This is a genomic window from Aquimarina sp. I32.4 (assembly GCF_002924285.1).
In the GTDB taxonomy this organism is placed as follows: Bacteria; Bacteroidota; Bacteroidia; order Flavobacteriales; family Flavobacteriaceae; genus Aquimarina.
The window spans coordinates 1-41,002 of sequence record NZ_PGUB01000043.1 but is presented as its reverse complement, the minus strand read 5'-3'; the positions used below and the strand labels follow the sequence as shown (position 1 = coordinate 41,002).

38 protein-coding genes are annotated in these 41,002 nt (G+C 30.2%); 28 read left to right on the top strand and 10 right to left on the bottom strand.

Translation table 11 applies throughout. The features are described from left to right. Positions 1 to 308 precede the first annotated feature (308 nt). The 7 genes from CVD18_RS11310 to CVD18_RS11280 form a co-directional block, all read right to left on the bottom strand. On the bottom strand, positions 309 to 746 hold the full coding sequence (locus CVD18_RS11310) for an SseB family protein (RefSeq protein WP_103865555.1): 438 nt from the start codon (positions 744 to 746) through the stop codon (positions 309 to 311). Positions 747 to 844: 98 nt separating this feature from the next. Then, positions 845 to 1,129 carry a hypothetical protein gene (locus CVD18_RS11305; RefSeq protein ID WP_103865554.1) on the bottom strand — a complete coding sequence of 95 codons (285 nt, stop codon included), beginning with the start codon at positions 1,127 to 1,129 and terminating at the stop codon, positions 845 to 847. A gap of 234 nt (positions 1,130 to 1,363) precedes the next feature. Next, complete coding sequence (locus tag CVD18_RS11300) at positions 1,364 to 3,454, bottom strand: OmpA family protein (RefSeq protein WP_103865553.1); 2,091 nt, start codon at positions 3,452 to 3,454, stop codon at positions 1,364 to 1,366. A 143-nt stretch (positions 3,455 to 3,597) separates the two neighbouring features. Beyond that, positions 3,598 to 4,479, bottom strand: coding sequence for a nucleoside phosphorylase (locus CVD18_RS11295; RefSeq protein WP_103865552.1), 882 nt, complete (start codon positions 4,477 to 4,479; stop codon positions 3,598 to 3,600). 1 nt (position 4,480) lies between these two features. Further along, positions 4,481 to 5,419, bottom strand: coding sequence for a DUF1835 domain-containing protein (locus tag CVD18_RS11290; protein WP_103865551.1), 939 nt, complete (start codon positions 5,417 to 5,419; stop codon positions 4,481 to 4,483). An 18-nt stretch (positions 5,420 to 5,437) separates the two neighbouring features. After that, positions 5,438 to 5,770: a translation initiation factor gene (locus CVD18_RS11285; RefSeq protein ID WP_103865550.1), complete on the bottom strand. Its 333-nt coding sequence runs from the start codon at positions 5,768 to 5,770 to the stop codon at positions 5,438 to 5,440. 8 nt (positions 5,771 to 5,778) lie between these two features. Further along, positions 5,779 to 6,729: an isopenicillin N synthase family oxygenase gene (locus CVD18_RS11280; protein ID WP_103865549.1), complete on the bottom strand. Its 951-nt coding sequence runs from the start codon at positions 6,727 to 6,729 to the stop codon at positions 5,779 to 5,781. Positions 6,730 to 7,079: 350 nt separating this feature from the next. Here CVD18_RS11280 and CVD18_RS11275 point away from each other — a divergent pair, with 350 nt between their 5' ends. From CVD18_RS11275 to asnB, 16 genes are all read left to right on the top strand, one after another. After that, positions 7,080 to 9,086, top strand: a complete 2,007-nt coding sequence (locus CVD18_RS11275) for a dehydrogenase E1 component subunit alpha/beta (protein ID WP_103865548.1) — start codon at positions 7,080 to 7,082, stop codon at positions 9,084 to 9,086. Positions 9,087 to 9,246: 160 nt separating this feature from the next. Next, positions 9,247 to 9,381 carry a hypothetical protein gene (locus tag CVD18_RS23370; protein ID WP_255409442.1) on the top strand — a complete coding sequence of 45 codons (135 nt, stop codon included), beginning with the start codon at positions 9,247 to 9,249 and terminating at the stop codon, positions 9,379 to 9,381. Then, positions 9,351 to 9,737 (top strand): aspartyl/asparaginyl beta-hydroxylase domain-containing protein, encoded by a 387-nt coding sequence (locus CVD18_RS11270; RefSeq protein WP_233194530.1) that lies wholly within the window; start codon positions 9,351 to 9,353, stop codon positions 9,735 to 9,737. Before CVD18_RS23370 ends, CVD18_RS11270 begins: the two co-directional genes overlap by 31 nt. Before the next feature lie 283 nt (positions 9,738 to 10,020). Next, positions 10,021 to 11,019: an SDR family oxidoreductase gene (locus CVD18_RS11265; protein ID WP_103865547.1), complete on the top strand. Its 999-nt coding sequence runs from the start codon at positions 10,021 to 10,023 to the stop codon at positions 11,017 to 11,019. Between the two features lie 31 nt (positions 11,020 to 11,050). Next, a complete protein-coding gene (locus tag CVD18_RS11260) occupies positions 11,051 to 12,331 on the top strand; it encodes a nucleotide sugar dehydrogenase (RefSeq protein ID WP_103865546.1) in 1,281 nt (426 codons plus the stop codon). 45 nt (positions 12,332 to 12,376) lie between these two features. Beyond that, complete coding sequence (locus CVD18_RS11255; RefSeq protein ID WP_158250439.1) at positions 12,377 to 13,879, top strand: lipopolysaccharide biosynthesis protein; 1,503 nt, start codon at positions 12,377 to 12,379, stop codon at positions 13,877 to 13,879. 4 nt (positions 13,880 to 13,883) lie between these two features. Next, the gene (locus CVD18_RS11250) at positions 13,884 to 14,528 is read left to right on the top strand and encodes a CatB-related O-acetyltransferase (RefSeq protein WP_158250438.1); all 645 of its coding nucleotides are present in this window, start codon (positions 13,884 to 13,886) and stop codon (positions 14,526 to 14,528) included. After that, positions 14,518 to 15,675 (top strand): glycosyltransferase, encoded by a 1,158-nt coding sequence (locus tag CVD18_RS11245; protein ID WP_158250437.1) that lies wholly within the window; start codon positions 14,518 to 14,520, stop codon positions 15,673 to 15,675. The genes CVD18_RS11250 and CVD18_RS11245 overlap by 11 nt, the downstream gene beginning before the upstream one ends. Positions 15,676 to 15,719: 44 nt before the next feature. After that, complete coding sequence (locus tag CVD18_RS11240; protein ID WP_103865542.1) at positions 15,720 to 16,841, top strand: polysaccharide pyruvyl transferase family protein; 1,122 nt, start codon at positions 15,720 to 15,722, stop codon at positions 16,839 to 16,841. 5 nt (positions 16,842 to 16,846) lie between these two features. Further along, on the top strand, positions 16,847 to 17,953 hold the full coding sequence (locus CVD18_RS11235) for a glycosyltransferase family 4 protein (RefSeq protein ID WP_103865541.1): 1,107 nt from the start codon (positions 16,847 to 16,849) through the stop codon (positions 17,951 to 17,953). Beyond that, positions 17,953 to 19,074: a glycosyltransferase family 4 protein gene (locus tag CVD18_RS11230; protein WP_103865540.1), complete on the top strand. Its 1,122-nt coding sequence runs from the start codon at positions 17,953 to 17,955 to the stop codon at positions 19,072 to 19,074. Before CVD18_RS11235 ends, CVD18_RS11230 begins: the two co-directional genes overlap by 1 nt. A 12-nt stretch (positions 19,075 to 19,086) precedes the next feature. Then, on the top strand, positions 19,087 to 19,665 hold the full coding sequence (locus CVD18_RS23460; RefSeq protein WP_146052761.1) for a serine O-acetyltransferase: 579 nt from the start codon (positions 19,087 to 19,089) through the stop codon (positions 19,663 to 19,665). A gap of 50 nt (positions 19,666 to 19,715) precedes the next feature. Continuing rightward, the gene (locus CVD18_RS11220; protein WP_103865538.1) at positions 19,716 to 20,810 is read left to right on the top strand and encodes an EpsG family protein; all 1,095 of its coding nucleotides are present in this window, start codon (positions 19,716 to 19,718) and stop codon (positions 20,808 to 20,810) included. Beyond that, positions 20,807 to 21,694, top strand: a complete 888-nt coding sequence (locus CVD18_RS11215) for a glycosyltransferase family 2 protein (RefSeq protein WP_103865537.1) — start codon at positions 20,807 to 20,809, stop codon at positions 21,692 to 21,694. The genes CVD18_RS11220 and CVD18_RS11215 overlap by 4 nt, the downstream gene beginning before the upstream one ends. Positions 21,695 to 21,703: 9 nt before the next feature. Then, positions 21,704 to 22,852 (top strand): glycosyltransferase family 1 protein, encoded by a 1,149-nt coding sequence (locus CVD18_RS11210; RefSeq protein WP_103865536.1) that lies wholly within the window; start codon positions 21,704 to 21,706, stop codon positions 22,850 to 22,852. Positions 22,853 to 22,856: 4 nt separating this feature from the next. Next, the gene (gene asnB, locus CVD18_RS11205) at positions 22,857 to 24,749 is read left to right on the top strand and encodes an asparagine synthase (glutamine-hydrolyzing) (RefSeq protein ID WP_103865535.1); all 1,893 of its coding nucleotides are present in this window, start codon (positions 22,857 to 22,859) and stop codon (positions 24,747 to 24,749) included. 210 nt (positions 24,750 to 24,959) lie between these two features. Here the strand turns inward: asnB and CVD18_RS11200 are convergent, their stop codons facing one another. Continuing rightward, positions 24,960 to 27,053, bottom strand: a complete 2,094-nt coding sequence (locus tag CVD18_RS11200) for a right-handed parallel beta-helix repeat-containing protein (protein WP_103865534.1) — start codon at positions 27,051 to 27,053, stop codon at positions 24,960 to 24,962. 508 nt (positions 27,054 to 27,561) lie between these two features. Between CVD18_RS11200 and CVD18_RS11195 the strand changes: the two genes are divergently transcribed. The 12 genes from CVD18_RS11195 (at position 27,562) to CVD18_RS11140 (ending at position 40,267) form a co-directional block, all read left to right on the top strand. Next, positions 27,562 to 28,713 carry a glycosyltransferase family 4 protein gene (locus CVD18_RS11195; protein WP_103865533.1) on the top strand — a complete coding sequence of 384 codons (1,152 nt, stop codon included), beginning with the start codon at positions 27,562 to 27,564 and terminating at the stop codon, positions 28,711 to 28,713. 100 nt (positions 28,714 to 28,813) lie between these two features. Then, positions 28,814 to 29,863, top strand: a complete 1,050-nt coding sequence (locus CVD18_RS11190) for a sugar-transfer associated ATP-grasp domain-containing protein (RefSeq protein ID WP_103865532.1) — start codon at positions 28,814 to 28,816, stop codon at positions 29,861 to 29,863. 24 nt (positions 29,864 to 29,887) lie between these two features. Next, on the top strand, positions 29,888 to 31,189 hold the full coding sequence (locus CVD18_RS11185; protein ID WP_103865531.1) for a CoF synthetase: 1,302 nt from the start codon (positions 29,888 to 29,890) through the stop codon (positions 31,187 to 31,189). 19 nt (positions 31,190 to 31,208) lie between these two features. Then, a complete protein-coding gene (locus CVD18_RS11180; protein WP_103865530.1) occupies positions 31,209 to 31,823 on the top strand; it encodes a sugar transferase in 615 nt (204 codons plus the stop codon). Next, positions 31,801 to 32,415, top strand: coding sequence for a formyltransferase family protein (locus CVD18_RS11175; RefSeq protein WP_103865529.1), 615 nt, complete (start codon positions 31,801 to 31,803; stop codon positions 32,413 to 32,415). Before CVD18_RS11180 ends, CVD18_RS11175 begins: the two co-directional genes overlap by 23 nt. Then, the gene (locus tag CVD18_RS11170; protein WP_103865528.1) at positions 32,408 to 33,499 is read left to right on the top strand and encodes a hypothetical protein; all 1,092 of its coding nucleotides are present in this window, start codon (positions 32,408 to 32,410) and stop codon (positions 33,497 to 33,499) included. Before CVD18_RS11175 ends, CVD18_RS11170 begins: the two co-directional genes overlap by 8 nt. 9 nt (positions 33,500 to 33,508) lie before the next feature. Beyond that, positions 33,509 to 35,014 carry an AMP-binding protein gene (locus CVD18_RS11165; RefSeq protein ID WP_103865527.1) on the top strand — a complete coding sequence of 502 codons (1,506 nt, stop codon included), beginning with the start codon at positions 33,509 to 33,511 and terminating at the stop codon, positions 35,012 to 35,014. A 3-nt stretch (positions 35,015 to 35,017) separates the two neighbouring features. Then, positions 35,018 to 35,257, top strand: coding sequence for an acyl carrier protein (locus tag CVD18_RS11160; protein WP_103865526.1), 240 nt, complete (start codon positions 35,018 to 35,020; stop codon positions 35,255 to 35,257). 169 nt (positions 35,258 to 35,426) lie between these two features. Further along, positions 35,427 to 36,119, top strand: coding sequence for an acetyltransferase (locus CVD18_RS11155; RefSeq protein WP_103865525.1), 693 nt, complete (start codon positions 35,427 to 35,429; stop codon positions 36,117 to 36,119). A gap of 84 nt (positions 36,120 to 36,203) precedes the next feature. Beyond that, a complete protein-coding gene (locus tag CVD18_RS11150) occupies positions 36,204 to 36,809 on the top strand; it encodes a sugar transferase (RefSeq protein WP_103865524.1) in 606 nt (201 codons plus the stop codon). Positions 36,810 to 36,887: 78 nt separating this feature from the next. After that, a complete protein-coding gene (locus CVD18_RS11145; RefSeq protein ID WP_103865523.1) occupies positions 36,888 to 39,131 on the top strand; it encodes a NeuD/PglB/VioB family sugar acetyltransferase in 2,244 nt (747 codons plus the stop codon). A gap of 47 nt (positions 39,132 to 39,178) precedes the next feature. Next, a complete protein-coding gene (locus tag CVD18_RS11140; protein WP_103865522.1) occupies positions 39,179 to 40,267 on the top strand; it encodes a GNAT family N-acetyltransferase in 1,089 nt (362 codons plus the stop codon). 95 nt (positions 40,268 to 40,362) lie between these two features. Here the strand turns inward: CVD18_RS11140 and CVD18_RS23145 are convergent, their stop codons facing one another. Together CVD18_RS23145 and CVD18_RS11130 are read right to left on the bottom strand one after the other, a co-directional pair. Beyond that, positions 40,363 to 40,668 carry a transposase gene (locus tag CVD18_RS23145; protein WP_103865521.1) on the bottom strand — a complete coding sequence of 102 codons (306 nt, stop codon included), beginning with the start codon at positions 40,666 to 40,668 and terminating at the stop codon, positions 40,363 to 40,365. Positions 40,669 to 40,678: 10 nt separating this feature from the next. Beyond that, positions 40,679 to 40,876: a hypothetical protein gene (locus CVD18_RS11130; protein ID WP_103865520.1), complete on the bottom strand. Its 198-nt coding sequence runs from the start codon at positions 40,874 to 40,876 to the stop codon at positions 40,679 to 40,681. Between the last annotated feature and the right edge of the window lie 126 nt (positions 40,877 to 41,002).

The window sequence follows — 41,002 nt, the reverse complement described above, 5'->3', positions numbered from 1 at the left end:
TGAAACCATTTAATGGAGTGGCAACTAAATATCTACAGAATTATATGAACTGGTTTATGGTCTTGGAACGCATAAAAGAGAATAACCAACGTCTCAAATCCTTTGCCTACTATGCCCTTGCTGGACAAAATGCATGGCAAATTTGGAAAACAACAACTGAATCAGTCATATAGTAGAATATAGCCAATCTTTATTATGAATGGCAATGAAAAAAAATCAAAGAAAGCCTTTTATAGAGAGCTATAGGATAGATTGTTTTATAATAAATATAGTTGCTATTTGTTGATTATTAGGTTTGTATGTTGTTTCTAATTATTTAGAATAACATTTTTTAATATTTCAGAGTTATTTTTTTTGAACTCCTCAATTTCATTACGTAAAAGTTTTTTCAATTGCTTTCCTGTAATAACTATTTCGTCGTCCAAAGAATAGTTTATTTTGTAATTTACTTCATCATGCGATGTGAGCGCTAAAATTATTCCATTACAAGCAAAACTATCTGGCATAACCATTTCAGTTTCTAGTATTTTATCTCTACTAGTAAAAACTGGAAAAAATGGAGTTCCACTATCGTCTTTAAACATGTGTAACTTGGGATGATAATTATTATTACTATCTCCAACTGATATCATGACATAGAGATTGGAGTCAAAAATAGTTTTTATCTCGTTTTTATCTATTTGTTTCTGACTTGCACAATTTGATAAGAATACTATGGCAAAAATGGGTATTAAATATTTCTTCATTGGCCTGATAAAAAATAATTGATTTGATTGGTTAAATATATTAAAACAGTTTGTAGTAAGTAATTAAAATACACTGATCTTTCAGCTAGGTATAGCTTTTATTTACTACAATAATACCCTAGGGCATTTCCATTTAAATCTTTTATGATTAGAAGTTTATCGGTTATTCGTTGTTCGATTTCTATAAGAATTGCTTTAGGGATTTCATTAGAAAAGATAGTATCATTCTTAATAATATGCGATGATTTAAATATAATTAGATCTCCAATATAAAATCCATTTCTAAATTTCCATTTAGTGTTTTCTATTGAAGTACAGGAAATTATTGTGATCAAACAACACACTGATAATAGGGTGTTTCTATAAGGTATTTTAACACTCATTATTTTCGTAATTTACTATTTCAAACTTGTTTTCATATGCTTTCATTTCTTGAGCGTTCTGACTTATAAAAGAGATTAAAATGATTTTATATGTTTTTTCATTTAGATTTTATTTTAATACGATAGCTAGTATAAAATATCATATAATAAATATAATGTATATATAGATAAAGAAAAAGCCCTCTGAGTATTCATACTCAGAGGGCTTTTTTTATTAAAAACTGGTTAGAATAATTATTCTTTGATAAGATTAATTTCTACTCGTCTGTTTTGAGCTCTTCCTGCTCTAGTTTTATTTGTAGTGATTGGTCTATCTTCTCCATATCCCATTGCAGATAATCTAAATTGATCAACTCCATTTTCTACTAAATAATTTTTTACCGCATTTGCTCTAGAGTCAGATAATCGCTGATTTAGTTTACCACTTCCTGCACTATCTGTATGACCTTCAACAGTAAATTTAGCTGTAGGATATTCATTAAGAATTTTTACAATGTCACGAAGTACTTGATTTGATTCTTCTTTGATGGTAGATTTACCAGAATCAAATAAAATAGTTTTGGCATAATCATTAAGTGTTTTTTGGATCTCTTCTGTAACTTCAGGACAACCATTATTGGCTACTGTTCCTGCTACATTAGGACAATTATCATCTTTGTCTAGTACAGTATCACCATCTTTATCAGGCCAAGGACATCCTTGGTTTTCTTGTGGGCCTGCTTCTTGCGGACAATTATCGTCTTTATCAAGTAAGCCATCACCATCGGTATCAGGCCAAGGGCATCCTTTGTTTTCTACTTCTCCAGCTACTTCAGGACATTGATCGTCTTTGTCTAGTACAGTATCACCATCTGTGTCAGGCCAAGGGCATCCAAAGTTTTCTTCTGGTCCTTTTACTTCTGGGCAGTCATCTACTTTATCTAGTATTCCATCTTCATCAGTATCCTTTGGTCTAGATTGATAAATAGGAACTTTAAGTCCCGCATATACATCAAGAGCTTTAGTCTCATCATTAATAAGAGCAGATAATACTGATCCTGAACCTACATAAAGAGGCCCTGCTCTAAGTCCTGCTCCCCACATAAAACCACTGTGTTGTACAATACTTACGGGAGAGTAAAAACTAAACCATTTGGTTTCAAACCTTGGTGTTAGAGATATTGTATTTGCAATTCTACTTCTGTTAACTTTATCTTTGGATGTAAGAGAAAAATCACTGTTCAAGTTCACATAAAATTTTTGATTTATATTCCAGTCAGCATTTACATGTAATGCAGTTGGTAATACAGCCTTATTTGCATTTCCTGGATCAAGAGCTCTATAAAAATTCTCTAATTCATCTATATCAATATCTTCAAAAGTATTTTGATCAAATGTATTTGTAATGTCATATCTTTCTTCGACACCTTTGTCATAAGAAATTGCTCCTAAATCTGTAAGAGATAAACCAAATTTTAATTTATACTTATTGACATCTTTTTGCATATACGTATTCCCTTTGCTATCAGTAGCAGTGTAATCGCTATAATTTGGTCTCCACTCATATACAAAACCTAAATCGGCACCAATTCCTACAGCTCCATTTACAACTTCGATTTCCTCTAGGTCGTTTTCAAGATTTTCGCTGTATCCATATGCTAGTTCTCCAGTAGTTTGTACGCTACCAATTCTTTGCCCACCAGAAAGTAAAGTTCCATCTGCATCATAATTTACATTTACATTTTTACCAACGGCATAGGCATTACCTAATCCTTGTAAATACTTAAGAGTTACCCCTCCTTTTAAGAAGTGTTGTTCTTTGTTCATTATAACTCTTGCATAGGATAGACCTACTTCTGCCCATGTATGAGCACTAGCAAATAAATCTCCTTCATCAACAATAAAATCTTGATTGTTGTCAAAATCATTAACGATATTACCAAAAGTTTGACCGTTAATTTCATTGATGCTATAAAAAGCTCTAGCTCTTGTGTAAAGAGCAATAGCATTTTTTTCATTAATATTAAACATAAAAGAAAGCCCTAAGACATCAGTGTTTCCTAGTGCATTATTTTTTGTTTTAGAAAAAGTTTTAGCATCTGTTTCAATATCATAATTATCTTCAAAAAGATCACGGTAGTTTAGTCCATAATAATCATTACCGACAAAACTACTTACTCCAACAAGATTTATATCTGTTTTGAATCTGGAATCGACAATGTTTGCAGGGTTACTGATCACACTATGAACACCACTGTAGTTATCTGTTAAAAAACCTATGTAAGATTGAGATTTTGCGGATACTCCATATAGAAGGAGCATTACCACAGGTAGAAATCGCTTCATTTTTTAGTTTTAAGATTTTGGGTTTTTAATTATTTGAAGCGCAAATATATTAGTATTTTTTTAGCCTGAAAATTTTAATGTGAATTTTAATTGCCCTTGATTACATTTATGAGAAAAATATGATTGACAACAATCAATAGATATTATGGTCTAAAATACACTATTTTATCTAATGTATATGTAATAAGTTTTTCTATTGTTTTTTTAGAATCAGTGCTAAATTCTCCTGTAGCACGATTGGCCAAAATAGCATTCATAGAGACAGCTTTATGCCCTAATAATTTAGCCATTCCGTAGATACCTGCAGTTTCCATTTCTAGATTGGTGATTTTTTTACCTTTATACTCAAAAGAAGCCAGTTTTTTATTCAAAGAATCATCTTGTAATGGGAGTCTTAAGACTCTTCCTTGAGGTCCATAAAACCCAACATTAGTAATAGTAAAACCTTTTTGTATAGATTTATCATTGCACATGTGTTCTCCTAATTCTTGATCATAAGAGACGGTATAGGGAGTAGATTTGTGTTGATCCCATTGAAGGTGTTCTGTTAATGCCTGTGTTATTTCTGGTAATTGTACTTTGTGACTATTATAAAAATGTAAAAGACTATCAAAGCCTACTGCAGTTTCTGAAACAACAAAACTATCAATAGGAATGTTTGATTGTATAGAACCCGATGTTCCTATACGTATAATATGTAAAGAAGTATGAGTGTCTTTTATGGTTCTACTTTTGAAATCGATATTCACAAGTGCATCTAATTCATTAAATACAATATCTATATTATCGGTTCCTATGCCTGTTGAGATAACAGTAATTCTATGCCCTTTATAAGTTCCTGTCTGGGTATGAAATTCTCTTTTATGAATTTTATATTCTATAGTATCAAAATATTGAGTCACTTGATTCACTCTATCTGGGTCACCTACCGTTATTACAGTTTGCGCAAGGTGTTCTGGTTTAAGATTAAGGTGATAAATGCTACCATCTTCGTTAAGAATTAATTCAGATTCGGCTATGGCCATATTATAGTTTTAATAGTGAGTGAGTTTCATCATTGTATAAAAAATCATATTTTTTGACACCCCCATAATACCAATCTAGTATTTGTGTGTTATAAAAATTCTTTTTTTGATGCAAAGCAAGTGTTCCTCTTTCTGATAATAAAAGCCTGTCTTTGGTTTGGTCCAAAAATTGAAAAAGCCTAGCTAATACACGTTTCATTTGCATATCACCATATCCATAATACCCTTGATATTCGAGGGCATATCCTATGAGGTGTTTTATGTTTTTTACTTGATGTGTATTTACCATTTCCAGAACATTGTGCTCTAGTGTATTAAGACCAGTAAGCATATTTGGAAAACGTTGTAAATGGGCTCTTAAACATATAGATAAATATTCAAAAGAGGAGTTTTTTTTGATTTGACCTGCAATTTTTTGAGGTTTTGATTCGCAATACAATGTCCAAATGTGGGCAGCAAGTTCCAAATCATCGATGGTTAATTGTACTTTACTTTGATAGTGATTTTTTAGATGTAGGTCAGATAATTCACACAATCCAAAGAGTTTTTTTTCATGTTTAATTTTACCACTACAAACAAGATATATAGGTGTATCTTTAATTCCTTTGCGAAGTAGTAAACTGATTGCAGCTACCATATTAATATGACAAAACAAGTCATACTCAAACCACAATATGATTTCATCGTAAGAAGTAACATCTTCTAATTTTTTAAGTTGAGAAACAAATTTTTCTTTATAGCTAGAAGAATCAATTCGGTAATACTTTTTCAGAAAGCCTCCCCGTTTTTTAATAGAATCTTCACTTTCTATTTTGATTTCTGTAGGACCTTCGCAAAGCATTTCTCGCCAAGTCATAATCTCTCCTTTAACAAGGTTTAGTTCTTGTATTCTATGAGTGAGACTATCTCCATTGGTAATATGTAGTGTGTTTGATTTCAAAATAGAAATTATATAGTGTTATCCTCCAACACGTTTTACTTTAAATCCTTTTTCTTTTAGAATGGTCATGATTTGATTTCGGTAATCTCCTTGAATGATAATTGTATCATTTTTGAAGCTTCCACCAACACTTAAACGAGTTTTTAGTTCTTTGGCTAATTTCTTGAAATCTTCATCAGCACCAGTATATCCTTCAAGTATAGTAATTGGTTTTCCTTTTCTTTTTTCGTATTTGCAAATTATAGGATCTTCTTGTATCCATAAATTATCATCACTTGTATCTGGAGTAGATTCTTCTACTTCTGGTTGATGATCGGGGAACATTTTTTTTAATTGATCTTGTAAATCCATACAGATTTTTATTTTTTGATTAGCCCTATTTCTACAAGTCTTTGATGTAAAAACTCTCCTGCAGTGATGTCATCATATTGTTTTGGAGTATCTGGGGTAATACACTCGTTTAAACAATTAAGTTTCATATCACTTCTTGGGTGCATAAAGAAAGGAATTGAATACCTGGGGCTACTCCATTGTTCTTTAGGTGGGTTTGTTACCCTATGAATTGTAGATCGTAACTTATTGTTTGTATGACGCTCCAGCATGTCTCCCACATTAATAACCAATTCGTCTTCTTGTGGGATTGCATCAATCCAGTTACCATCTTTGCGTTGTACCTGTAGTCCTCCAGTAGAGGCTCCCATAAGCAATGTAATTAAATTGATATCACCATGTGCACCAGCTCTAACAGCTCCTTTAGGCTCTTTTGTAATAGGAGGATAATGGATAGGGCGCAGGATACTATTACCATTACTAGCCCAATGATCAAAATAATGCTCATCAATGCCTATGTATAGTGCTAGTGCTCTAAGAACATAAATCCCTGTTTTTTCTAACATTCTATAAGTTTCCATTCCTGTAGCATTAAAATCTTTTAATTCCTCTACAGTTACATTTGCTGGGTATTCTTCTGCTAATTTAGCATCCGCATCAGGCTCTTGTCCAAAATGCCAAAACTCTTTAAGATCTCCTTCTTTTTTACCTTTAGCATGTTCTTTACCAAAAGAGGTATAACCTCGTTGTCCTCCTAATCCTTCGATCTCATATTTCTCTTTGGTATGAGTTGGTAATGCAAAAAAAGCTTTTATCTCTTTATATAAGTTTTCTACAAGTTGCTCATTTAAAAAATGGTTTTTTAAAGCAACAAAACCTATTTCTTCATAAGCTTTTCCAATTTCGTTAACAAATTTTTGTTTTCGAGAAGGGTCATCAGATAAAAAATCAGCTAAATCTACGCTAGGTATATTATTCATTAGTCAAGTCTTTGTGTATTGAAGAACTAAAATAGGTGTATTTCACGCAAAACTCCAAATTGGAGCCTAAATTTATTTACAATTGTAAAATATCTGTCAAATTAATTAATTCTAACTGCTCAATCTTTAATTCAAAGTAAATTTAACTAATTCATAGAATTGTTTGAGAAAAATTAACAACTACTTAATAATATTAGGGGTTGAGATATTTTTGCTGCTATAAAAATAAGTACATTTACTCACTAAGTGAGATTTTAATACTCCGATGCTTGCTTCGAAATTAAAGGTTCGTTTTAGACGAATACTTCGTGGGTTTGCTCCGAGGTAGTTTATTTAACAAATTTTGTTTTATGGAATACTTATCAAGTGAAAAACAACAGTTACATTTTGATAGAAGAGAGTACGAAGATGATGTGCTAGCGTCATTATATTTCAAAATGCTTACTCCTAGACTTATAGAGGAGAAAATGCTAGTGTTGTTACGACAAGGAAAAATATCTAAATGGTTTAGTGGAATAGGACAAGAAGCAATTGCTGTAGGGGTAACTGCGGCGTTGGATCAAGATGAGTATGTATTACCAATGCACCGTAATTTGGGGGTGTTTACAACAAGAAACGTGCCCTTGCACAGATTGTTTAGTCAGTGGCAAGGAAAAGCAAGTGGTTTTACAAATGGACGAGATCGCTCTTTCCATTTTGGAACACAAGAATATAATATTATTGGGATGATTTCTCATTTAGGGCCACAGATGGGGATTGCATGTGGTATTGCTATGGGGGATTTATTGAAAAAGAATAATAAGATTACTGCAGTGTTTACTGGAGAAGGAGGAACTAGCGAAGGAGATTTTCATGAAGCACTTAATATAGCTTCTGTTTGGAGTTTACCAGTATTATTCTGTATAGAAAATAATGGATATGGATTATCAACACCCACCAATGAGCAATATAATTGTAAAGATCTTGCAGACAGAGGGGTAGGATATGGAATAGAATCACATATTATTGAAGGTAATAATGTGCTAGAGGTGTTTGATAAAGTCAATAAGCTAGCTAAAAGCATGAGGGAAACACCAAGACCAATTCTATTAGAGTTTAAAACCTTTAGGATGCGAGGACATGAGGAAGCTAGTGGAACCAAATATGTACCTGAAAAACTAATGAACTTTTGGGCTACCAAAGACCCTATAGAGAATTATAAAAAATATCTTATTGAGCAAGGTGTAATTTCTGATGATGATGACCTTGCACAACGATCTATTCTTAAAAATGAAATAGAAACTAATTGGAAGCAGGCAAATAATGAAGAGATAATTCAAGCTAATTTAGATCTTGAAATAAAAGATGTTTATACAGAATTTGAATATAGAGAGGTCTTGTCAGAAGAGAATACGAGAGAACTCAGAATGATTGATGCTATTTCTGATGGATTGAAAGAGAGCATGTTTTGGTATGATAAACTTGTTTTAATGGGGCAGGATATTGCAGAATATGGGGGGGTGTTTAAAATAACAGAAGGATTTGTAGATATATTTGATAAAGAACGAGTGCGTAATACACCTATTTGTGAATCAGCTATCGTATCTGCGGGATACGGACTTTCTATAAATGGATATAAAGCTGTAGTCGAAATGCAATTTGCTGATTTTGTGTCTTCTGGTTTTAATCCTATTGTGAATCTATTAGCAAAATCAAATTATCGGTGGGGGCAATCTGCAGATGTTGTTATTAGAATGCCTTGTGGGGCAGGAGTAGGAGCAGGACCTTTTCATAGCCAGACTAATGAAGCTTGGTTTACCAAAACTCCAGGGCTCAAGGTAGTATATCCTGCTTTTCCTTATGATGCCAAAGGTTTATTAATGACAGCTATAGAAGACCCAAATCCAGTACTGTTTTTTGAACATAAAGCATTGTATAGAAATATTCGGCAGCAAGTTCCGGAAGGATATTACAATTTACCTTTCGGAAAAGCTTCTGTATTAAAAAAGGGTAGTGATATTACTATTATCAGTTACGGGGCAGGAGTACATTGGGCAATAGAAACATTAGAAAAACACTCAGAAGTTAGCGCAGATCTTATTGATTTGAGAACGCTACAGCCATTGGACACAGAGACAATATATCAATCTGTAAAGAAAACAGGAAAGGCGATTATCTTGCAAGAAGATTCTATCTTTGGGGGTGTTGCTTCAGATATTTCTGCATTACTTATGGAGCATTGTTTTATGTTTCTTGATGCACCAGTAAAACGAGTAGCAAGTTTGCCAACTCCAATTCCTTTTGATACTAATCTGGAACAACAATACTTAGGGAAAAAGAGATTTGAAGAGGTATTATTATCAACGCTTGAATTTTAATTTATGCACTAATAAATTATTACAACTTTGTTAAAAAATGTAATTTTAGACAGGCATAAATATAAAATATCAAAGCGAAGTATTGTATGATAGAGAATATTGATTCAAAAATCAGTAATGATGACCGTATAAAATTACCTTTTTCTTTAACAAAGAGAAAATGCTAGCAGAATTTAAAGCTTTAAAAGCACAGGATTTTGAATATTATGATGTAGACCCTTCATTACCTTTTCCTCCACCTGTAAACGATTATGCTGATGGTTCATGGACAGAATGTCGGATACAAGAGTGTTAAAAGAATCTCCATATTTGATGAGTGTTGTTGATACTTTTCGTAAGCATACAAAAGTAACATTAGTTAGATTACTTTGTTTGGCGGCTGGTTCTATAGTAAAAGAACATACAGATCCTACATTGGCTTTAGAAATTCATAAATCGGTTATTCGCCTCACTATACCTATCTTAAGGAATGATAAAGTAACATTTTTTTTGAATGATTTACCAGTTCCTATGCAATCTGGAGAATGTTGGTATTTAAGGCTGACTGACCCTCATAAAATAACAAATGAGGGTGATATCGAGCGAGTAAACCTTACAATAGATATGATTCCAAATGATTGGATACGAGAAATGATAGAAAATAATAAATAGATTTAGTGTTTTTATGATAAAAAAAAGATGTTGTAAGTTTAAATTTAATTATGAAAACGTTATAGTTAATGAAAACATGTAATTATTTCATTGTCATCTATTTACGTGAGTGTTTTTACTTGTTTTAATATACTGAAAAGCAGTTATTTATTATTAATTTTAAATAGGGGTAAAATCCCCTTTGATAGATGTTGTATGTTCTATAAGTAAACCTTAATTTCGCGATTGTTATAAAAAAATATTTTCCTTTGGGATTAATAAACAGGAGATTAAAACATAATTCATGAGCACAAAACATCTAGAACAACTTCGTTCTTCAAAAATATTAGTAACTGGTGCAGCTGGTTTTATAGGATCCAATCTTTGTGAAGCACTTTTAAATAATGGGAGTACAGTAATAGGATTGGATAATTTTGCAACAGGACACAAAAAAAACCTCTCTGTATGTGATAAAAATTCTAATTTCACTTTTATAGAAGGAGATATACGAAACCTTGATGATTGTCATAAAGCGTGTGATGGAGTTGATTTTGTATTGCACCAAGCTGCATTAGGATCTGTTCCAAGATCAATTAATGATCCAATTACATCAAATGATGTCAATGTAGGAGGTTTTCTTAATATGTTGATTGCTTCCAGAGATGCAGGAGTAAAACGTTTTGTTTATGCCGCAAGTTCTTCTACTTATGGAGATTCTGAATCAATGCCAAAAATTGAAGAAAAAATAGGAAAGCCATTATCACCATATGCAATTACAAAATATGTGAATGAATTGTATGCAGATAATTTTAAAAGAACATATGGTTTAGATACAGTGGGGTTGCGATATTTTAATGTATTTGGGCGTAAACAAGACCCAGATGGAGCATATGCAGCGGTAATTCCAAAATTTGTCATGCAATTTATGAAATATGAGTCACCAGTAATTAATGGTGATGGACAGTTTTCTAGAGATTTTACATATATAGACAATGTAGTCCAAATGAATCTGCGATCAATGATATCTGATAATCCAGAAGCATTGAATAACGTATATAATACCGCTTACGGAGAAAGAACAACATTAAATGAATTGACTACTTTACTCAAAGAGTATTTGTCAGAATTTGATGCCAAAATAGCTGATGTAGAGGTAAAATATGGGCCTGAACGCAAAGGTGATATTCCACACTCTTTGGCATCTATTGATAAAGCCAGAACATTACTCGAATATAATCCTGAATATGATATAACGTCTGGATTGAAAGAGGCTGTAAAATGGTATTGGGAGAATCTAAAATAAACTTCACACTCACACAAATATAAAAATAACTATGCAAGATAGTAAGATTGCCATTATTGGATTAGGGTATGTAGGATTGCCTTTGGCTAGGCTCTTTGCAACCAAATACCCTGTAGTAGGTTTTGATATTAATAAAACGAGAGTAAATGAATTACGGTCAGGAACCGATGCTACTTTAGAAGTAGAAGATGATTTATTACAGTCAGTTTTAAAAGAACAAGCTGATGATACAATTGGCCTTTATTGTTCTTTTGATCTTGAAGATATCAAGGATTGTAATTATTATGTAATCACGGTACCAACACCAGTAGATAAAAACAATAGACCAGACCTTACTCCTTTGTATAAATCTAGCGAGACTGTAGGGCGAGTACTAAAAAAAGGGGATATCGTAATTTATGAATCTACGGTATATCCTGGAGTTACAGAGGAAGAATGTATCCCTGTTCTAGAAAAAATAAGCGGACTGGTGTTTAATAAAGACTTTTATGCAGGATATTCTCCAGAACGAATTAACCCAGGAGATAAAAAGCATACAGTAGAGAAAATATTAAAAGTTACAGCAGGATCTACTCCAGAGATAGGAAAAAAAGTAGATGATTTATACAGCTCAATTATTACAGCAGGAACACACCTTGCTCCAACAATAAAAGTAGCAGAAGCAGCCAAAGTAATAGAGAATTCACAAAGAGATATCAATATTGCTTTTGTAAATGAATTAGCTAAGATATTCAACCTTATGGGGATAGATACAAATGATGTATTAAAAGCTGCTGGAACCAAATGGAATTTTCTTCCATTCAAACCTGGATTAGTAGGAGGGCATTGTATTGGTGTAGATCCATATTATTTGGCACAACGAGCACAAGAATTTGGGTATCATCCAGAGATTATCCTTGCAGGACGTAGATTAAATGATAGTATGGGACAATATGTAGCTTCTGAAGTGATTAAGCTTATGGTAAAACATGATATCCATATCAAAGGAGCTAATGTTTTGGTTTTAGGAATCACTTTTAAAGAAAATTGTCCTGATGTTCGTAATACCAAGGCAGTTGATGTAATTAATCAATTGACTGATTTTGGAACTGAGGTTACCGTATATGATCCTTGGGCAAATCCATCAGAAGTAAAACATGAATACGACTTGAAAACAATAGTCGATCTGCCTAACAAAAAATATGATGCTATTGTATTGACAGTTGCACATAAAGAGTTTCTAGATATAGACCTAAAAACAATGCTTACTCCAAATGGAATTTTGTATGATGTAAAAGGGATATTAGAAGGAGATGTAAATGGAAGGTTGTAATATCAATGTTTTAGTGTATACTAAATAAAATATAAAATACTTGTTTTGAGTCAGTTAAAAAAAGGTGCTTTACTTAATTATGTAACTATTATTTTAACCAATATAGTAGGGATAGTACTTACTCCTTTTATTATTTCAAAATTAGGAAATTCTGAGTTTGGTGTATACATGGCGATTGGAGCTCTGGTAGGAACAATTTCTGTATTAGATTTTGGATTAAATAATACGATCATTCGTTTTGTCGCTAAATATCAAGCAGAAAAAAACCGAAAAGAAGAAGAGAATTTTCTGGCTACAGTAATGATTATCTATTTTGTTATTTCAATATTGGTTATACTACTTGGTTTTTTGTTTTATGGGTATATCGATGATTATTTTGATTTGATGACGAATGAAGAGGTAGAGATAGCAAAAAAAATGACCCTAATATTAATTTTTAACCTAGCAATAAAACTGCCAGGAGGGGCTTTTACAGCTATATGTTTAGGATATGAACAATATGTTTTTCCTAAATTCATTAACATAATACGGTATATCCTTAGGGTTGGATTGGTTATTTGTGTTTTATTGATGGGAGGACGCTCGATTTCATTAGTTATTTTGGATACTGTTTTAAATTTGTTAATTATAATATTTTCAGCAGTATTTGTCTTTAAAAAATTAAAAGCACGTTTTAAGTTACATAGTTTTAGTAAAACATTTATAAAACAGATATTTAACTATTCTGTATGGATTTTTATATATAGTATTGTTGCACAATTTCAATGGCAAACTGGGCATATAGTATTAGGTGGTTTCAGTAAACCAGAAGTATTGGCAATATATGCTGTAGGTTTAATGTTGGGGAGTTATTATGGAGCATTTTCTTCAGCAGTTACAAGCGTTTTTTTACCTCGTGCTACACAAATGGTTGTAGCTAATGCATCTACAAAAGAGTTAACAGGAATGATGATTAAAATAGGAAGAATTTCTTTTATTATTTTGATTTACATACTAGGAGCATTTATTTTATACGGGAGACAATTTGTGTTTTTATGGGTAGGAGAATCTTACTCAGACTCATGGATTATTGCGTTATTGATTATGATTGTATATACAATACCATTGACACAAGGTTTTACGGGTTCAATAATTGAAGCTAAGAATAAAGTAGCTTTTAAAGCTATTATTTATTTAGTATTTATGAGTATGGGTACATTATTAGGGTACTTTTTGGCGATAAAGCACGGTGTTATGGGAATGATAACAGGGTCTATTGTAGGATGGTTGATAGCTCAAAATGTAATGAATGTGTATTATTACCGAGTATTAAAACTTAATTTACTTCGATTTTTTAAAGAGCTTTTTCAAAAGACAATAATCATACAATTTATTGTTATAGGAATAGGATTAGGAATTAATTTCATTCCAGGAGAGGGATGGTTAAATTTCATTATTAAATGCTTCCTATATACTATTGTATTTGGAATATTAATGTTCCGTTTTGGAATGACACCCTATGAAAAACAATTGTTTACAGATGGGTTATCAAAATTTTCTAAAAAATAGAAAAATGCTATATCGTATACGAATCTTTCTGTGGAAAATATTAGGAATTGAGTATCATCATGCATTAAAAATACATGAGTATGTTTTTCTTAAAAATGATAGTTTTTCTACTATTGGACATAAAACCTATGATAATGGTGCGCTAGTATGGCGATGGACAGAAGCTGAGTTAAAAATCGGTAAATATTGCAGTATAGCAAACAATGTGAGGTTTATAGTGGATGAAGGGTATCATCAAGCCTCAAAAGTAACATCTTTTCCTTTGGTCAATAACTTGTTTAAAGAAGAGTTGCTATTACCTAACGGAAAAAATAAAAGTGATTTTTTAAAAGAAGTAAAACAGCGAGAAGGGATTACTATAGGAAATGATGTTTGGATTGGAATGGGGTCATATATTATGCCTGGTGCAAAAATCGGAAATGGTGTTACTATTGCCTCAAATTCAGTAGTTGTGGGTAATAGTGATATTCCTGATTATTGTGTGATAGGAGGTAGTCCTGCAAAAATCATAAAGTTTAAACACGAAAAACAAACTATAGAAAAATTAAACCGTATTGCATGGTGGAATTGGGATGAAGAGGTGATTAAAAAAAGAGTAGAAGATTTTTATATGACTATGGATGATTTTATCAAAAAATATGATAACTAAAAAAAATATTCTTTTTGTAATAGAATCACTACAGTGCGGTGGGGCAGAAAAAAGTCTTGTTACATTGCTACAGAATATTGATTTTGATAAAGTCAATGTTGATTTGTTGGTAACTAGCAAAGGAGTATTTGAAAAATTTGTACCAAAAGAAGTAACAATCATAGTTAAAGATCATTTTACAGAAACAAATAGATTAATAAACACAATAAATAGGATACGATATTCATTTCTAAGAAAAATAAATAAAGCAAAGAAATATCATACAGCTCAATTATATTGGAAATCTTTTGGAAAATCAATTTCAAAAAATCATAAAAAATATGATATATCGATAGCTTATAATCAGGGGTTTGCAACGTATTATGTAGCTAGTAAAGTATCCGCAGATAAAAAAATCACTTGGCTAAATACTGATTATAGTAGAGCAGGGTATAATATTAGTTTTGATTATCAATATTATTCAAAGTTCGAAAAAGTTGTGTGTGTGTCAAAAGAAAATGAGTTGTCATTACAAGAAGTTGTTTTCAAAAGTGATAAAAAATTAGATACTATAATTATCAAAGATATTAGCGATGTAGAACTAATACGTAAAATGAGTTTAGAGGTTATTAATTTTGATAATAATAATCAAACGACTATATTAACAGTAGGACGTTTAGCAAAAGCCAAAGGATTACATATGGCTATTGAAGCTTGTAAAGCTTTATTAGAAGCAAAATATAATATAAAATGGTATGTAATAGGAGACGGGCCTGAAAGAGATAATCTTGAAGAGTTAATAAAAGGATTTAAGATGCAAGAAAAATTTATCCTATTAGGTTATAAAGAAAATCCTTACCCTTATATTAAATCTTGTGATGTATATGTTCAAACTTCTTTATTCGAGGGACTTGGCTTAACAGTAATTGAAGCCTCTTTATTACAAAAAGCGATAGTTACAACAAATTTCCCTACAGCTTCATCAATTATAAACCATAATAAAACAGGTTTAATTTGCGAAATGACTCCTCATGCAATTGCAAAAAATATTGAAAAATATTTAAATAATAAGGAATTTAAGAGTGAAGTGACCATGAATTTGTCTAAGGTAATAAATAACGATAAGCAAATATCATTACAAAAATTTAATGACTTGATATATAATTAGAAAAATTATGACGAGAGAGTCGGATAAAATATGATAAAAGAATTATGAAAATTAAAACTATTACATGTCATGAAGTTTATAACTATGGAGCAAGCTTGCAAGAGTATGCTTTATTGAGGTATTTAGAAAATTTAGGACATGAAGCAGAGACAATTCACTATAAGCCACCATATTTGAGTAAACACTTCAAATTATGGATTGTATCTAATGAGTTTTTTAACAAAAATATCATACTCAGAGGGATATACTTAATTTTAAAATTACCTAAAAGGTTAATTAACCTAAAAAGGAAAAGAAAGTTTGATGAATTTTCTATTAAATATATTAAGACAGGTAATAGATTGTATCGATCAAATGAGGAATTAAAAGATAATGTTCCTGAAGCAGATGCGTATATATGTGGTAGCGATCAAATCTGGAATTCTTTTTTTGAAAATGGTAAAGATGCAACTTTTTATCTGGATTTCGTTCCTAATGATAAATTGAAATTATCATACGCAGCAAGTTTTGCTATTGATGAATTGGAAGATGATATTAAGGGTTTTGTAAAAGAGAAAGTATCAAATTTAGATCATATTTCTGTCAGAGAATCTTCTGGAAAGAGAATTCTAGAAAATTTAGGATTTGATAAAGTAACGCAAGTATTAGACCCTGTGTTTTTATTAGATCCAAAGGAATGGACTAGGCTAATGCTTCCTCAGGTAGAAGAAGATATAATAAATAAGGGTAAGTTTATTATTGTCTATGATTTTGATAATGATCCAGTAATAAAAGAGCTAGCAGAGAGGTTAAAGAAAGAAAAGGGCTGGAAAATATATGCTTTTAATGAGATGATAGATTATGCAGATAAAAACTTTTACTTAGATGGCCCAGAGGTTTTTCTGTCTATTCTGAATAATGCAGAATGTATTTTGGCAAATTCATTTCATGCGGTAGCTTATTCCCTAATACTTCATAAAAACATTGCCGTTTTTAATAGAAGTGATAAAATAAATACTCGTATGCGCGATTTATTACAATCTGTTGAGTTAAACAATTTTTTATTGAATAAAGATACTATATCTGATTATAAATTAGATATCATAGATTATAAACAAGTTCAAGATAAATTAGATGTATTAATAGAAAAATCCAAGAAATATCTGGATACTGCCTTAGAGAATTAAATGATATGTATAAATTATTATATATAACAAACCAAGTATGTGGACCTGGTGGATTAGAGCGAGTATTATCTATCAAGGCAAGTTTCTTGACAGATAATTATGATGTTCATATAATGACTTTAAATCAAAATGATCAATCATTATTTTATGATTTCGATGATAAGATTCATTATCACAATATCTCTGTAGTAGGAAACCCAATTCAATATATTTTAAAGTATAGAAAAGGAATTAAATCGGTCATAAAGAAAATAAAACCAGACATAGTAATAGTGTGTGATGATGGGATAAAAGGGTTACTTCTTCCTTTAATACTAAGAAAACCGGTTCCTATGATTTATGAACGTCATGTTTCTAAGAATATAGAAATTAAGAACGATAATGAATCATTAACTGAACGTATTATTTCTTATTTTAAATTTAAAGTAATGAATTTAGGAGGATCATTTTATGATTACTTTGTTGTTCTTACTGAAGGAAATAAAAAGGAATGGAATCTAAAAAACTTAAAAGTTATTCCAAATCCATTATCATTTTATCCTAGTAAGCAAAGTACGTTACAGAACAAGAAAGTTCTTGCAGTAGGAAAACAAAGTTTTCAAAAAGGATACGATAGATTATTACAAAGTTGGAAACTAGTTACAGAAAAAAAACCAGATTGGCAATTAGAGATATATGGAACTATAAGTGAGAAAGAAGGTTTAAATCATTTGGCAGATAATCTAGGGATATCAAATACTGTTAGTTTTTACCCTCCAATAAAAAATATAGCAGAGAAATATATGGAAGCATCGATTTATGTTATGTCTTCTAGATATGAAGGCTTTGGTATGGTGTTGACAGAGGCTATGGCATATGGAGTACCTTGTGTTTCTTTTGATTGCCCGTTTGGCCCTTCTGATATTATTAAGGATAATCAGAATGGTTTTTTGGTAGAGAATGGAGATGTTACAGGGCTTGGTGAGAAAATTGTTGCATTGATAGAAGATGAAAATAAAAGAATATTTATGGGAGCATCTGCTAGAGAATCAATAAAACATTATTTACCAGAAAAAATAGTTTCTATATGGGATTGTCTTTTTAAAGAAATAATAGAAAAGAAGATTTCCTGATGAAAATAATTTTTATAATAGATCAAGTATATTTACATGGGGGGATAGAAAGGGTGCTTTCTATTAAAGCAAATTATTTTGCCAAAAAAAAAGAGGTTGAAGTATGTGTATTAACCACAGAACAAAAGGGTAATAAACCTTGTTATCACTTTGATGAAAAGGTTTTTTTTAAAGATTTGGGAATAAATTATCATAGAAATAAATCGTATTTTCACCCTGTAAATTTGAGAAAAATTCCAAAGCATGTACAGAAACTCAAATCCGAAATAAAAAGATTAAATCCTGATATAGTAGTAGTTTGTAGTCATAGTACCGACACATATTTTATACCATTTATCAATAAGAAAATTCCTAAAATAAAAGAATTTCATTATTCAAAACATATTGAATTAAAAAGTCGTCAAAACCCTGAGAATCTATACAAGAAATATTTTCTAAAATATGCGGATTATGTAGAAGGGAAATATGATGCTTTGGTAGTTCTTAATAAAGATGAAGCCACATACTATAAAACAGATAATACCTGTATCATTCCTAATCCATTAACATTTTATCCAAAAGAAATTACAGATATTTCTCAAAAAGTAGTTATTGCTGCGGGTAGAATTGCTCCAGTTAAAGGATATGATACGCTGATTGATATATGGAATCAGGTATACAGTAAAAATAAAGATTGGAAATTATATATTTATGGAGAAGGTAATGTACATTATAAAAAAAAAATAGGAGATAAAATAGTCGAATACGGATTACAAGAAGTTGTTTCCTTAAAAGGCGCCACTGATAGAATAAAGGATAAAATGCTAAATTCTTCTATTTTTGTAATGACATCACATAATGAGTGTTTCCCATTGGTACTCTTAGAAGCTCAATCTTGTGGTTTACCTATCGTTTCGTTTGATTGCCCACATGGCCCCAGAAATATAATTGATCCAGATACAGGGGTATTGGTTCCTTTATATAATAATGTTGTATTTGTAGAAAAATTAATTCAATTAATGGATAATAAAGAAGAGTTATTAAGAATGAGTAAGAATGCTAGAGAAAATTCTTCTAAATATCAGTTAGAAATCATTATGGGGTTATGGGAACAGATGTTTAATAATCTGATATCTAAATAAAATAATTAAATCATGAGATCATTATTATTAAGTGTATATAAAATATTTCTATTACCTCATATTTTGTTATATAAACGAAGTAACAATAAAAGTGATATAGATAAAGATATTGACCGATGGGCATTAGCTAAAAACATGAAAGGAGGTAATGTCTCTCTTTTATTAACTTTTTTGGCGTATTCACCTGATTTTAGGAGTATTTTTTATTTTAGAACTAGAAGCTTATTAAGTCATGTTTTAAATATTTATTGTAGAAAAGAAAAATATTTTAGAATTGATATAAATACAAAACTTGGAGGAGGGGTCTTAACAGGTCATCCTTACAGTACAATTCTTAATGCTAATTCTATAGGTGAAAATTTTTATGTTAATCATTTAGTTACCATAGGAGAAATTGATGGAAAAAAACCTACAATAGGAGATAATGTTTCTGTAAACACTGGAGCAATTATTATTGGAGATATTAATGTTGGAAATAATAGTATCATAGGTGCAGGGGCTGTTGTAGTAAAAGATGTACCTGATAACAGTGTGGTTGTGGGTAATCCAGCAAGAGTAATTAAAAAAGACGGAAAGCGAGTAAGGGTATGATATGTACTATAAAACAAAATATGAATAGGGTAATTAAATCTGTATTGTAGATGAATACTATAGTGCCATTAGAATATTATTATCCATTATACATTAACCTGTGTTTGTTTCTTGTATTATTTACAGTGTTACATACTTTGATCCTGAAAATGGATGAAAGTAAAAATATTGGATTTATTAATGTTTCTGGATATATACTATTATTTTTTTTAATTTTTTATTTAGGACAAAGGCCTATTCATAGAATATTTGGAGATACTGTTAATTATAATTTTGCTTTTAAAAAATATCAGTCTGGAGCAGAAATTTTAAATTTTGATGATTATGGGTGGGATGTTTTTATGAAAACATTATCTAATTGGATGTCAATTCACACTTTTCTTACTATTTGCACATTTATTTATATATATCCACTTTATAAAATTTCTATTTTTTTGTTTGATAAGTATTGGTATTACGCCTTTATAATGTTTATAATCTCTTTTTCTTTTTGGACATACGGAGTGAATGGTGTTCGAAATGGAGCTGCAACTTCAATTTTTTTATGGGGATTGTGTTTTCATAAAAAAAAGGTAATTATGGGGCTCTTTTTCTTATGGGCTACTTTATTTCATAAAACGTTGTATTTGCCAATTTTTGCATTTATCCTAACTTATTTTTATAATAATCCAAAAGTTTATTTTAAAGGATGGCTTTTTTGTATTCCGTTATCCTTAGTAATGGGAGGAGTATGGATAACATTATTTGCAAGTTTAGGGTTTGCAGATGACAGACTTTCTGGTTATTTAACATCAGAGTCAGAAGCAGGAACATTTACAAGTACAGGGTTTAGGTGGGATTTTTTATTTCATAGTGCATTTGCAGTATTTGCTGGATGGTACTTTATTTATAAGAAACATTTTGAAGATAAATTTTACTTTCAACTACTAAACACATACTTAGTATGCAATGGTTTCTGGATTTTAATTATTAAAGCTAATTATTCTAATCGGTTTGCTTACTTATCCTGGTTTATGATGGGGTTGATTATTATTTATCCATTATTAAAACAACAGTTTTTTAAAAAACAACATTTTATGATAGGAAAAGTGATGGTTGCTTATTTTTCATTTACCTATTTTATGTATTATATATATTACGCATGAAAAAATTAACCGTTTTTACGCCTACATACAATAGGGCTTATTGTTTAGGACAGTGTTATGAAAGTTTGAAGAATCAGACCTCTAGTGATTTTATTTGGTTGATTATAGATGATGGATCATCTGATGATACTAAAACATTAGTAGAGAGTTGGAAATCAGAAAATAAAGTTGATATTGTATATCATTATCAAGATAATTTGGGAATGCATGGAGGGCATAATGCAGCATATAAGTTAATAGAAACAGAATTAAATGTGTGTATAGATTCAGATGATTTTATGCCAATTGATGCTGTAGAAAAAATATTAGATTGTTGGGAAATAAATGGAAATGATAATTATGCTGGGATCTTAGGTTTGGATGCTGATAAAGAAGGTAGGATTATTGGAACCAAGATTCCTGAAAATATAAAAGAAACTACAGTTGTAGATCTGTATCAAAAACATAAAGTATCAGGAGATAAGAAATTAGTCTACAGAACAGAAGTGGTTAAAAAATATCCTCCTTATCCAATTTTTGAAGGAGAAAAATTTGTTCCTCTAGGATATCTTTATCAAATGATTGATCAAGATTATAAAGTTTTAGCACTTAATGAAGTCCTTTGCATTGTTGAATATATGCCAGATGGGTCAAGTTTAAATATATTAAAACAATATAGAAGACACCCAAAAGGCTTTGCTTTTTCTAGGCTAACAGAGATGAAATATGCTACAAGTTTTAAAGAGCTTATTAAAAAAACAATTCATTATATATCCAGTAGCTTATTATCAAAAAACCTGAAATTTATAAAAGAGTCCCCAAAAAAAACACTAACCATATTAATGATTCCTTTTGGAGTATTATTGTATATGTACATACTTCTAAAAACAAATAAAATTTCTTAGCAATATATTATGGAGCCTATAAGAGTATTACAAGTATTAACTATAATGAATAGAGGTGGAGCGGAAACGATGGTTATGAATTACTATAGAAATATAGACCGAAGCAAGGTTCAATTTGATTTTTTGTTGCATCGTCAGGAAAAAGGAGCTTTTGATGAAGAAATTAAAAAATTAGGAGGGAAGATTCATAGGCTTCAAAATATTAATTTTAAAAATTTATCAAAATATAAATCTGCTTTAGATAATTTTTTTAAGCATCACAAAGAATATAAAATTGTACATTCTCATCTTAATGCATTAAGCGTTTTTGTGTTAAAATCAGCAAAGAAAAATAATATAAATATTAGGATAGCCCATAGCCATACAAGTTTATATAACCTGAATTTAAACCCATTCTCTAAGGAAAGGCATAGTTTTGGCTTTGCATTCAAGTTTGTTGTTCAAAATATACTAAAGCAAAATATAACCAAGTATGCCAATCATTATTTTTCTTGTGGAGATAAAGCAGGAGCTTGGTTATATGGAAAGAAAAATAAGTCAAAAATTAAAATTATAAATAATGCTATTGATTCAAGTAATTTTATATATGATCCAGAAAAATCATTAAAAATTAGGTCTGAATTAAATGTAGGAAATAAAATGGTAATTGGCCATGTTGGAAATTTTGTTCCTGAAAAAAATCATCAGTTTATTTTACAGACTTTTCAACAACTAAAAAAAATAAAAGAGGACTGTGTATTATTATTAGTTGGAGGAGGACCTAAAAAATCTACTTTTGAACTCATGGCAAAAGAAATGGGGATAGATCAAGATATTCTTTTTTTGGGTGTTAGAAATGACGTACCTATTTTATTGCAAGGAATGGATGCATTTATATTCCCCTCTACCAATGAGGGATTACCTGTTACCTTGATAGAAGCTCAGGCTTCAGGTTTGGGTATAGTAGCGTCAGATGAGATTTCAAAAGAATTAAACATTACAGGATTGGTCGATTTTATGTCTTTAGAAGAAAGTCCACAGCTATGGGCAAAAAAAATACTAAGTATGTTGGGTGAAAATAAACAGAATACAATGAAAAAAATTATTGATTGTAATTATGATATTAAGAATAATACATTATTACTTCAGGAATTTTATGTTAATCAAATAAATAAGTAAAGGAATGTGCGGAATTAACGGTTTTGTTTATTTAGAAAAGCATGATATATCTCAATTAAGAAAAGATATTACAATCATGAATGATATGATTATCCATCGAGGGCCAGATGATGATGGAGAATATGTTGATGAGGGGTTTGATTTCTCTGTTTTTATGGGAATGAGAAGGCTTTCTATAATTGATTTAAGTTCAGGGAAACAACCAATATATTCAGAAGATAAAAATATTGTAATCGTATTTAATGGAGAAATATATAATTATCAGGAATTAAGAGAAAGCCTTGTGAAACAAGGAGTTACTTTTAAGACGAACAGTGATACTGAAGTGATTTTAAAACTATATGAAAAAGAGGGCACAAATTCGTTTAAAAAATTAGATGGAATGTTTGCTTTTAGTATCCATGATAAAACTAAAAATAAAATTTTTATTGCTCGTGATTTTTTTGGAGAAAAACCATTGTATTATACAGAGAAAGACAATAAGTTTTTTTGGGCCTCAGAATTAAAATCAATTCTAAAATCAATTAAGACCGTTCCTAGTATTAATAAAATAGGATTAAATCTTTTTTTAAAGCTCACTTATATTCCTGCACCATTTACCATATATGAAAATATACATAAGTTAGAGCCAAATCATTTTTTGACATATGATCTAAGATCTAAGTCATATGAAATAGAAATTATTGAAGAGCAAGAAACTCCAGAAAAAAGTGAAGAACATTTTGATGAAGCAAAATCTAATGTAAAAGAATTAGTACAAAAATCAGTAGAGAGCCGTTCTGTATCTGATGTTCCGATAGGAACATTTTTATCAGGTGGAGTTGACTCATCAGTTGTTTCATTATGCTTGTCAAAAATGTCTGCATCTAAAATCAGTACATTCTCTATCGGATTTGATAAAAAATCATATGATGAATCAGATAAAGCCAGAACAGTAGCAAAGTTGATAAATAGTGATCATCATGAATTTATTCTTAATGAAAAAGATTTAGAAAGTAATATTAATGAAATTTTATTAAATTTTGATGAACCATTTTCAGACTCTTCTTCTTTACCGAGTTATTTAGTTGCCTCAAAAACAAGTCAACATGTAAAAGTAGCGCTAACAGGGGATGGAGGAGATGAAGTTTTTGGCGGGTATAATAAATATTACATGGGGAGGATAAACCAAAAATATACAAGTTTGGTCCCAGAAGGTCTTCATAATTTTATGGAGAAAACCGTTACGCCATTATTAAAAACAAAAGGTGATAGGAGAGGTAAAAGATTTAAAACAAGGAGATTACTTAATGCAATTGATTATACAGATAATTATTATTGGGATATTATTTCTTTAGGATATGCGGCAGATACATTATCTCAATATTTGCAACAAGATTATTTAGTACTTTCTCCTTTTGAATATTATAAAGAGAAAACAGGGATTAAATCCCCTAAAAACCTTACCGAATATAGAGCAATTGATAAGAATATAAGTTTAGAAGGTGATATGTTGGTAAAAGTAGATCGTACAAGTATGTTAACATCCTTAGAATGTAGAGCTCCTTTTTTAAATAAAAAACTTTGGAATTATACGAATACTTTACCAGAAGAGTACCTTATAAAAGGATGGGATAAAAAATATATTTTAAAGGCAGCTTTTAAAGAAGAATTTCCAGAAGGATTTCTGGATAAATCAAAGGCTGGGTTCGGTGTTCCTATAGGAGATTGGTTACGCTCATCATTAAAAGTAGATCTTGAAAAGTATATAGATCATACTTTTTTAAAAAATCAGAATATTTTTCAAGTAGACGCTATTACAAAACTAGTAAAAGATCATTTATCAGGAATAGATAATACATTCATGGTTTGGACATTTTTTTGTTTCCAAAAATGGTATATGAATAATTATATGTAATCACTATTATTCACATATTGAGTATTATACCAAATTAATCATGTCGTCTTGTTTTTATTCAAAAAAATAAAGACCTCTTTGATACGTTATTTAATAATCAATTTGGTATTTAGTAGATTGTATAGAGATAGTTTAAATTAAAAAGAGGTTTAATTTTACAAAATTAAACCTCTTTTTAATTTAAACTGACACCCTGACAATAAATTAATTCTATTGTGTTACTGTGCTACTACTACTTCCTTGAGCATCTGAAATATTAACCAATACATTATTATTATCTTTATTATTAGAAAATGTAGAATTTTGACCTCTGTAACGGATAAATGAATAATTATTATCCCAAGAGCTAACTATGTTATCATTTATTGATATTCCATTATGGCCTTCAATATCAATCATTGAAAAATTAAAGGTATTATTTGTAATTTTAATGTTTTTATTAGTAGAAACAGTCCCTCTTCCTAATATTGCTTTCTCTCTCTCTTGTGTAGTGTTAATAATATTATTTGTAATTAAAATATGGTCAGTATCATTTCCATTAATTTCTATAGGAAACCCTGATAGGTTAAAGGTATTTCTGTCTTTTATCTCAATATTAATAGAATTGTCTAATCTAATTCCATTATTATATGTATTGCCAATAAAGCGAATTCCTTTGGTTCCTTGGATAATACCAAATTGAGCAGATTTAAAATTATTGTTTTTAAAAGTAAAAGTTTCAGTACCACTATTAACATCTGTAAAAAGAAATGGTCTATCATCTACATCAATAGTATTGTTTTCAATCATTACATTATCAACGGTTATAAGTCCATTAATACCATCACCATCTATACCCGTACTTGTTATTGTATTTCCACTAACTGTAGAGTTTTTGATATTATACAATTGGATTCCTACTCCACAATTGATAATCTTATTGTTTAATATTTGAACAGCTTGATTTGTGGCTCGAATTCCTGGAGTACTATTTACAATGGTATTTCCAGAAACTTCAATATTTCTCACTCCAGTAACTCCATCGATGCCAGCAATAACACCTCCAAGAGATTTGTTATCTTTTATTTTAACATTAAATGCAGTATTAACAGCTGTACGTTTTTCAAAAGTATTTCCAGAAACTAGAATATCATCTCCTGCAGCTACAACCAAAGCACCACCAATACTACCTGTTTCAGTACAATTTAATATTTTAACAGTTTTTACAAGCTGTAATGGTCTATTATAATCTTGTACATCAGGTTCTATATCAATAGAATATCGAGGAGCTGTACCTTTGGAGTTTGGAGTGTCAATACCTGCATTCTTAAATGTACAAGTATCAACTGTAATATCAATACCATCAGTAATTGCCATATTATTTCTTCTATTCGAATCAAAGATGCAATTTTTGACAAGTACTTTTCTGGTTGGTACATATTCTGGATCATAGGCATTTCTATAACTTTCAATATCTAATCCATCAGAACCAGCGTATCCCATATAAATATTTTCAATAACAATATTAATTCCTGTTTTGACTACCATTAAATTTCCAGAAATATTAAAAGGGCCAGGGTGTTCATCTCTTTCTCCATGTAAGAATCCACCTTTAACAGTAACATTTTCAGAATTTAATATCATAATAAGTATAATAGAATAGTCAGAAGGAGATGGGAAAGCTCTTAAATGAGTATTATCTGTCATGAGTAAATTAAAATCAGAAGGTAATTTCATTCCATAAGCCCATTTGTCTGGTCCATGAAAATATGCATTTAGTTTGTTGATATTAAATAGTGTTCTATCAAAAGAAGTAGTTAAAGGTTTGATAAGATCAATAGTATGTTGTAGAGCTAACCTATTTTTTTCAGCCACATCTTGTGGTACTTTTCCTTCTACAATATCCCATCTAGAAGCATAAAACTTAAATGTAGGTTCTTCAAGCTGAACATTTCCTTCTATTTCGAGTTTTGAACTTAATAATTCTCCAGAAATAACACCGCCATTAAAGATTAGTTTACCGTTTACAATATCACCTCCTTCAAAATCGAAATTAACATTTTCAGGTAGTGTTATCGTTTCTCCATTGAGGTCAAGAAGACAATTAAGAATTATTGTAGAACCAGCAGCAACTGTTGATAGATCAAAACCACAAGGAGTAGTTATTGTATTCGGTGGGATATCTGGAGTTATTTCACCATCAGGGTCGGGATCAGGTTTTTCAATTCCTATTTCAGGAGCAGAATCATCAAAATTTTCTTTGCTACATGATACTATAGCAATACAGCTCATGAAAATAAGTAGGTAGTAAGGTAATTTTTTCATTTGGGGGATTGTTTTTTTAGGTTATTTATTCCAACAACGTAATATTAGATGTTAAATTGTGTGAAATTTATTTTGAAATGTTAATTTTTTTTCAAAAAGACAAAATACTTGTCTTTAGTGGGGTTACCCATATTTGTTTTGTTGAATAACCGTAAAGAAGAGTCACTTTATTAAAAGATCAATTTTTAACAAAAATAAAAAAATGAATAAAATTTTGTTTTAAAGTTTTCAAACACTACCTAATACTTATATTTGTAATTCAATTTTTTACCCCGTTGTTAATTTTAAACTAGTATAAAAAAATGGAGCTATTGTATTTTATTATATAATAAGATCATATTCATACCATTTTTAATAAAGCTAATGTTTTTGTTATTTTAATCTTTGTAATTGAGATTAAGTTCACTTTTCTATGTGTTAAAGTGTTTACATCAACGGTTTCTGGCTTGTATACTATAAATATGATATACAGCGGTTTTATTAGTTTATAAGTTTAAGTTAAGGGAGAATGCAAAAAATAATTAGGGTTACTACAGTGCCAATATCATTAGGGAAACTGTTACAGGGACAATTAAAATTTATGTCCCAATATTATAAGGTTATTGGTATCGCAAGTCAAGGAGGAGAACAACTAGATCTGGTTACTCAAGATGAAGGGATACGTGTTATTCCTGTAGAAATGACTCGCAAAATTACTCCTATACAAGATCTAAAAGCTGTATATGCACTTTATAAAATATTTAGAAAAGAAAAACCAGAGATTGTTCATAGCCATACTCCCAAAGCAGGAACATTATCGATGATTGCAGCTAGAATGGCAGGGGTTCCTCATAGATTACATACCATTGCAGGATTACCATTATTAGAAGCTAAAGGGGCTAAAAGATTATTGCTAGATACAGTAGAGAAAGTGACTTATGCTTGTGCAACCAAAATTTACCCTAACTCATCAGGTCTTAATACTATTATTTTGGAAAATAAGTATACATCTTCCAAGAAATTAAAAGTTATAGGGAACGGTAGCTCCAATGGGATTGATACCTCTTTTTTTGATCCAGAACTATACACTGATAAAGACAATGAGAAGTTATCAAAAAGTCTAGGGATTGATCCAAGTGATATTGTAATTGTGTTTATAGGGCGGTTAGTTACAGATAAAGGAATAAATGAGCTAATACAGGCTTTTGAGAAAATAAATAAGACTGTAGATAATATAAAACTTCTTTTAGTAGGAACATATGAGAATGATTTAGATCCTTTGTTACCAGAAGTACAAGAGCAAATAGACACTAATTCTAATATTATTATGGTAGGGTGGCAAGAAGACGTAAGACCTTATTTTGCTATATCAGATATGTTAGCATTTCCTAGTTATAGAGAAGGGTTTCCTAATGTGGTGATGCAATCTGCTTCTATGGGGCTTGCCAGTATTGTAACAGATATTAATGGATGTAATGAAATTATAACAGAAGGAGTAAATGGTACTATAATTCCAGTAAAGGATGCAAAAATGCTACATGATAGTATAAAGAAATTGATTGATGATGATGAGTTAAGAAAGAAAATGGCGAGTAATGCAAGAGAGTCCATTATCAGTAGATATGAACGCAAGTACGTATGGGAAGAAATTTTGAAAGAATATAAATCATTGATTAATTAGCCAATTGATGGAAGTATTTATAAAAATGATTACACTACAATTTCATTAGATTTTATAATCAAATGAAAAAAGTTTAAGTTACTTCAACCCGTACAGTCAGATGAAAACAAAATTACTTTTACTAAAAAAAAGATTTACAGTTTTTTTTAATGATAAGGATAGAAAAGGATTTTTTCAAATTTTTAAAGAAGCCATTATATTTTGGGTGATAAAACAAGAATTACCATATTTCTATTTTGGTAAATTTTTATATAGAAAAGATGTTAAGAATTACAAGGACTATCTGAGTAGTAAAGAAATTGATAAAATAACACTCTCCAAGAATTTACATAATTTTCAATATGCTTCTTTATTAAGAAATAAATTGGCTTTTTCATATTATATGGAAAATAATAATTTGCCAGTACCTTCTTTACTTAGTCATAACCTGAAAAATAGATTTTTATATCAATCAAATGTACAACAGGTTGATAATAAAGAAGATTTATATGTTTTTTTTAAAAACCTATTTGAAGCCACAGGAAGAACAAAAGTATTTGTCAAATCTATTATCGAGATGGGAGGAACTGGAGCATACCTTATAACTCAGCAAAATCTTGAAAAAGAAATTCAAACTTATGGATCCTATATATTAAATAACGATTGTATTCATCAAGAAGTAATAGAGCAACACCAAGGGGTCAATAAAATATATAAGCACAGTGTAAATACTATTCGATTTGATACCTATCTAGATAAAGAGAATACCATTCATATTTTATCTGCTTTTATGAGGTTTGGTAGAGGAGGCAGTGTAATTGATAATGGTAGCTTGGGAGGTTTTTATGTTTCTGTAGATATCAATAAAGGAACACTAAGAGGAAAAAGCCATCAATTGATGAAATATGGGGGAGAACAATTAGATGCTCATCCTGATACAGGTATTATTTTTGAAGGTTATGAAATCCCGTATTTCAAAGAATCTTGTGAATTAATAAAACAAGCAGTGTGTTTTATTCCTGACCGAATAATAGGTTGGGATATTGCTATAAGTAACAATGGTCCTGTAATTATCGAAGGTAATGATAATAATTCTTTTGTTACGCCAGATATTGCTTATGGTGGATATCTTAAACATCCCATGTTTAAAGAAATTATGGAAGAAGCTTAAAAGTTAGAAGAAGAGATAATACTTATGAAAATATCTGAAATAGTTAGAAATAAAGCTTTTTGGTGCCTTGATGTACTAACTGGAGGAAAAAAACGCCATCATTATAATGATATTAAGTTCATTGTTGAGAATCCAACATCTCAAAAAAGCATTGATCTGAAAAATAGAAATTTACAAAATTTGTTGGAGCATGCAATATCTACTACCCAATATTATCAAAAATATAATACAGGTAATTTGATAGAAGATTTCCCTGTGATAAATAAAAATATAATTAGAGATAATTTTGAGAATTTTAGGTCTAAAAAATATATGAATCTTCCGAAGTATACAGTAAGCACCAGTGGATCTACAGGAACTCCATTCAAAGTATACCAAGACAAAAGAAAAAGAATAAGAAGTGTTGCAGATACTATTTTTTTCTCAGAAATGGCAGGTTTTAAGCTAGGATATAAACTTACCTATTTTCGATTATGGAATGCATTTGAAAAAAAAGGAAAATTTACTCAATGGGTTCAGAACCTTGTACCTGTTGATGTTTTCGAGCTAAGTAAAAAAGGAGAGATTCAGAATACTCTCAATATATTATCAAAAAGCAACTCATCAAATAGTTGGTTGGGGTATGCCTCTGCATATGAAGAAATATGTAAATATTTAGATAAAAATAAATCACTACCAGTAGCTAATACTTTAAGGTCGGCAATTGCCATTTCAGAAAGGCTTAATGATTACACAAAACAAGCGATGTACACGCATTTTAATGTTAAGGTTGTGTCTCGATATTCTAATGTAGAAAATGGTATCATTGCCCAACAATTGTTAGAAAAAGATTTTTTTAGAATTAATGAAGCCAGTTATTTTGTTGAAGTATTAGAATTAGATGCTGATACTCCTGTAGAAAATGGTAAACTAGGTAGAATAGTAATAACTGATTTGTTTAATTATTGTATGCCTATGATTAGATATGATACTGGGGATATAGGGGTAAAGAACACTATAGATTCAAAAATAGTATTATCGACTATTGAAGGAAGAAAAATAGATGTCATTTATGATACAAAAGGAGATATTATAACGATTAATCTAGTTTTGCTAGTCAATAAATATTCAATGATAAAACAATGTCAACTTATTCAGAAGTCTGTAGGAAAATATCAACTCAAGTTAAACACAGAAAAGGAGTTTATGAATGAAGAAGAGTTGCTTAGCGAATTTAAAGTGTATTTGGGCGAAGATGCCAATATATCAGTAGAATATGTAGACGAAATTCCGTTACTTGCATCTGGAAAAAGAAGGGTAATGGTTAATGAAATGATGAATTCATAATTAGTGAAAAGTACAAATTATGTATAAATTATTTATCAAAAGAAGTTTGGATTTTTGTGTAGCGTTAAGTCTGTTGTTTTTAATCTCTCCTATTTTCTTACTATTGACTGTTTTTTTAGTAATGGCTAATAATGGGAAGCCATTTTTTGTTCAGAGAAGACCAGGTGAAAACGAAAAAATTTTTAGTATCATAAAATTCAAGACAATGAATGATAAAAAAGATACCAAGGGTAAGTTATTACCAGATAAAGATAGACTAACAAATGTAGGGGTATTTGTAAGAAAAACATCGTTGGATGAAATACCACAATTAATAAATGTTCTTAAAGGTGAAATGAGTTTTATTGGGCCGAGGCCATTACTTATAAAATATTTACCTTATTATAGTAAAGAAGAGCAAATGAGACATTCTGTTAGACCTGGAATAACAGGTTTGGCACAAGTTTCTGGGAGAAATATACTTAATTGGGATGATAGGCTGGCAATGGATGTGAATTATGTAGATAATATTTCTGCATCATTAGATTTGAAAATTATAATCAGAACAATTAAAAATGTATTAACCTCTAAGGACGTGGTAGTGGATCCTAATTCAGTAATTTTAGATTTAGATGAGTACAGAACAAAAAATTGATTGGGCAATATTGGTAACAGGATGGGGGCGTAATGCTAGAGATACTATAGAAGCTTTTAGCAATAAGAAATTTAAAAAAAGTAAAATTTCTTTAGTTATTTACGAAGAAGAACCATGTGGAGCAGCAGAGATAGCAAAAGAAACAGGGATAGAGACATTACAAATGTTTAAAAAAGATTATCCTAATCTAAAGAGTTATCAAGTAAAATTAATTGAAGAATTAAAGAATAGAAATATAGATTATGTATTTATGCTTAATTATAAATATATAATCAAGCAAGATATGTTGTCAGCATTTCCTAACCAGATACTTAATATACACCCATCACTTTTTCCTAGTTTTTTAGGGACAAAAACAGCTATTCAAGATGCGTTGGAATATGGAGTTAGAATTACTGGAATAACAACTCATATAATTGATGATAAGCTAGATGAAGGGGTTATTTTGTGTCAAACCCCAATAAAGGTTAAGAAAAAAGATACTTTTGAAACATTGTATCCAAAATTTGCAAAAAAAGGAAGAAAAATAATTATAGATACTATTCGCCTGATAGAAGAATTACATTTTCAAGAGACCCATACCAATGAATGAGAACATAGAAATACTACCACTTACCAAAAAAATGCTGAAAGAAGGTATTGCACAAAATACCTATTGGAAAGGAGGCTTAAATCCTTTACCTAAAAGTAAAGCACTATGGTTGGCATCTAATTCTAGAATAGAAGAAGAGGATTATTGTGGAATTATTGGTTATGAGAATGATAAGATGATTTCATTTATTTATCTGTTTCCAGATCTTCTTAATGATCAACAAAAAACAAAAGTTTACTGGATGATATCATGGTGGGTTGATAAAAAGTATAAAGACACAATATTAGGTACCTATATATATAATGAAGCTATAAACTTAACAGGTAAACAGATTTTGATAAAATCATTTGCAGAGAACGTAACTACTTTTTATGAGAAACAACCTTTTACAGTAATAACATCTAGGCTACGACATACGATCTTTTTTAGTATAGATGCTTCTATGCTTACTGCAAGATTTCGATACCTAAATCCATTTAAGTTTTTCTTAAATAGAATCGATCATATAGTTGGAGCAATTATAAAATTTATTAATACCTCAAAAGTAAAAAGTAGAACCAGAGAACTTACCTACGAATATATAAATCACCTTGATGATATAACTTGGCAATTTATTGAACCTTTGTGTGAAAAAGATTTGATATATAAGTCACGAGAATATATAAACTGGCAAATAAACGGGCTACAATATACACAGACACCAATTGTTGGTAAACTCCCATATAGGTCATTGCAAACAGGTGTGAGTGATAATATTTATATCTATAATGTAAAAATTATGACAAATAATCAAATTATTGGTTTTTTATCATATGTTATTAATTATAATGAATACAACATTAAGTATTTCTTGGTAAAAGAAGAAAAACACTACGACCTCTGTGTAGATGCACTAATAGAAAATTTTATTAATAAAAGAGCTAAATTTATTTTTACAGATGATACAAGGTTATCTGATACTATAACCAAACGATATAAAACCATTTTTACACATAAAGTTCTGAAAAAAGCATTAGCTCATAATGAGACAAATTTAGATTTTGAAAATTCGAACATGTTAAACAGAGATGGGCATTTTTATTAAATAAAAGAGATGAAATTTGTAAGAAAACTACAACAATCAATAGAGAATCATACAGATCATAATGCGCTATGTATAAATAATATATTTTATACATATAAGGATTTTGCCAATGAAATCTCCAAAATAAGAAAAGCAATATCCAATACGATTGAAAATAAAGAGAAATTGATTGGGTTGGTAACCAATGATGATATTCAAACCTATGCCACTATCATTGCATTATGGTTTGAGGGTAAGGCGTATGTGCCAATTAATCCATCTACTCCTGTAGAACGTAATATCAAAATTTTAGAGCTTACGGAAGCTAAATATATTATAGATTCTTCAAAAGAATCTGACTACAAAGATTATGTTGTTATAAAATCTTTAGTACTAGAGCATACAAGAATCAATTTGAAGCCTAAACAGGTGTCAGAAGATCAAATAGCTTATATTTTATTTACATCTGGCACAACAGGACAACCCAAAGGGGTTCCTATAACCTTCTCTAATGTAGAAGCATTAGTTGATGCAGTTGATGCAGAACCAGAATTTAATTTACTTCCTACTGATCGATGCTTGCAAATGTTTGAACTTACATTCGATTTTTCTGTAGTTACTTATTTGTTTCCTTTTTTATCAGCTTCTTGTGTTTATACCATTCCAAAAGGGGCTATCAAATATTTTTATATTTTCAAACTTATCAAGGAGCAGAAACTTACTGTACTTACTATGGTACCTTCTATTATTAACTATTTACGCCCATACTTTCCAGAGATTAATGCTCCAGACGTAAGATATTGTAGTTTTGGAGGGGGAGCATTGCATAGTGATATAGCAAACGAATGGAGTAATTGTCTACCAAACTGTAAAATTTTTAATTACTATGGTCCAACAGAATTTACAGTATATAGTGGTTTTTATCCATACCATAAAGAAACACACAAGAAATCTCATAATGGAATAATTTCAATAGGAACACCACAAAAAGACACGTTATATCTTATTGTAGATGAGGGTAATAATAAAGTTCCTGTAGGGGTAACAGGAGAGTTGTGTCTAGGTGGTCCACAAGTTACACCTGGATATTGGAAAAATAAAGAACGAAATGCCCAAAGCTTTTTTACTAGAAAAGAACATACTATAGAGCAACGTTATTATAAAACTGGGGATTTGTGTTTTAAAGATAAAGAAGGAGATTACCAATATGTAGGCAGAGCAGATTTTCAGGTCAAAATTAGAGGGTATCGAGTAGAGTTAGCAGAAATTGAATTTCATGCCAAACACACTTCTGATAAAAAAGCGAATATGGTAGCACTTGATATTATAAATTCGTTAGGAAATGCAGAATTAGGACTAGCAATAGAATCAGAAGAGTTTGATACCAAAGAAATATTTGAGTATATGAAAACAAAAATGCCAGATTATATGATCCCTATGCATGTGAGATTTATCAAAGAGTTCCCGCATAGTATGAATGGTAAAATCGACAGAAAAAAATTAAGAACATATTTTGATATAAAAACAAATAGATAATAGATGAGCAAAGATGAAATTTTATCAAAAGTTAAGGAAGCTTTTGTATCGGTATTAGAACATGATAATTTTCAACTTACTGATGAAACCACAGCCAATGATGTTGATGGTTGGGAGTCTGTCACGCATATGATGATCATTTCTGAGGTAGAAAAAATATTTAATATTAAATTTAAATTGATGGATCTCATGAATATGAATAATGTAGGAGATTTAGTCAAAACTATAGAATCTGAATTGTGATTGATATAAGGGAATTATCATAGATTTAGATATTATATAACTATTGGTTAGTGTTTAATATGCTGATTTTTAGTATTTTAGGGAGAATAAGGAAAATTTAGATAAAATCATTAGAAGCTACATTTGATTTGTAAAAGATAGGCTTACTATTGATTTGTAAGAAATAAACATGGAAAAAATCCTCATTATTGGTGCTTCTGGTCATGCCAAGGTCATAATAGAAACCATAGAATTGAATAATAACTATGTGATTCATGGTCTTATTGATACGTTCAAGCCAAAAGGAAGTAAATTACTGAGATATGAAGTTTTAGGAAAAGAAGAAGACATCCTTAGCTTGATGAAGCAAGGTGTAAGAAAAGGAGTTATTGCAATTGGTAATAATTGGGTACGATACCAAATGTATTTAAAAATAAAATCAATAGCTCCAGATTTTGAGTTTATTACTGTAGTTCATCCATCAGTGGTTATTAGCCCGAGTGTTATGATGGGAGAGGGAACAGTAGTATTAGCTTCGGTAACAATTAATGCAGAAGCCCAAGTAGGAGATTTTTGTATTTTGAATACAGGGGTTAATCTTGGTCATGATAGTGTTATGAAAGAATTTTCTAGTCTTGCTCCTGGAGCTACTATTGGTGGTAATGTATGTATAGGAAAAGGTACAGCAATATCATTAGGAGCTAACATAATTCAAGGAATCATGGTTGGAGAGTATAGCGTTGTAGGAGCAGGTTCAGTTATTGTTAATAACATAGACGATTATAAATTAGCTTATGGAGTTCCTGCAAGAGAAATAAGAACAGTAAAAAAAGGAGAACGTTATTTGTCAGGTCTATGGGGAGTAGATAAAAATAAAGAATAGTACAGACTATTCCTTCTTATTGTCAAAATAAAAATTAAACACATTTAAGTCAGAATACTATTTATAAATCTAGAAATAAAATATATGTACAACCCCTATATAAAAAGAGTGTTAGACTTTGTGCTTTCATTCTTTGGTATCACATTGTTATTACCAGTTATACTAACACTGATTTTAGTGTTGGTAATTGTAAATAAAGGAGAACCTTTTTTCTTTCAATTAAGGCCAGGAAAAAATGGTAAACTTTTTAAAATTATTAAGTTCAAAACAATGTCAGACCTGAAATCTGGAGATAAAAATAATGAGCATAATGTATCTCGTATAACCAAAGCAGGAGCATTTATTAGAAAATATTCATTAGATGAAATATTACAACTTATTAATGTCTTAAAAGGTGATATGAGTTTAATTGGTCCAAGACCTCTTTTGGTTGAATACTTATCCTTATATAATGAAGAACAACGAAGAAGACATGATGTAAGGCCTGGAATAACAGGATGGGCTCAGGTAAAAGGTAGAAATACAATATCTTGGAGTCAAAAATTTGAATATGATGTTTGGTATGTAAAGAATCTAAATCTTATCTTAGACGTTAGAATTTTATTATTAACAATCAAAAAAGTAATTAAAAAAGAAGGCATTAATGTAGATCAGAATATAACTATGACTGCTTGGAAAGGAAATAACTAAATAATATAATAAACCGATATACCCTACCCAATATAAATACCGATTAATACACAAAAACAAATCAACTTAAATATAGTAATGAAAAATTTAAAGAAAGAAGAATCCAAAAAAATAAGGATTTATGGAGCGGGTGGGCATTCTCAAGTAATCAGAGAAGTGTTGGAAAATAATGGATACGAAGTTACACATACTTTTGATGATAAACCCTCGGGGCGACATTATGCATCAAAGAATGTCGCTTCTGGAGCTAGAGAAAACATAGATCAATTCCCACATCAAGGACCTCCAGTTATTATTGCAGTAGGGGTAAATTCACAAAGAGCAGAGATCGCAAATTTTCTTAAAAGTGATTTTGAAACAGCAATTCACGAATCAACCACTATAGCACCTACAGCAAAAATAGGAGAAGGTACAGTTGTCTTTGCAGGAGCAATTATCCAACCCAATACAGTTATAGGTAAACATGTTATTATAAACACAGCAGCTAGTATAGATCATGATAATATTATAGGGGATTATGCACATATTTCACCAAAAGCGGCACTGTGTGGGCATGTAGAAGTAGGAGAGGGGTCGCATGTTGGTGTAGGAGCCGTTGTCATACCAAAGGTAAAAATAGGTAAATGGTGTACCATAGGAGCGGGAACAGTAGTTCTAAAAGATGTACCAGATTATTCAACCGTTGTTGGTAACCCAGGAAAAGTTATAAAAACAAAGGCAAACAGTAGTAAGGAAGAGAGTTCCAATAATTCATTTAACCTTACTTTTATAGGTTCAGGGATATCCTCATCATTTACAATACTACATTTTCTTGATTCAATAGACAAACATCAGGAAACAAGAAAAATACATATCAGTATTATTGACAAATACAAAGAATTTTATTCAGGAATTCCGTATGGATCTAGGTCAGGTTTTTCTGTACACTTAATCACTTCTTTAAAAAACTTTTTACCAGAACCAGAACGCAGCAAATTTGTAAAATGGCTGAATAATAATAAAAATTGGTTATTAGATGAATTAAAAAAGGACGGAGGAACTCTAGCGTTAAATTGGATTGATAAGCATACAGAAAAAATAAAGAATAATGAATGGGAACATCTTTTTATTCCTCGTCGTTTTTTTGGATGGTATATTAGCGAAAAAGTAAAAAATAAACTAGAGGATTTTAAAGCAAAAGGATTGATTGAGGTTGATTATATCAATGAAGAAGTTGTTGATATAGAAAAGGCAGAGAATAAGTATAAGCTCTTATTAAATGATAATAACACGATAATATCAGAGAAAATTATTCTCTCTGTAGGTTCCTTACCAGTTAATCCTCTTTGGAAAAAAGAAAGTCTAATAAAAGAAGATAATTTATTATTTATAAACAATCCTTATAAACCTGAATTAAATACAGTTTTAAAAACAATAGATAACTTTATTGAAAATAATAAATTAGAAAAAAAGCTAAATGTTTTAATTGTTGGAGCGAATGCAAGTGGTCTTGAGTTATTATATAAATTGAATGATATAGAGGAAATTAAAACAAAAATAAATAAATTTACAATTCTTTCTACCCAAGGAGTATTACCTGATGCTGTAATTGATGAAGAAGGTAGAAAAAAATATACCCCATTTAATTTACAAGCACTAGTTGCAGAAAGTAATATAACAGCAAAAGACATTGCAGAGGCTACATTCAAAGATTTAGATTATGCAGATGAAATAAAGTTAGGAGCGGCATCTACCGTGGATATCATATCAAGTGCTTTTGGAGTTTTATTAGATAAACTAACTCCAGAAGAATTGAAAAAATTTGCATGCATATATGGTAATGAAATAGGTAGGAGACAACGATGTGCTGGCTTTCATTATTCTAAAACAGTAAGTGATCTCAAAAAAGAGAATCGTTTTAATCATATTACAGGAAGGTTTGGTGCAGTTAATAAAACTCCTACTGGTCAATATGAATTAGAATATGTGGATACAGAGACAGGGGGAAACAAAATTTATCAAGAGCCAGTACATATCATTATTAATTGTATTGGAAGTACAAATTTAGAAAAGAAAGAAACTCCTGAATTATTGAGAAATTTGATGCAAAAAGGATATTGCAAACCCAATGATTCAAAGATAGGTTTCGAGGTAAATGATTCTTTAGAAGCAAGTGAAAATTTACATATTATGGGACCATTACTTGCTGGAAATGTATTTGACGGTAAAGCAGTATGGCATGTAGAGCATTGTGGTAGGATAATATGGTTGTCTCAAGTATTATCTCAAAAACTTAAAGAATACTTTTTTAAAAACAAAGAATTGAAAAAACGTCCCATTTAATATAGAATACACAAAAACTAATATAACCTAACCAAACTTTAAATCAATTGAAACAAAACTACAAACTCTCAATAAAAAATCTTACTAATAATCAGGATACCATAGAATATAAAAGGCTTCTTAAGTATAAATGGGATAATAATATATATTATTCTGTAGAGCATTTATTACATTTTGAGAAAGAAACGGAAAAAATTAAATATTTTTTATTAGAAAAAAATGATACAGCTATCGTATTGATGCCTTTTATTTTTAGAGAAATAAAATTTAACAATAAAAGTTATCCTTATTATGATGTGATAAGTCCTTATGGGTATAGTGGACCATTGTTTTGTGATACAGTATCAGAAGAAGATATTACTCATTTTTGGAACTACGTAGATAAGTGGTATAAAGATAATAATGTAATAGCAGAGTTTATTCGTTTTAGTTTAAATGGTAACCACAAACAATACTCTGGTTGTCTTACCAAATCACTTTCTAATGTAAGAGGAAATCTTTTAGGGACTTTTGAAGATCAATGGAGAGCCTTTTTACCTAAAGTAAGAAATAATTATAGAAAAGCTGTAAATCATAATTTAACTTTCAAAATATTTCATAAAGAAGAAATAACAATAGATATCATTAAAATTTTTAATGATATCTATGTAGATACTATGAATAGAAATAATGCAGATAGTATTTACTTTTTTTCAGGAATGTATTTTGAGAATTTAATATTATCAAACCTCAACAATTTTACGATAGCCATAGCGTACTATGAAGAAATACCTGTTTCAATAGAATTGATAATTAATTACAAAGATGTTTTGTTTGCTTTTTTAGGAGGTACTAATGCAGAGTATTTTAGTTATAGACCCAACGACTTTCTTAGAGTGAAAATTATAGAATGGGCTATAGAGAACGGAATAAAGCATTATGTTTTAGGAGGAGGAATGAAAGACGGTGATGGTCTTTATAAACACAAAAAATCTCTTTTTCCCAAAGATGAAGATGCGATCTTTTATACAGGTAGAAAAATAGTCGATGAGAAAATTTATGATGAACTGTGTTTGTCTTCCGATTCAAGCTATTCAGATGTGTATAGAATTAACTTGAAAGATCATTTTTTTCCTTTTTATAGAGTAAAAGTGTAACTATTTTTGATCAGAATCAAAAAAGATATTTAGTAAGGGGTCATCAAGAAAAACGACAATACCTTATACTTTGTACAATATGACTATCGGATAGTTTACACATTTTCCATTTTTTTGCTAGCTACCACTACTATGATAGTCCTGTCGAATATAGATTCAAAGTATCTTCTGTTGAATTTATAACAATATTCATCCAGATATCTCTGTAAATAATGAATTCCAGTAGAATGATGTATATCCAATAATAATCTTTTGGCATTACTAATGGCAATATGTCCCCAAGGTAGTATTTCTGAGGTTTTACTTTTATCTTTTATGACTACTGCATTATGCTCTTCTAAATGATCCTTGATATCATTATAATTATTAGCTCCGTCTGTGGTAGGTAAGCATCCGATCAACTACATATAGTTATTGATCTTCATATTTTGTAGTTAAAGTAATATCCTTTCCTTCATTTCTGGCTTGTTGCACGACTTGTTGTATGTCAAGAGGTAGCGTATCTAGGGGTACAAATAAATCATCGACCATTACAAGGTTATTAAAGGGATTGTCTTGTTCCATTTTCGCGGTAGAGAATTCGGGACTATAATACCAGAGATCAAACATGTCTTTTATGATACGGGCTTTATTAGATAGGCTCTAGTTTATAATTGCGTTGATATTAGTTTTTGATATTGTGCTTCGATATTTCTGTAATTCTTTATAGCGTTAACATCTAGGACAGTTTTTTGT

Coding starts and splice junctions, on each gene's coding strand:
- CVD18_RS11130 (WP_103865520.1), bottom strand. CDS start 40,876: ATGTTTGATCTCTGGTATTATAGTCCCGAATTCTCTACCGCGAAAATG.
- CVD18_RS11295 (WP_103865552.1), bottom strand. CDS start 4,479: ATGGCCATAGCCGAATCTGAATTAATTCTTAACGAAGATGGTAGCATT.
- CVD18_RS11200 (WP_103865534.1), bottom strand. CDS start 27,053: ATGAAAAAATTACCTTACTACCTACTTATTTTCATGAGCTGTATTGCT.
- CVD18_RS11275 (WP_103865548.1), top strand. CDS start 7,080: ATGGAATACTTATCAAGTGAAAAACAACAGTTACATTTTGATAGAAGA.
- CVD18_RS11160 (WP_103865526.1), top strand. CDS start 35,018: ATGAGCAAAGATGAAATTTTATCAAAAGTTAAGGAAGCTTTTGTATCG.
- CVD18_RS11280 (WP_103865549.1), bottom strand. CDS start 6,729: ATGAATAATATACCTAGCGTAGATTTAGCTGATTTTTTATCTGATGAC.
- CVD18_RS23460 (WP_146052761.1), top strand. CDS start 19,087: ATGAGATCATTATTATTAAGTGTATATAAAATATTTCTATTACCTCAT.
- CVD18_RS11215 (WP_103865537.1), top strand. CDS start 20,807: ATGAAAAAATTAACCGTTTTTACGCCTACATACAATAGGGCTTATTGT.
- CVD18_RS11165 (WP_103865527.1), top strand. CDS start 33,509: ATGAAATTTGTAAGAAAACTACAACAATCAATAGAGAATCATACAGAT.
- CVD18_RS11260 (WP_103865546.1), top strand. CDS start 11,051: ATGCAAGATAGTAAGATTGCCATTATTGGATTAGGGTATGTAGGATTG.
- CVD18_RS11185 (WP_103865531.1), top strand. CDS start 29,888: ATGAAAATATCTGAAATAGTTAGAAATAAAGCTTTTTGGTGCCTTGAT.
- CVD18_RS11220 (WP_103865538.1), top strand. CDS start 19,716: ATGAATACTATAGTGCCATTAGAATATTATTATCCATTATACATTAAC.
- CVD18_RS11305 (WP_103865554.1), bottom strand. CDS start 1,129: ATGAGTGTTAAAATACCTTATAGAAACACCCTATTATCAGTGTGTTGT.
- CVD18_RS11310 (WP_103865555.1), bottom strand. CDS start 746: ATGAAGAAATATTTAATACCCATTTTTGCCATAGTATTCTTATCAAAT.
- CVD18_RS23370 (WP_255409442.1), top strand. CDS start 9,247: ATGCTAGCAGAATTTAAAGCTTTAAAAGCACAGGATTTTGAATATTAT.
- CVD18_RS11250 (WP_158250438.1), top strand. CDS start 13,884: ATGCTATATCGTATACGAATCTTTCTGTGGAAAATATTAGGAATTGAG.
- CVD18_RS11270 (WP_233194530.1), top strand. CDS start 9,351: ATGGACAGAATGTCGGATACAAGAGTGTTAAAAGAATCTCCATATTTG.
- CVD18_RS11155 (WP_103865525.1), top strand. CDS start 35,427: ATGGAAAAAATCCTCATTATTGGTGCTTCTGGTCATGCCAAGGTCATA.
- CVD18_RS11240 (WP_103865542.1), top strand. CDS start 15,720: ATGAAAATTAAAACTATTACATGTCATGAAGTTTATAACTATGGAGCA.
- CVD18_RS11150 (WP_103865524.1), top strand. CDS start 36,204: ATGTACAACCCCTATATAAAAAGAGTGTTAGACTTTGTGCTTTCATTC.
- CVD18_RS11285 (WP_103865550.1), bottom strand. CDS start 5,770: ATGGATTTACAAGATCAATTAAAAAAAATGTTCCCCGATCATCAACCA.
- CVD18_RS11300 (WP_103865553.1), bottom strand. CDS start 3,454: ATGAAGCGATTTCTACCTGTGGTAATGCTCCTTCTATATGGAGTATCC.
- asnB (WP_103865535.1), top strand. CDS start 22,857: ATGTGCGGAATTAACGGTTTTGTTTATTTAGAAAAGCATGATATATCT.
- CVD18_RS11245 (WP_158250437.1), top strand. CDS start 14,518: ATGATAACTAAAAAAAATATTCTTTTTGTAATAGAATCACTACAGTGC.
- CVD18_RS11195 (WP_103865533.1), top strand. CDS start 27,562: ATGCAAAAAATAATTAGGGTTACTACAGTGCCAATATCATTAGGGAAA.
- CVD18_RS11170 (WP_103865528.1), top strand. CDS start 32,408: ATGAATGAGAACATAGAAATACTACCACTTACCAAAAAAATGCTGAAA.
- CVD18_RS11190 (WP_103865532.1), top strand. CDS start 28,814: ATGAAAACAAAATTACTTTTACTAAAAAAAAGATTTACAGTTTTTTTT.
- CVD18_RS11235 (WP_103865541.1), top strand. CDS start 16,847: ATGTATAAATTATTATATATAACAAACCAAGTATGTGGACCTGGTGGA.
- CVD18_RS11180 (WP_103865530.1), top strand. CDS start 31,209: ATGTATAAATTATTTATCAAAAGAAGTTTGGATTTTTGTGTAGCGTTA.
- CVD18_RS11175 (WP_103865529.1), top strand. CDS start 31,801: ATGAGTACAGAACAAAAAATTGATTGGGCAATATTGGTAACAGGATGG.
- CVD18_RS11265 (WP_103865547.1), top strand. CDS start 10,021: ATGAGCACAAAACATCTAGAACAACTTCGTTCTTCAAAAATATTAGTA.
- CVD18_RS11210 (WP_103865536.1), top strand. CDS start 21,704: ATGGAGCCTATAAGAGTATTACAAGTATTAACTATAATGAATAGAGGT.
- CVD18_RS11230 (WP_103865540.1), top strand. CDS start 17,953: ATGAAAATAATTTTTATAATAGATCAAGTATATTTACATGGGGGGATA.
- CVD18_RS11145 (WP_103865523.1), top strand. CDS start 36,888: ATGAAAAATTTAAAGAAAGAAGAATCCAAAAAAATAAGGATTTATGGA.